Origin of the sequence: Pseudomonas sp. 34 E 7 (assembly GCF_900005715.1) — a bacterium.
Lineage (GTDB): Bacteria > Pseudomonadota > Gammaproteobacteria > Pseudomonadales > Pseudomonadaceae > Aquipseudomonas > Aquipseudomonas orientalis_A.
In genome coordinates this window covers 1-57,671 of record NZ_CVTX01000168.1, presented here as the reverse complement: position 1 = coordinate 57,671, position 57,671 = coordinate 1, and the positions used below count along the sequence as shown (strand labels likewise).

Genomic DNA, 57,671 nt, shown 5'->3' with positions numbered 1-57,671 from the left:
CCGACATCCGGGTGCGAGTGGTAGATCACCACCACCGGGTTGTCGCTGCGAAAGGCCTTGTTCAGCAGCAGCGTGTCGGCGACCGAAAAGGTGTAGCCGTTGGCCGCGCTGCGCGGGTACATCTGCGGGTTCCTGCGGTGTAACTCGTTCTGGATATTGCTGCCCAGGTACACACTGCCGTCGGCGAAGATGAAACCGCAGCACTCCTCGGGGTAGCTGCGGCTTGCGTGGGCGTAGATCTGTTCCAGGGCGTGGGGGCGGAGGACTTCCATGTTTCTCTCGCTTGGGGTGAGGGTCAATTTTTCTTCGCCAGCAGTTTTTCGATGGGCAGCTTGGTGATCGCAAAGCCGGCCAGCAGGATCGCCGAATACAGCATCAGGTCACGGGAAATCTCCACGCCTTCATACCAGGCGCCGATGATCACCGCGAACACGGGGAAGATGATGAACACGAAGGACAGGATGATCGGGCTCAGGCGCTTGAGCAGCATGAAATACACAATGAAACCACCCACCGAAGCGACCAGCCCAAGGTAGAACAGCGCGCTCCAGGAGCGCAGGGTGATGGCGTCGAAGGTCGGGTTTTCAAACCACAGGCCGGCCACGAACAGCATCAGCCCGGCAATGCCGATAGGCAGGGTGTTGTAGGTGATGACACTGATGGCGCTGCCTTTTTGCTTGGTAATCACGTAGCACAACGCGTGCATGATCGCGGCGGCCAGAATCGCCAGTACGCCGAAGAATTCGGCATGGTCCAGGTGCAGGCCCTGGCTCTTGATAATCATGTAGAGGCTGCCGAAACCGATGCCGATGCCGACCACCTGGGAGAGGTAGATGCGCTCGCGCAGGAACAGCGCGGAGAAGATCAGGATGAACACCGGCATGCAGCTGAACAGCAGGGCAGTCAGGCCGGACGAGACGTGCATCTCGCCGTAATTGAGCAGGTAATAGGGAATGCTGAAGTAGGACAGGGTCACGAACACGAAGAACCAGCGGCTTTCCCGTGGGAACAGAATCGGCTCACGGCGCACCATGGCGAAACACAGGAACAACGGGAAGGCGATCAGGAAGCGCAGGCCTGCTGACGTCAGCGGTGGCACGCTTTCCACCGCAATCTTGATGCCCAGCCAGGTGGTGCCCCAGCTCAGGCACACGATCAGGAACATCACGCTGGTGATCAACCCGGCCAGCCACTGTTTGCGGGTTTTGGTTTTTGCGGTGTTTTCAAGAATGGCGGACATTGGCATCGTTTATTGCTTCCCTGAGCCGGAATTGAACTCTATATTGAACTTGTTATAAGTGATTCAATCCGGTGATTGAACCCGCAAAAGCACACTATTAGGGCGAATGATGACTGTCAAAACAAATATTGACATGGTGTCAATTATGCGTGAGGGGTTGTCCAATGGTCAGGGCGTGAAGTACAAGCGCCTGTCCGATGTCATGGAAAGGGGCATCCTTGAAGGCACGATTGAGCCGGGAAGAAAACTGCCGCCCCATCGGGTCCTTTCCGACAATCTGGGCGTCACTATCGGCACCATCAGCCGGGCCTACGGTGAGCTGGAGCGCTTGGGGTTGGTAGTCGCGCGCGTGGGTGACGGCACATTCGTGCGCAAGCGTGGGATGGAGCGCCAGCGTGATGAAGGCTTTCGCAACGTCAGCGAGGAGCCGCGCCAGTACTTCGACATGAGCCGCAACATGCATATTCCGGGTCAGGAGACGGTGTTCCTTGCCCAGAGCTTCCAAACCCTGTCGACCAACGGCAAATTTCTCCAGGACATCAGCGCCTATACGCCGGATGCGGGCCTGCCGCGCTACCGCGAGGCCGGTGCGCAATGGCTGGTGCAGCGCGACTTCAATCCGATTCCCGAGCAGGTCATCTGTGTTAATGGCGGCCAGCACGGCCTGCTCTGCGCAATGATGGCGTTGCTGCGTGCCGGCGACACGGTGGTCACCGAGCAATTGACTTACCCAGGGCTTATCACCGCCGCGCGTATGCTGGGTGTGCGCTTGATCGGGCTGGAGATGGATGACGAAGGCGTGCTGCCGGGCGCGCTGGATGAAGTCTGTCGAAATCACCGGGTTTCGGCATTGTATTGCACGCCAACGATCCAGAATCCTACAACCGCCGTGCTGTCAGTCCCGCGCCGTGAAGCGTTGGCCAAGGTCTGTCGTGAACATAATCTGCTGATTCTTGAGGATGAGGCCCACGGGGTGCTGGTAGAGGATCGTCCTGCGCCCCTCAGTTATTTCGCCCCTGAGCGTACGATCCTGATCAGCAGCTTGAGCAAGGCGGTATCGGCCGGGCTGCGCGTGGGCTATGTGCATGCGCCGCCGGCGTTGGTCAGCCGTATTTCAGCGGCGTTGCGTTCGACCTGCTGGATGGCCACCCCGGTGACCCTGGAATTGGCGACCCAATGGATCGAAAACGGCACGGCGCAATACCTGCTGCGCCAGCAGATCAACGAGATAACCCGGCGCAAGGCATTGGTGGAGGGCTTATTGAGCGGCCTGCAGTACCGCACTCACCTCAACAGCCCGCACTTCTGGATCGAAGTACCGGAACCCTGGCGCGCGTCGGAAATCGAGGCGGAACTCAAGCAGAACAACTACCTGATCGCGACCGCCGAAGCCTTTGCAGTGGGGCAGACGGCGGTGCCGCAGTTTATCCGGGCGAGTATTTGCAATACCTCGGGGGATGATCAGTTGCTGCGGGCGGGGTTCGATGCGCTGGCGACGGCGCTGGGGCAGGGAGGGGGAAGGTTTCACCTGTAGCCAGACTGACACAATTGGGTCGTGTGGGAGGGGGGTTGCCCTAATGCCAGTCAGTTAAGCGAACGAAATGCTCAGAGCAGCGAAGATCAAATGTGGGAGGGGGCTTGCCCCCGATAGCTGAGTGTCAGTCAGTGCATCAGGTGACTGATCCACCGCCATCGGGGGCAAGCCCCCTCCCACAGGTTCAGCGGCGTAGCAGAAGTTTGGTTCATACCGATAGCGTCAGCTCAGGCAATACAGGTCACTTGAACCTGCGCTCCACACCCTTCTCCACCAGAATCTTCGCCGATATCTCTTCCACTGAAAAATGCGTGGAATTGATGTGCGCAATATTCTCGCGACGGAACAGATTTTCCACTTCGCGCACTTCGAACTCACACTGGGCGTAACTTGAATAACGGCTGTTGGGCTTGCGTTCATTGCGGATCGCGGTGAGGCGGTCCGGGTCGATGGTCAGGCCGAACAGCTTGTGCGAATGCGCGCGCAGGGCGGCGGGCAGCGTCAGGTGTTCCATGTCGTCTTCGGTCAGCGGGTAGTTGGCTGCGCGAATACCGAATTGCATGGCCATGTACAGGCAGGTCGGGGTCTTGCCGCAGCGCGACACGCCTACCAGGATCAGGTCGGCCTTGTCGTAATAGTGCGTGCGGGCGCCGTCGTCGTTGTCGAGGGCGAAGTTCACCGCTTCGATACGCTCCATATAATTGGAATTATGACCAATGGAATGGGACTTTCCGACGGAGTAAGAGGAATGTTCGCTCAGCTCCTGTTCCAATGGCGCCAGGAATGTGGAGAAGATGTCGATCATGAAACCATTCGAGGTCGCCAGAATCTCACGAATGTCTTGATTGACGATGGTGTCGAAAATGATCGGGCGACAACCGTCTTTTTCAGCCGCCAGATTGATTTGTTGTACCATGGCCCGCGCTTTGTCCACGCTGTCTATATAAGGCCGCGTGAATTTGGCGAAGGTAATGTTTTCGAACTGCGCGAGCAGGCTCTGGCCCAGTGTTTCGGCCGTGATGCCGGTGCCATCGGAAATAAAGAAAGCAGATCGTTTCATTTGAGCCCTGGGCCTTAAGCTGATGGCGAATCTTGGATATGATAGGCGCGATTTTGCCGTCCCGCAGTGGGCCGCATTCTCACTTATTTTCCAGGTCCAGGCCACAAGCGCTGGCGTTCGCTCCTACTGAGCAAGCCGCGTCCTGAGCTTTTCCAACACAGAAAGTGGAGAGATCACCTTGGTAGAGTACGTAGTTTCCCTCGATAAGCTCGGCGTCCATGATGTAGAGCACGTGGGGGGCAAGAACGCATCCCTCGGCGAGATGATCAGTAATCTTGCAGGCGCTGGCGTGTCGGTGCCGGGTGGTTTTGCCACCACGGCCCAGGCTTACCGTGACTTCCTTGAGCTGAGCGGTCTCAACGACCAGATCCACGCTGCCCTGGACGCCCTGGATGTCGATGACGTCAACGCCCTGGCCAGGACCGGCGCCCAGATCCGCCAATGGATCATGGAAGCGGAGTTCCCCGAGAAGCTCAACGAAGAGATCCGCACCGCCTTCGCCACCCTGTCGGCCGGTAACCCGGACATGGCGGTCGCTGTGCGTTCCTCGGCCACCGCCGAAGACCTGCCCGACGCCTCCTTCGCCGGTCAGCAGGAAACGTTCCTGAACATCCGCGGCGTGGAAAACGTGATCCGCGCGGCCAAGGAAGTGTTTGCCTCGCTGTTCAACGACCGCGCCATTTCCTACCGCGTGCACCAGGGTTTCGACCACAAGCTGGTGGCTTTGTCTGCCGGCGTGCAGCGCATGGTGCGCTCGGAAACCGGCACCGCCGGCGTGATGTTCACCCTGGACACCGAATCGGGCTTTCGTGACGTGGTGTTTATCACCGGCGCCTACGGCCTGGGTGAAACCGTCGTACAAGGCGCGGTCAACCCGGACGAATTCTACGTGCACAAGCACACCCTTGAGGCCGGTCGCCCGGCCATCCTGCGCCGTAACCTGGGCAGCAAGGCGATCAAGATGATCTACGGCGACGAGGCCAAGGCCGGTCGTTCGGTCAAGACCGTCGACGTCGACAAGGCCGAGCGTGCGCGTTTCTGCCTGAGCGACGCTGAAGTCAGCGAGCTGGCCAAGCAAGCGATGATCATCGAAAAGCACTACAAGTGCCCGATGGACATCGAGTGGGCCAAGGACGGTGACGACGGCAAGCTGTACATCGTGCAGGCCCGTCCCGAGACCGTTAAGAGCCGTACGTCGGCCAACGTCATGGAACGCTACCTGCTCAAGGAAACCGGCACCGTGCTGGTGGAAGGCCGCGCCATCGGCCAGCGCATCGGCGCCGGCAAGGTACGCATCATCAAGGACGTGTCCGAGATGGACAAAGTCCAGCCGGGTGACGTGCTGGTCTCCGACATGACCGATCCGGACTGGGAGCCGGTGATGAAGCGTGCCAGCGCCATCGTGACCAACCGTGGCGGACGCACGTGCCACGCGGCGATCATCGCCCGTGAGCTGGGAATTCCTGCGGTGGTCGGTTGCGGCAACGCCACCCAGCTGTTGAAAGATGGCCAGGGTGTGACGGTGTCCTGCGCCGAAGGCGATACCGGCTTCATCTTCGAAGGCGAACTGGGCTTCGACATCAAGCAGAACTCCATCGACGCCATGCCGGACCTGCCGTTCAAGATCATGATGAACGTCGGCAACCCGGACCGCGCCTTCGACTTCGCGCAGTTGCCGAACGCCGGTGTGGGCCTGGCCCGCCTGGAATTCATCATCAACCGCATGATCGGCGTGCACCCCAAGGCCCTGTTGAACTACGACGGCCTGCCGCTGGACATCAAGGAAAGCGTCGACAAGCGCATCGCCGGTTACAACGACCCGGTGGGCTTCTACGTCGAGAAGCTGGTGGAAGGTATCAGCACCCTGGCAGCGGCGTTCTACCCGAAAAAGGTCATCGTGCGACTGTCGGACTTCAAGTCCAACGAATACGCCAACCTGATCGGCGGCAAGCTTTACGAGCCGGAAGAAGAAAACCCCATGCTGGGTTTCCGTGGCGCCTCGCGTTACATCAGCGAAGCCTTCCGTGACTGTTTCGAACTCGAATGCCGCGCCCTCAAGCGTGTGCGCAACGAGATGGGGCTGACCAACGTCGAGATCATGGTGCCGTTCGTGCGCACCCTGGGCGAAGCGAGCCAAGTCGTGGACCTGCTGGCTGAAAACGGCCTGTCCCGTGGCGAAAACGGCTTGCGCGTCATCATGATGTGCGAACTGCCGTCCAACGCGATCCTGGCCGAAGAGTTCCTGGAGTTCTTCGACGGTTTCTCCATCGGCTCCAACGACCTGACCCAGCTGACCCTGGGCCTGGACCGTGACTCCGGGATCATCGCTCACCTGTTCGACGAGCGAAATCCTGCGGTCAAGAAGCTGCTGTCCAACGCCATCCAGGCCTGTAACAAGGCCGGCAAGTACATCGGTATCTGTGGCCAGGGCCCTTCCGATCACCCTGACCTGGCCAGATGGCTGATGGAACAGGGTATCGAAAGTGTCTCGCTGAACCCCGATTCCGTGCTTGAAACCTGGTTCTTCCTCGCCGAAGGCCAAGCGTCCGCTTAAAGCCGCTACGTCAAAAGTGCCGGTCACCTGTCGAGGGTGACCGGCATTCTTATCTGTACAGGGCGGAATTCCTGCCGGACGCCGCCCTTTTTTGTGCAAGAACATTATGCAAAGCAGCAGCAACCTGTTTCCTGTCGCCCTGATCAGCGCTGAACGTCGTGGCGACCTGAGTGAAGATGTGTACCGCCTCAAGCCCGGCAACAGCCCCGACGCGACCGTCGAGTTGGCGGTTACCCGGTTGGGTCTGGCCGATGTCCCGGAAAACCGGGGCACGCCGGTTATTTTCCTGCACGGCAGTTTTTCCAATCGGCGCTTCTGGTATTCGCCCAAGGGCATCGGCCTGGGCGCTCACCTGGCGCGCCGGGGTTTTGATGTGTGGATCCCGGAAATGCGCGGCCATGGCCTGTCCCGGCGCAACCGCGACTACGTGCGCAACCGCGTTGCCGACTACGCACGTTACGATTTGCCGGCCATTGGCGCCTTTGTGCACGAGCAAAGCGGGCAGGTGCCGCATTGGATCGGGCATTCCCTCGGCGCCACGACCTTGGCTGCGGCGCTGGGTGGTCAAACCTTGAACGCGCAGTCAGTGGCCTCGGTGGCGTTATTTGGCTGCCAGGTCAGCCGCACGCATTGGCCGTTGAAAATTCCACCGGTGGAGTGGGGCGCTCGATTGATCCTGAAGCGTCTGGCCCAGGTGTCCGGCCCGCGATTCAAGCGCGGGCCGGAGGACGAACCGGCCGGCGTGATGATCGAAGCGCTGCGCTGGAGCGGCCTGTTCGGCCGCTTTGGCGACGCCGAGCGCGATTGGTGGAAAGGCCTGGCAGCGGTCGACGTGCCGTTGTTGGCGGTCAGCGCGGCGGGCGATCGGCAGGACCCGGACTGGGCCTGTCGCAAGCTGTTCGAGCAAGTCGGCAGCGAGCATCGCCAGTACCTGTGCCTGGGGCGTCGGCAGGGTTTTACCGAAGATTTCGGGCATGTACAAATGCTGGTCAGCAAAGCCGCGCAGGCCCAAGTGTGGCCCTTGGTGGAGCGCTGGTTGAAAGACCCGCTGACACCTGTGCTCGGCACCCGTCCCGAGGTGGCTGTGGCGGTGTGACGAAGCGCGCTATCGAGGCCGTTTGACTCTTGAGTGGTTGCGGCTAAGATATGACGCCTCAGGCGCTTCTGGTCATATTCAGTCGCGTAACGGCTGTTGCGTTGCGTTGATTGCGGTTTGATCATGACCGGCGCCGGTGGCCGGGCAGTTAAAGAATGCCTGCTGCAGCACGTTTTCCTGATGTATGCCGTGAGCTGTTCGACCCCTTCTTTGATGACAGGAGTTTCGCGATGGACCATTACGTGACCCCCGACCTGTGCGACGCCTACCCGGAGCTGGTGCAGGTGCTTGAGCCGATGTTCAGCAATTTCGGTGGCCGAGACTCCTTCGGCGGCGAGATTGTCACCCTCAAATGCTTCGAGGATAACTCCCTGGTCAAGGCTCAGGCCGAGCAGCCGGGCGCCGGCAAGGTGTTGGTGGTCGATGGCGGTGGTTCGCTCAGGCGTGCGTTGCTCGGTGACCTGATCGCCGAAAAGGCCGCGAAAAACGGCTGGGAAGGCATGGTGATCTACGGTTGCATCCGCGATGTCGATGTCCTTGCCCAGACTGACCTGGGCGTGCAGGCCCTGGCCGCCCATCCGATGAAAACCGACAAGCGCGGCCTGGGTGACCTGAACGTGGTGGTGAACTTTGCAGGCGTGACGTTCCGCCCGGGTGAATACGTGTACGCCGACAACAACGGGGTGATCGTCTCGCCCACCCCACTGAAAATGCCGGAATAAACCGCAGTAGCCGAAAGGGATGAGGATGTTCGAGGAAGACAACGCGCAGTGGGGGCTGGTGCATGCCCTGGTGCTGGACGGTAAAGGCGGTGCGCGTTCGATTGCCCGGACCGAGCTTGACGAGTTGCAACTGCAGCCCCAGGAAAGCCTGTGGCTGCATTGGGACCGCAGCCATCCGCAAACCCAGACCTGGCTGCGCCAATCCAGCGGTCTGAGTGAATTTGCCTGTGACCTGCTGCTGGAAGAAAACACCCGTCCGCGGCTGCTGCCGTTGCCGGATGCCGAACTGCTGCTCTTTCTGCGCGGAATCAATCTCAACCCCGGCGCGGAACCGGAGGACATGGTTTCGGTACGTATATTCGCAGCGGCCAATCGTGTGATTTCCCTGCGGCTGCGCCCGTTACGCGCCACCGATGAGCTGCTGGTGCAGTTGGCCGAGGGCAAGGGGCCCAGGACCGCGTCGGAACTGATCCTTTATATGGCGCAATACCTGACCAATAAAGTGCAGGATCTGGTCACTGGACTGTCCGAAATTGTCGATGCCGAGGAAGAAAAACTCGATGCCGACGAACGGTACACCCCCGAGCACGGCAGCGTCCTGCAGATCCGTCGGCGAGCGGCCGGGCTCAAGCGTTTCCTCGCGCCGCAACGGGATATTTTTGCGCAGCTGACGCGAATCAAACTGGCGTGGTTCTGTGATGACGACGCTGACTATTGGAACGAGTTACACAACAGCCTGACCCGCTACCTGGAAGAACTCGAATTGGCCCGAGAGCGCGTGGGGCTTGTGCTTGAGGCCGAAGACCGACGTTTGAGCCTGCGCATGAACCGCACCATGTACCGCTTCGGCATCATCACCGGCATCTTCTTGCCGATGAGTTTCCTGACCGGCTTGCTGGGCATCAATGTGGGGGGCATCCCGTTTTCCGGCAGCCCCTACGGATTCATGATTGCGTGCCTGTTGATGGTCTCGGTGGCGCTGGGTCAATGGTGGCTTTTTCGACGGTTACGCTGGGTTTGAGCTGAATATGAGCTGAACGTAGGAAAGGGTCGATGTGACCCGATGAATTTTACCCTCGTCTTTTAAATCACTTGCGAGAGGTCTCTATGCACGATCCGTTCGAACAGTCTTTGCGTGACATGCTCAATGCTTCGCCATCCAACCGGGATGACGATGCCTGCTTGGGCCGCGTACTGAAAACCGCCAACCGTCAGGTTGGGGCGGGGTCCCTGTTCGGTCTGCTCGGGCGTTGGGTGCCGGCGTTGATGATGGCCCTGAACAATGGTTCGGCCCATGTATCGCCTGTTTCCCGACATAAACCTCTTGCTCGCACTGCTGATAAGGCTGATTGAATATGGAACTTGATCTCTGGACCCAGAGCCTGGTCACCGCAATGACCGCATTGTGGACCAAGGTGGCGAATTTCATTCCCAACCTCTTTGGTGCCCTGGTCCTGGTGCTGCTGGGCTTTGTCGTGGCCAAGCTGCTTGACACCCTGTTGTCCAAATTGCTCGCCAAGCTCGGGCTGGACCGCCTGATGGCCGGCACCGGGCTGACCAAGCTGCTGGGCCGTGCCGGGTTGCAGGTTCCGATTTCGACGCTGATCGGCAAGATCGTTTATTGGTTCGTTCTACTTATTTTCCTGGTTTCTGCGGCTCAGTCCCTTGGACTTGAGCGAGTTTCAGCTACGCTCGACATGCTGGCATTGTATTTGCCGAAAGTTTTCGGCGGCGCGCTGGTGCTGCTGGTAGGCGTTTTACTCGCGCAACTGGCCAATGGCCTGGTACGCGGAGCCGCCGAAGGGGTCGGCCTGGACTATGCGGCGGGCCTTGGGCGAATCGCCCAGGGGCTGGTGATCATCATCAGTATTTCGGTTGCGATCAGCCAGTTGGAGGTCAAGACCGACCTGCTGAACCACGTTATTGTGATTGTTTTGATTACCGTTGGTCTGGCCGTTGCACTGGCCATGGGCTTGGGAAGCCGGGAAATTGCCGGTCAGATTCTTGCGGGAATCTATGTGCGTGAGCTGTATCAGGTGGGGCAACAGGTGCGTGTGGGCGAGGTCGAAGGGCAGATCGAGGAGATCGGTACAGTCAAGACGACCGTGCTGACCGACGACGGAGAACTGGTGTCGCTGTCCAACCGGATTCTCCTGGAGCAGCAGGTCAGTAGCCGCTAAACCGGCAAACCCTGCTAATGTACGCCGCCGCGAACCCGGCTGACCGGGTTGCAGCGGACATTGACCTGACTGCCGGCACGACTTGTTTTGAATAAAGCCCAAACGCTGTCCACGCGCTATGACCCCCGTGAGCTCTCTGATGAGGAGTTGGTCGCGCGTTCGCACACGGAGCTGTTTCACGTAACACGCGCGTACGAAGAATTGATGCGCAGGTATCAACGCACTCTGTTCAACGTTTGTTCAAGGTATTTAGGGAACGATAGAGATGCGGACGATGTCTGTCAGGAAGTGATGCTCAAGGTGCTGTACGGCCTGAAGAACTTCGAGGGCAAATCGAAGTTCAAGACCTGGCTCTACAGCATCACGTACAACGAGTGCATCACGCAGTATCGTAAGGAACGGCGAAAGCGTCGCTTGATGGACGCGTTGAGTCTGGACCCCCTTGAGGAAGCGTCTGAAGAAAAGGCGCCGACACCCGAGGAAAAGGGCGGACTCGATCGCTGGTTGGTGCATGTGAATCCGATCGATCGTGAAATTCTGGTGCTACGTTTCGTCGCAGAATTGGAATTTCAAGAAATCGCTGACATCATGCACATGGGTTTGAGTGCTACAAAGATGCGTTACAAACGTGCTCTTGATAAATTACGTGAGAAATTTGCGGGCGAGACTGAAACTTAGTGCGTAGCAAATATCTCTTACGTGTAGGCAAGTTCTGTTAGACTTGTCGCCGAGTTGTCCCCCGGTTTGTGGGACTGCTTTACAATCACCAGATGGGGATTTAACGGATGAAACTGAAAAACACCTTGGGCTTGGCCATTGGTTCTCTTATTGCCGCTACTTCTTTCGGCGTTCTGGCACAAGGCCAAGGCGCAGTTGAAGGCGAGCTGTTCTACAAGAAGCAGTACAACGATAGCGTCAAGCACATCGAAGACGGCTTCAATCCTGGCGCTCGCATCGGTTACTTCTTGACCGACGACCTGTCCTTGAACCTGTCCTACGACAAGACTAACCACACCCGTTCGAACGACGGTACTGGTAGCCAGAAGATCAAAGGTGATACCGGCAGCCTGGTTGCCCAATACCACTTCGGTCAAGCTGGCGTTGACAGCCTGCGTCCATACGTTGAAGGCGGTTTCGGCCACCAGAGCCGTACCAACGTTCAGGCTGACGGCCACAGCGGTCGCGACCAGACCACTTTCGCTACCATCGGTACCGGCGTGAAGTACTACTTCACCAACAACCTGTACGCTCGTGCTGGTGTTGAAGCTGACTACGGTCTGGACAACGGCAAGTGGGACTACTCCGCACTGGTTGGCCTGGGTGTGAACTTCGGCGGTAACGCTGGCGCAGCTGCTCCAGCTCCTACCCCAGCACCAGCTCCAGAGCCAGTTCCAGAGCCAGAAGCTCCGGTTGCTCAGGTTGTTCGTGTTGAGCTGGACGTTAAGTTCGACTTCGACAAGTCGGTTGTTAAGCCTAACAGCTACGGCGACGTCAAAAACCTGGCCGACTTCATGGCTCAGTACCCAGACACCAACGTAGAAGTTGCTGGTCACACTGACTCCGTAGGTCCAGACGCTTACAACCAGAAGCTGTCCCAGCGTCGTGCTGACGCTGTTAAGCAAGTCCTGGTTAAAGATGGCGTAGCTCCTAGCCGCATCACCTCCGTAGGTTACGGCGAATCCCGCCCAGTTGCTGACAACGCAACTGAAGCTGGTCGCGCTGTTAACCGTCGCGTAGAAGCAGCGGTTGAAGCTCAAGCTAAGTAATTAGCCGAGTTTCACAAAAAGCCCGGCTTAGGCCGGGCTTTTTTTCGCCTGCGATTTACCTCAAGCGCTGGCCGCTGCCGCATCGCACGCCATCTGTGCTGCGCCGGCAACACGGCCAATCACCAGGATTGCCGGGCTTTTCAGCGCAAAAGCCTGCGCGTCTTCATGCATGGCAACGAGGTGGCTACGGCATTCGCGCTGTTCGGGCAACGATGCATTTTCGATCATCGCCACCGGCATATCCGCAGCCATGCCGCCTTCCAGCAACTGTTGCCGGATTTCCTCGAGCTTGGCCACGCCCATGTACACCACCAGCGTCGTTCCGCCTTCGGCCAGTGCGCGCCAGTTCACGCTGCTGTCATCCTGGGTATGCGCAGTGACCAGGGTCACGCCACGGCTCACGCCGCGCAGGGTCAACGGGATATCGCAATTCGTCGCTCCAGCCAGCCCCGAGGTGATGCCGTTGACCAGCTCCACCTCGATCCCACGCTCGCGCAGCCACGTCGCCTCTTCGCCACCGCGACCGAAAATGCATGGATCGCCGCCTTTAAGCCGCACCACGCACTTGCCCTGGCGCGCATAGCGCAGCATCAGGCGGTGAATAAACGCCTGCGGCGTGGAGCGACAGCCGCCGCGCTTGCCGACGGTTATCACGCGCGCGTCGGTGCAGTGCTGCAGGACGGCCGGATTGACCAGATCGTCGATCAACACCACGTTTGCTTCATGCAGGGCCCTTACCGCCTTGAGGGTGAGCAATTCCGGATCACCGGGCCCAGCGCCTACGAGCCACACTTTTGCGCTCATGTTGTTCCCCTCACACACTGATTGCGATTGGCTGCGGGCCGACGGCCAGCAGACGTTTGATTTCCGGCACGCAGGAGCCGCATTGCGTGCCGCATCCCAGTTGCTGTTTGAGCCCGGCCAGGTCAAGGCCACGGGCAATCCCGGCGCACACCGCGTTTTCGCTTACATTCTTGCAATTGCACAGGACCTTGCTGCCGGCCGCCGCTCCCCCCGGTGGGGCGCTCAGTGGCGCCAACAGCCAGCGACGCAGTTGATCGTCGGTGCGGCCCTCCAGCCACAGGCTTTGCAGCCAATGCCGGGCCAGGGTTTCACCGGCCAGGCGAACCGCCGTAATGCGGCCCTGTTCGATTTTCACGCGCTTGCCGATAGAGCGGCGCGGGTCGTCGTAGGCCATCACCGGACCGTCATGCAGGCCCAGCAACTGGTCGATGCGGGTCAGTATCTGCAGGTCGGGCGCCTCGGTATGGGCTGCACGCACCAGTAGCGCAGGCCGTTCGCGTCCTGTCAGGCTCAAACTGACGTAGGCAAATGCTTCGCACAGCGGGCGCAGGGCGGCGAAGTGTCGTTGCACGTCTCCTTCGATCAGCGCAAACAGCTGCCACGGCAGTTGCACCGCTTCCAGGCGCACACCGCTGTGTTTGAGTTCCGGCTGTTTCGACAACGGATCGAACGCCGGTTGGGTGAGCACATTCACGCCACCTTTGAGAAAACGGTCGCCCCAATGCATCGGCAGGAACGCTTGACCGGGGCGCACGCTGTCATCGCCGGTGACCGCGACCACCAGATTGCCTCGACGGCTTTTCAGGTTGACCAGGTCGCCTTCCTTGAAGCGGTGACGGCGCAACTCGTCCGGGTGCAGGCTCAGCAGCGCTTCGCTGACATGCCCGAACAACTGCGCCGCCGTGCCGGTGCGACTCATGCCGTGCCACTGGTCGCGCAGACGACCGGTAATCAGGGTCAGGGGAAAGCGTGCGTCACGCTGCTCCCTGGCGGCGCGATAGGGATCGGCAACAAACTGCGCGCGGCCATTATCGGTGGGGAAAATCCCGTCGACGTAGAGGCGTGGCGTCCCGGCCTGTGCGCCCATGGGAAACGGCCACTGTTGCGGGCCGAGCCGGTCAAGCAGGGCGTGGCTGAGGCCTGAAAAATCCAGGTCGCGCGCTTGAGTCAATAGCTTGAACTCGTCAAAGATCTGCGCCGGTTGCTCAAAGGCAAACAGGCTGTCCAGCCCCGGCCGCAGACGGCGCTCCAGGCGCTGCGCGAAATCCACGGTAATCGCCCAGTCCGGTCGCGCTTCGCCCGGTGGGGGGATGGCGCGACGCACGTGGGAGATACGCCGTTCGGAGTTGGTCACCGTGCCTTCTTTTTCACCCCAACTGGCGGCGGGCAGCAGCAGGTCGGCGTAGGCGGCGGTTTCGGTGGTTCGAAAGGCCTCCTGCAACACCACGAACGGACACGCCGCCAGGGCTGCACGCACTGCATTCTGGTCCGGCAATGATTGGGCGGGGTTGGTGCAGGCGATCCACAGCGCCTTGATCTTGCCCGCCTGCACCTGTTCAAACAATTCGATCGCCGTGAGGCCGGTGGTTGCCGGCAGTTGATCGACACCCCAGTACGCGGCTACTGCTGCGCGGTGTTCGGGGTTGGCGGCGTCGCGGTGCCCAGGCAGCAGGTTCGACAGGCTGCCGGTCTCGCGCCCGCCCATGGCATTGGGTTGACCGGTCAGGGAAAACGGCCCGCAGCCTGGGCGGCCAATCGTACCGGTGGCCAGGTGCAGGTTGATCAGCGCGCTGTTTTTCGCACTGCCTGCGGTGGATTGGTTAAGGCCCATGCACCACAGCGACAAGAAGCTGCTGGAGGTGCCCACCCACTGTGCGCACAGGCGCAACTGCTCGACGCTGATGCCGCACAGTTGCGTGACCATTTGCGGCGTGTAGTCATGCACCAGGCGTTTGAGCGCTGCCAGGCCGTCGGTATGGGCGTGAATGAACTCGCGGTCGATCCAGTCTTCCCACAACAACAGATGCAAAATTCCATGGAACAGCGCGACATCCGTGCCCGGCAGGATCGCCAGGTGCAGGTCGGCCAGGTCGCAGGTGTCGGTACGCCGTGGGTCGATCACCACCACTTTCATCTGCGGCCGTCGCGCCTTGGCCTCTTCCAGGCGTCGGAACAGTACCGGGTGCGCGTAGGCCATGTTGCTGCCGACGATCATCACACAGTCGCTGGTTTCCAGGTCTTCATAGCTGCACGGTGGCGCATCGGCGCCAAGGCTACGTTTGTAGCCCACGACTGCCGAGGACATGCACAGCCGTGAGTTGCTATCGATATTGTTGGTGCCGACCAGCGCCCGCGCCAGTTTGTTGAAACTGTAGTAGTCCTCGGTCAGCAGTTGCCCGGAGATGTAGAACGCCACGCTGTCGGGGCCGTGTTCGGCAATGGTGCGGGCGAATACGTTGGCCGCATGTTCCAGGGCGGTGTCCCAGTCGGTGCGGGCGCGGGCCAGGTCTTTGCCTAGACGCAACTCGGGGTACAAGGCACGGGCGTCGAGGTCTCCGGTCAGGTGCAGGCTGGCGCCCTTGCTGCACAGTTTGCCGAAGTTGGCCGGGTGGTGCGGGTCGCCTTGCACGCCGAGGATGCGGGTGCCGTCATGCTCGATCAGCACGCCGCAGCCCACCCCGCAATAACAGCAGGTGGACGCCGTGACCTCGCGGTTCATCACCCTGCATCCCGCAGGGCCAGCATCACTCGGCCGTTTTCCACGCGGGCGAGGTGATGATGGGCGCAACCGATATCCGGCGCCTGGGCTTCGCCGGACGCCAGGTCGATCTGCCAGTTGTGCAGCGGGCAGGCCACGCGTTTGCCATAGATCAAGCCCTGGGACAGCGGCCCGCCTTTGTGCGGGCAACGGTCATCGAGTGCGAACACTTCATCGTCGCTGGTGCGAAAAATCGCAATGTCGCCCTTGGGCCCGTTGATGATGCGCGAGCCCAGGGTGTTGATTTCTTCCAGGGCGCAGATATCCAGCCAGTTCATGCCGGCACCTCCAATTGCTTGACCGGGATCACATCGAATTCTTTTTTCAGCAGCGGCTGTTCCAGACGTTCTTTCCAGGGGTCCTGCTCGAACGACAGGGAAAACTGCAGGCGCTCGTTGAGGGCCTGGCGCCGGGCCGGATCTTCCAGCACGGCTTTCTTGATATGGTCCATGCCGACCCGCTGCAGGTAGTGCACGGTGCGCTCCAGGTAGAAGGCTTCTTCGCGGTACAGTTGCAGGAATGCGCCGTTGTATTCGCGCACCTCTTCGGCGGTCTTGAGCTTGACGAAGAACTCCGCGACTTCGGTCTTGATCCCGCCGTTGCCGCCGATATACATCTCCCAGCCTGAGTCCACACCAATAATTCCGACGTCCTTGATGCCTGCTTCCGAGCAGTTGCGTGGGCAGCCGGACACCGCCAGCTTGACCTTGTGCGGTGACCACATGTTGAACAGGTCATGCTCCAGCTCAATGCCCAATTGTGTGGAGTTTTGTGTACCGAAGCGGCAGAACTCGCTGCCCACGCAGGTCTTCACGGTCCGGATGGATTTGCCGTAGGCGTGCCCGGACGGCATGTCGAGGTCCTTCCACACGCCGGGCAGGTCCTGCTTCTTGATGCCGAGCAAGTCGATGCGCTGGCCGCCGGTCACCTTGACCATCGGCACGTTGTACTTGTCGGCCACGTCGGCGATGCGGCGCAGTTCCGACGGATTGGTCACGCCGCCCCACATGCGCGGGACCACCGAATAGGTGCCGTCTTTCTGAATGTTGGCGTGGGCGCGCTCGTTGATCAGGCGCGATTGCGGGTCGTCCCTGGCCTCGCCCGGCCAGGTCGAGATCAGGTAATAGTTCAGCGCCGGACGGCAGGTGGCGCAACCGTTGGGCGTGCGCCAGTTCAGGTAGCTCATGGTGCCGGCGATGGTCAGCAGGTGCTGCTCGCGGATGGCCTGGCGGATCTGCCCGTGGTTGAGGTCGCTGCAACCGCAGATGGCTTTTTCGCTCTTGGGCTTGACGTCGGCGGCCCCGCCCACGGTGTTGATCAGAATCTGTTCCACCAGCCCCACGCAGGACCCACAAGAGCTGGCCGCCTTGGTGTGCTTCTTCACGTCATCGACGCTGAACAGCCCCTGTTCCTGGATCGCTTTTACGATAGTGCCCTTGCACACGCCGTTGCAGCCGCAGACTTCGGCGCTGTCGGCCATGCTCATGGCCTTGTCCTGCCCTTGGTGGCCGACGTCGCCCAGCGCATTTTCGCCAAACATCAAGTGATCGCGAATCTCGCCAATCGCGTGGTTCTCACGGATCTGGCGGAAATACCAACCGCCGTCTGCGGTATCGCCGTACAGGCAGGCGCCGACCAGGATGTCATCCTTGATCACCAGTTTCTTGTACACCCCGCCGATGGGGTCGGAGAGGGTGATGGTCTCAGTGCCTTCGCCGCCCATGAAGTCGCCTGCGGAGAACAGGTCAATGCCGGTGACTTTGAGCTTGGTGGAGGTGACAGAACCTTTATAGGTGGCGAAGCCCAACTGGGCGAGGTGGTTGGCGCACACCTTGGCTTGTTCGAACAGCGGCGCGACCAGGCCGTAGGCGATCCCACGGTGGCTGGCGCATTCACCGATGGCATAGATGCGCGGGTCGTAGGTTTGCATCGTGTCGTTGACCAGAATCCCTCGGTTGCAGGGGATGCCGGACTTTTCCGCCAGTTCGGTGTTGGGGCGGATACCGGCGGCCATGACCACCAGGTCGGCAGGGATGATGTCACCGTTCTTGAACTGCACCGAACCGACGCGGCCGTTGCCGGCGTCGTGCAGGGCCTGGGTCTGTTCGCACAGGCGAAACACCAGGCCGCGGCTTTCCAGCTCGGTTTGCAGCAGCTGGCCACTGGTCTTGTCCAGTTGCCGTTCCAGCAGCCATTCACCGATGTGCACCACGGTCACGCGCATGCCGCGCAGCATCAGGCCGTTGGCCGCTTCCAGGCCGAGCAGCCCGCCGCCGATGACCACCGCGTGTTTATGGGTTTTGGCGGTGTCGATCATGGCCTGGGTGTCGGCGATATCGCGGTAGCCGATCACGCCCTGCAAGGTGTTGCCAGGGATCGGCAGGATAAACGGCGTGGAGCCGGTGGCGATCAGCAGGCGATCGTATTCGGCTGCGGTGCCGTCTTCGGCGATGACGCGGCGCTTGACCCGATCGATCTGCACCACTTTGCGGTTGAGCAGCAGCTTGACGTGGTTGTCGAGGTACCAGTCCAGGTCGTTGAGCACGATCTCTTCGAAGGTCTGCTCGCCGGCCAGCACCGGTGAAAGCAGGATGCGGTTGTAGTTGGTGTGGGGCTCGGCGCCGAACACCGTGATGTCATACAGGTCGCTGCTGAGCTTGAGCAATTCTTCCAGGGTACGAACCCCGGCCATGCCGTTGCCGATCATCACCAGTTTGAGTTTTTTCATGTCGCTCTCCGACCAATCACGCGCAAACAAAAAAAGGCGTCCCCGCTAGTTACCTAGCGAGGACGCCTTTGTCCTGGTCCCGTTCTCTCGGGAAGCTCGATCCTTCGACGTTGAAGGCGCGGCTATATGTGGGTTGTTGGGCAAGCTGATGCAGCCGCTGTGCCAAGTGTCGATATCCCCGGTTTTATTGAGTTTTAAACCCATAGGGCCGCAGGATCTGCCCGTTAGTGGTGCAATAGGCAGAACAGCAGCACCAGATTGATCAGCAGCGAAGTGGTCGCCAGCGCTTGCCAGACCTTGAGCGGTTCACGCTCCAGCAAAGGGCGCGGGCGCACGCTCAACTCGCACCGGTCGGCCTGTTCCAGCACCAGCAGCCATTCTTCGGCGGTCTCATAGCGCTGCTGCGGTTGTGCGGCCACGGCGCGTTCCAGGCTTGCGGGCAGCCAGTCCGGCACATCGGGACGGTAGCGGCTGGCGCTGACCGCTTGGGTGAAGCGCGGGCGTTGGAAGGCTTCGATCTCGCCGTAGGGATAGTGGCCGGTCAGCAGGTAATAGAGGGTGACGCCGACGCTGTACAAATCCTGCTGTGGGGTAGGACGTTCACCGTTGAACGACTCCGGGGCGATAAAACTCGGGGTGCCGGGCAGTGCGCCGGCAGGGTCTTGCGACAGCCCCGGGCAGTAGGCCAGGCCGAAATCCAGCACGCGCAGTTCGCCGTCGTCCCCCAGCAACAGGTTTTCCGGCTTGATATCGCGGTGCAGGATCTGCCGCCGGTGCAGCAGGCCGACCGCGCGCAGCAAGCGCTCGGCGATGGACTGCCATTGCGCCAGGGGCAACGGGCCCTGGCGCTTGAACAGTTCGGCGAGGGTTTGCCCCGGGTATTCGCGCATCACGTAGTACAAATGCTGGCGCTCACCGGCGGCATGCACTTCAGGGAACGCGCGGCCGGCGACCCGGCGCAGAAACCATTCTTCCGAGAGCAGGGCCTGGGCGGCGTCAGTGTCGTTGTCGCGGCTTGATGCCAGGGTTTTCAGCAGCCAGGGTCGCTGCTGATCATCCCGTACCCGATACAGCAACGACTGTCGGCTCTGCGCCAGCAGGCTGTGCACCTGCCAACCCTCAAAATGTTGCCCGGCCTTGAGCGGTGGCGGCAGCGGCCACTGCTGCAACTGCACCAGCGCGTCGCCCAGTGTGGCGGCGCCGAGGGCATCGATGCGCACCAGCAAGGCGCTGGCATTGTCCTGGCTTCCGGCCAAATGCGCGGCATTGACCAGGGTGTTGACCGCCAGGTCCAGGTCGGTCTGCTCGCGCAGAATCGCGCGGATGCTGTGGTCGCCCAACGTCGCCCAGACCCCGTCGCTGAGCAGCAGGAAGCATTCGCCTGCGCGCAGTTCGCCATCGAGAAAGTCCAGTACCAGGTGCTGGTCCAGGCCAAGGGCGCGCTTGAGCACATGCTGCATGCCCGGTTGGTCCCACACATGGTCTTCGCTGATGCGCTGCAGCTCGCCGTCCAGCCAGCGATAGGCGCGGCAATCGCCGACGTGGGCGAGGGTGAAACGCCGACCGCGAAAGACCAGGGCGCTGAGGGTGGTCAGCAGCGGCTGACCGCCGCCATTGGCTTGCAGCCAGCGGTTCTGCGCGACCAGTAAGCGTTCCAGCGCCTGGGCCACGCCCCAGGTCTGCGGCGTGGCGTAGTAGTCCAGGGCCAGCGCCTGCAAGGTCGAGCGCGCGGCCAGGCCACCATCGGCGCATTGGCTGACGCCGTCGGCCAATGCGCACAGGTAGCCTTTGCTCGCAGCCAGCTCCGCCCTGGGCGTGACCACCCGCAACGCGTCCTGGTTTTCTGCCCTGGGGCCAATCGCACTGGCCTGGGCGATGCTCAGTTGCAGGCTCATCAGACGCGGGCGGCGGTCACGGCGGCCGAACCCCAGGTGGTTCTCCAGCGGCGTTTGACGCCGTGCAGGCCAAACCAGGCCAGTACGCCGAGGCTGGCGAACAACCACAGGGCCAGCTGGTAACTACCGGTACTCTGTTTGATCGCGCCCATGCCGGCGGCCAGCGCAAAACCGCCGATGCCGCCGGCCATGCCGATCAAGCCGGTCATCACGCCGATCTCACTGCGAAAACGCTGGGGCACCAGCTGGAATACCGCGCCATTGCCGGCGCCGAGGCCGAGCATGGTGCAGACGAAAAGCGCCAGCGCGGCGTAAGAACTGGGCAGGTTGAAACCCACCGCCGCAATGCAGATCACGGCCACGCTGTACATGCCGAGCAGGGTCTTGATCCCGCCGAAACGGTCCGCCAGGGCGCCGCCCAGCGGGCGCATCAGGCTGCCGCCGAAGACACAGGCCGCGGTGTAGTAGCCGGCGGTCACCGGGCTCAGGCCGTACTGGTCGTTGAAGTAGCCGGGCAGGGCGCTGGCCAGGCCGATAAAGCCGCCAAAGGTCACGCTGTAGAAGAACATGAACCACCAACTGTCGCGATCACCCAGGGCCTTGAAATAGTCGGCCATCGCCTTGGCTTTCGGGCGTTGCGGGGCATTGCGCGCGAGCCAGGCGAACACGATCAGGGTGAGAATCAGCGGAATCAAGGCGAAGCCGAATACATTGCTCCAGCCAAAGGCCGCCGCCAGTACCGGTGCCAGCAAGGCGGCAAATACGGTGCCGGAATTGCCGGCGCCGGCGATGCCCATGGCTTTGCCCTGGTGCTCGGCCGGATACCATTGCGAGGCCAGCGGCAGGGCGACGGCAAAAGAGGCACCGGCCATGCCCAGGAACATGCCCAGCAACAGGGCTTGCTCGTAGCTGTGAATGCCCAGTTTCCAGGCGCAGAACAACGCCACGATGACTATCACCTGGCCAATCAGCCCGGCGGTCTTGGGCGACAGCTTGTCGGCCAGCATGCCCATGAGAAAGCGCAGCACCGCGCCCGCCAGGATCGGCGTGGCGACGACCAGCCCGCGCTGTTGAGTGCTCAGGTGCAAGTCGGCGGCAATCTGTACCGCCAGGGGGCCCAGCAGGTACCAGACCATGAAACTCAGGTCGAAATACAGGAACGCGGCAAACAGGGTCGGGGTGTGCCCGGATTTCCAGAAGCTTGATTTCATCACGCACCTCAACGGTTGGGGGGGCTTGTCGGAAGACCTGGTGGCTCCATGCGCTGGGGCCGAAACGAAAAAAAACGCCGCCACCGGGTTCGCGAGGGCAAACCGGGTGTGCGACGTCTTTGTCGTTGATGGGGCAACCGCCGTTGGCTACCTGTAACGGTTCTTTAGCAAGAGCCGCGCCAGATCAGCCGAGCAATTCGCTCATGGCAATAATCTGTTCGGCCACCTGAATCAGTTTCTGCTGTCGGCTCATGGCCTGACGGCGCATGAGGGTGTAGGCCTCTTCCTCATTGCAGTCCTTCATTTTCATCAGCAGACCCTTGGCCAGCTCGATGCGCTTGCGTTCCGCCAACTGTTGATCGCGGGCGTGCAGCTGGGCACGCAGGGCCTGGTCGCTTTCAAAGCGCGCCATGGCCACCTCGAGGATCGGTTGCAGGCGCTGGGCCTGGATGCCTTCGACAATATAGGCACTGACCCCGGACTTGATCGCCTGGCGCATGACAGTCGGGTCATGTTCATCGGTGAACATCACGATAGGGCGGGGCTGGTCCCGGCTGACCAGCACCACTTGTTCCATCACATCGCGGCCGGGTGACTCGGTATCGATCAGGATCACGTCGGGGCGCACTGTTTCGACGCGTGCGGGCAAGTCGATGGTCAGGCCGGATTCATCGATCACCTCAAAGCCGGCCTCGGTCAGCGCGGCCTTGAGCCGGCCGACTTTGCGCGGGGTGTCGTTGATCAACAGGATTCGCAGCATGCTCGTGCTCCTAGCGCAGCGCTTGGCGGCTGGTGTCATCCGCCATGGCGTGCAGGCGGAAGCTGCGGGCATAGCCGGCGGGGTCGGAGCCGTCCCAGATCCTGCCGTCGATCAACTGGCTGCTGCGCATGTCCTGGGCATGGGTCGGCACGCCCACGGCGCTGGCGGCCTGACGATACACATCCAATTGTTGCACCTGGCGGGCGACGGCCAGGTAATCGGGGTCTTCGCGCAGCAGGCCCCAACGGCGGAACTGGGTCATGAACCACATACCGTCGCACAGGTAAGGCAGGTTGACCGCGCCATCGGCGAAGAACCGCAGCGCATGCGGGTCCTGCCACTGGTTGCCCAGGCCATCTTCGTAGTGCCCCAGCAGTCGTGGCTCGATACAGTCCAGCGGTGCGTCGAGGTACTCGCGGGCGCTGAGCAGTTGGGCGGTGGAACGACGGTTTTGCGTGCTCGCTTCGATAAAGCGACTGGCCTCAAGAATCGCCATCACCAATACGCGCGCCGTATTGGGGTACTGGTCGACGAAGGCTTGGGTACAACCCAGGACTTTTTCCGGATGATTGGGCCAGATCGACTGGCTGGTCGCCAGGGTGAAGCCCTGGTTCTGCTTGACGGCGCTGGCGCACCAGGGTTCGCCGACACACAGGCCGTCGATGCGTCCCGCCTGCAGGTGCGCGACCATCTGCGGCGGGGGCACTACCACACTGTCCACGTCCCGCAGCGGGTGGATGCCCTGGCTCGCCAGCCAGTAATACAGCCACATGGCGTGGGTGCCTGTCGGAAAGGTCTGGGCGAAGGTGAGTTTTGTGCGGCTTTGGTGCACGTGGCGATCCAGCGCCTCAGGAGTGACCACGCCCTGCTGTTGCAGCCCACGGGACAGGTTGATGCTCTGTCCGTTTTGATTGAGCCCCATCAGCACCGCCATCGGGCTCGGCGCAACGCCGCCGATGCCCAGGTGCACGGCATAGATCAGGCCGTAGAGGCTATGGACGGCGTCCAGCTCACCGCTGACCAGTTTGTCGCGCAAGTTGGCCCAGGACGATTGGCGCTTGAGGTTCAGTGTGAGGCCGTAGGGTTGCGCAAACCCCTGGGTGGCGGCGACCACCAGCGAGGCGCAATCAGTCAGGGCCATGAACCCCAGGTCCAGGCTGCTCTTTTCCGGGGCGTCACTGCCGTTTACCCAGGCGAGCGCTGGGTTCACCGGGCTGCCGTCGACCGAATCGTTCATCAACACCTACCTTTTCTCGCAAAAAAAAGCGTCGCGCCCTCGGATGGCGATACCGGCCATTACAGGGAAACGACGCCTTTGTCCGTAGGCCCGCACCGTCGCTGGCGCGCGCCCTGATAGAGAGTGCATAGCAAGGCACATGCCACGGGGCAGCCATCAGCTTTCCATCATGATTGAACCTCGCCCGCCTTTCAGTATGGCCGCTCTTTTGCGTCCTCCTCCCCAGGAAAAACCCACGGTGCATGCTGATTCCGCCATTACGACCCGCCACCGCCTCGGCAGCATGCTGCTGTGGGGCGCGCTGTTGCTGGTCAGCCATGTGGCCCGGGGCGATCCGTATCAGGCCAGGGATGAGCGCCTGGACAGTTTTTTCACGGCGCTGTCGGTGCCGTTGGGGATGCCTGTGGTGGTCAGTCGGGAAGCGGCGCCCAAGCGTGTCAGCGGGACATTCGATTTTGACGCGCCGCAACAGGTCCTCGAAACGCTGGCCGGGCAGGAAGGCCTGATCTGGCACAGCGACGGGCAGGCCGTGTACCTCTACAACGCGAGCGAAGCCAGGACCTCTGCGGTGGCGCTGCGGTACATTTCGGTCAACCGGCTGCGCGGCATCATGCGCCGAACAGGCATGGATGAATCGCGCTATCCCTTGCGCGACAGCGGGGTGCGTACGTTCTACGTGTCCGGGCCGCCGAGCTACGTCAGCCAGGTGCTGCGGCTGGCGCAATTGACCGACCGGCAACGCAGTGAACTGCGTGTGGGGGCGCACGCCTTCGGTGTGGTGCAGGTGTTCAATACCCACGTCGAGGATCGGCAGCATGGGACCGGCGCAAACAAGGTCACGGTGCCGGGCATGGCCTCCGTCATCCAAGGCCTGCTGGCCAGTGAGCAGAAGGGCCTGCTGGCGGACAAGAACCTGACGCTGATCGCTTATCCGGACACCAACAGCCTCCTGATCAAGGGCAAGCCAGCTCAGGTCAGCCTGATCGAAAAACTGGTGGATGAATTGGATGTGCCCAAGCAAGTCAATGAAATCTCGTCATGGCGTGTGGAAGCGGGTCGTGACGAATCGAAGCCCCCGGCCGGGCCGCCGCCGTTGACGGCCGCGCAATATGAACGTGTGCAACGTGCGTTTGTCAGGTCGGGCGGCGAGCGTTCTCCCTGAATAAAGGCGTTAGTCCATGTACCTGGAAATACTGCTGCAGGAGCAACTGATCAGCCGCAAGCGACTGGCTGCGTTTGCGCCGGGCAAAGTCTTGCCTTTGGCACCCGAAGTCATCCATTGCGTGGAGGTTCGGGTCAATGGGCAACTGATGGCGGTGGGTGAGTTGGTGCAGTTGGAGGATCGATTAGGGGTGGAGCTGCATGAGGTGTATCAGGAGTGGCTGCCGTATTCCGGTTGAGGCGAATTGTCTTACAGCAAACCGCTGAAAGACGCTGATTGAATCGGGCTTTTCCTAACGTGATACGCGAGGGAGGTTTTTATAGTCATGGCATCGGGCAAGTGGGCCGTCACAGGAAGAATGGATTGAATGTCAGCAGTCGAACGTGCAGGTGCCTTATGGCGGTGGTGATTGAAGAATCGACAAAGTCCCTTGTTTTCGCTGATTGGACCTTGCATGACGATGGTCGGCTGACAGGCCGGGAAACCGACATTCAACTGCCGCCCAAAGAGGGCAGCGTGCTTCGATTGTTGCTGGCCTCCGGCGGTACGTTGATGACCAAGGACCGCCTGTTGGCGCTCGCCTGGCCCAGGGGCGAGGTGGCCGATGAGTCATTGACCCGTTGCATTTATGCCTTGCGCAAACACTTGAGCGCCGACAAGGGGTTTATCAAGACCGTGTATGGCAAGGGGTATCGTTTTACCTGCCCCGTGCAGGTAAAAGACGCTGAGCCGATGCGGGTGGTGCACACGTGCGCGGCATGCGGACAGATCAGCCATGTCTAAGCGGTGGGGCAGGGGCCTGATCCTCGGCCTGCTGCTGGGCAGCAACCAGGCCCTGGCCTACTGCTGGGATGAGGTGGCGCGTCGCTACGACTTCGAGCCGGAGTTGCTGCAGGCGATCGCGGCGGTGGAGTCGGGGTACCGGGCGCAGGCGATCAACGCGGTCAACGCCAATGGCACCCACGATATCGGCTTGATGCAAATCAACAGCAGTCACTTGCCTCGCTTGCTCGAGCTGGGCATCACCGAGGAACGGTTGCTGAACGAGCCATGTCTGTCGGTGGAGGTTGGCGCCTCGATTCTTGCCGGGTTCGTCCAGCGTTTCGGCTACAACTGGACGGCGGTGGGTTCCTACAATGTGGGGCCGGGCGCCGGAGCGCAGCGTGACGCGTTGCGCCTGCGATACGCCGAAAAAGTCTGGGCGCGTTATGAGGCCTTGATGGCCCACCGTAATTGACGAGTCGGCGGCACGCCTCGCATGCTGCCCGTCTCCCCGGCTATAATCGCGCCACCTTTCGCCGCCATCCGAGTCTAGCCCGCCCATGTATACCCTGGCCCGCCAGCTGTTGTTCAAACTCTCCCCGGAAACCTCCCACGATCTGTCCCTGGACCTGATCGGCGCCGGTGGCCGCCTGGGGCTCAATGGCCTGGTATGCAAGGCTGCGGCGAAAGTACCGGTGTCGGTGATGGGACTCGACTTTCCCAATCCGGTCGGGCTGGCTGCCGGTCTGGACAAGAACGGTGCGGCCATCGACGGGTTTGCGCAGTTGGGTTTCGGTTTTGTCGAGATCGGCACCGTGACGCCTCGTGCGCAACCGGGCAACCCCAAGCCGCGGATCTTCCGCCTGCCGGACGCCGAGGCGATCATCAACCGCATGGGTTTCAACAATCTGGGCGTGGACCATTTGTTGTCGCGGGTTCAGGCGGCGAAGTACAAGGGCATCCTTGGCATCAACATCGGCAAGAATGTCGATACGCCGGTGGAGCGCGCGGTGGACGATTACCTGATCTGCCTGGACAAAGTCTACGCCCACGCCAGCTACGTCACCGTCAACGTCAGTTCGCCCAATACCCCGGGTTTGCGCAGCCTGCAGTTCGGCGACTCGCTCAAGCAACTGCTCGAAGCGTTGCGCCAGCGCCAGGAAGACCTGGCGGTGCGTCACGGCAAGCGTGTGCCGTTGGCGATCAAGATCGCGCCCGATATGAGCGATGAAGAGACCGTGCTGGTGGCCCAGGCCCTGGTGGACGCGGGCATGGATGCGGTGATCGCGACCAACACCACCCTCAGTCGTGCGGGCGTCGAAGGCCTGGCCCACGGTGACGAGGCGGGCGGTTTGTCCGGCGCGCCGGTGCGGGACAAAAGCACCCATATCGTCAAGGTGCTGGCCGCCGAACTGGCGGGGCGCTTGCCGATCATTGCGGTGGGCGGAATCACCGAAGGCAGGCACGCGGCTGAAAAAATCGCGGCGGGCGCAAGCCTGGTGCAACTGTACTCGGGCTTTATCTACAAGGGCCCCGCGCTGATTCGCGAATCGGTGGACGCGATCGCCGCGTTGCGCTGAGCAATCGTCAGGCAATAAAAAGGGCTCCCTGAAGGAGCCCCTGGGCCGAAGCCCGCCGCCCGGATAGGACGTGCGTGGTTAAGTCGTTATCTATTCAAGTTGATGTGTCGGATTATAAATGCCCTGATTAGCCGACGGCGTGAAGTTCGTTGAGTCTGTGGATGCCCGCAGTGCCAGTCATACCGTCCCAGTTGTCGCCACGTCCTTCTCGCCAGCCATTGATCCAGGCTTGGCGTACCGACGGTAGAGTAAATGGGCAAAGCTCACGGGATTTTCCATGAACGCCATATTGATATCCGCGTAAAAATGCTCTTTCCAACGGATCACGCTTAAGTCTTCTCATAGGGTGTTTCCCTCACTTGTTGACTGTCTAGATATCCTTCGGCCTCGTCTGAGGCCGGGCAGAGTTTTTCTGCCGTTGGTGGGCTCGCTGCCGGCGTGGCGAGCCGATGTGTCGGCGTCGTTACGGCGCCAACCTGTGTTGAGTTCTAACCAATAGGTCACATGGATTCAATGATCGTTTTGTCATAAGCACGTAACGATAACGATGCTATAGCCATAAGCTGGGATGGCTTTTCGCCCCTTTTTTCAAGCAAAGCCAGCTATGATGTGCCCTGCGAAGGAAATGTGATTAATCCTTTGGTGAGAATGACCCCCTGTTGCAGTCGGTTATTATTCGACGAAGGGTCGGAATATTTCTTTTTGTTGCTTCAAATTCTTTTTCTGACCGTCGATAAAGGCCCGAGGGCCCGGCAGACGGGGTGGAACGGCACATTCGTGCCACGCGAGCGCTCTTCAAGAAAAGTGCTTGATTGAAAACCGAGCCGGCGATGCGTCGCCCGTTCATTTATTGCTGAAAAGCCTGGAATGCCCCATGTCGGACCGTTTTGAACTCTTCCTCACCTGCCCCAAGGGCCTCGAAGGCCTGCTGATCGAGGAAGCCGTCGGGCTTGGCCTTGAGGAGGCCCGCGAGCACACCTCGGCCGTGCGCGGCATGGCCGACATGGAAACCGCCTACCGCCTGTGCCTCTGGTCGCGCCTGGCCAACCGGGTGCTGCTGGTCCTCAAGCGCTTCCCGATGAAGGACGCCGAGGACCTCTACCACGGCGTGCTGGATATCGAGTGGGCCGACCACATGGTCAGCGACGGCAGCCTGGCGGTGGAGTTCAGCGGTCACGGCTCGGGCATCGACAACACCCACTTCGGCGCGCTCAAGGTCAAGGATGCGATTGTCGACAAGCTGCGCACCCCGACCGGCGAACGTCCGTCCATCGACAAGATCAACCCGGACCTGCGCATCCACCTGCGCCTGGACCGTAGTGAAGCCATCCTGTCCCTCGACCTGTCCGGCCACAGCCTGCACCAGCGCGGCTACCGCTTGCAGCAGGGCGCCGCGCCGCTGAAGGAAAACCTCGCGGCGGCGATCCTGATTCGCGCCGGCTGGCCGCGCATTGCTGCCGAGGGCGGCGCATTGACCGACCCGATGTGCGGCGTCGGCACCTTCCTGGTTGAAGGCGCCATGATCGCCGCCGACATGGCCCCCAACCTCAATCGCGAACTGTGGGGCTTCACCACCTGGCTCGGGCACGTCCCGGCGCTGTGGAAGAAACTGCACGCCGAGGCCACTGAACGTGCCGCTGTCGGCATGAACAAAACCCCGCTGTGGGTGCGTGGCTACGAAGCCGATCCGCGCCTGATCCAGCCGGCCCGCAACAACATCGAGCGCGCAGGCCTGAGCCACTGGATCAAGGTGTACCAGGGCGAAGTCGGCACGTTCGAGCCGCGCCCGGACCAGAACCAGAAAGGCCTGGTGATCTGCAATCCGCCGTACGGCGAGCGTTTGGGTGATGAGGCCAGCCTGTTGTATCTCTACCAGAACCTCGGCGAGCGTCTGCGCCAGGCCTGCATGGGTTGGGAGGCGGCCGTGTTCACCGGCGCGCCGGACCTGGGCAAGCGCATGGGCATTCGCAGCCACAAACAGTATTCGTTCTGGAACGGCGCCTTGCCGTGCAAATTGTTGCTGATCAAGGTCAACCCCGATCAGTTCGTCACCGGCGAGCGTCGCACCCCGGAGCAGCGCCAGGCCGAGCGTGAGCAAGCGGCCTACGACCAGGCTCCGACCGAACCGGCAGAGCGTCAGTATAACAAGAACGGTAACCCGATCAAGCCGGCCCCGGTGGTCGAACAGGCGCGCCTGAGCGAAGGCGGGCAGATGTTCGCCAACCGCCTGCAGAAAAACCTCAAGCAGTTGGGCAAGTGGGCCAAGCGTGAGGGTGTGGATTGCTACCGTGTGTACGACGCCGACATGCCGGAATATTCCATGGCCATCGACCTGTATCACGATTGGGTGCATGTGCAGGAATATGCCGCGCCCAAGTCCATCGACCCGGAGAAGGCCTCGGCGCGCATGTTTGACGCGCTCGCGGCGATTCCCCAGGCGCTCAACGTCGACAAGAGCCGCGTGGTGGTCAAGCGTCGCGAGCGCCAGAGCGGCACCAAGCAATACGAGCGCCAAAGCGCCCAGGGCAAGTTCACCGAGGTCAGCGAAGGTGGCGTGAAGCTGTTGGTCAACCTCACCGATTACCTGGACACCGGCCTGTTCCTTGATCACCGGCCGATGCGCATGCGCATTCAGAAGGAAGCGGCGGGCAAGCGTTTCCTCAACCTGTATTGCTACACCGCTACCGCCAGTGTGCACGCAGCCAAGGGCGGCGCGCGCAGCACCACCAGTGTCGATTTGTCCAAGACCTACCTGGACTGGGCGCGGCGCAATTTTTCCCTCAACGGGTTTTCCGACAAGAACCGCCTGGAACAGGGTGACGTGATGGCGTGGCTGGAAGCCAGTCGTGACGAGTTCGATATGATTTTCATCGACCCGCCAACCTTTTCCAACTCCAAGCGCATGGAAGGCATCTTCGACGTCCAGCGTGACCACGTGCAGTTGCTCGACCTGGCCATGGCGCGCCTGGCGCCGGGGGGCGTGTTGTACTTCTCGAACAATTTCCGCAAGTTCCAGCTGGAAGACAACCTCAGCGAACGCTATGCGGTCGAGGAAATCAGCGACAAGACCATCGACCCGGATTTCGCGCGTAACGCGAAGATCCATCGGGCGTGGAAAATCAGCGCACGCTGAGTCGCCAATGTGGGGGGGCAAGCCCTAATGCCAGTCAGGTAGGAGCGAGCTTGCTCGCGAAAAACGTCAACGATAAAGCGTGCTTCCTGAATGAACGCGGTGCCTGTGAGTTTTTCGCGAGCAAGCTCGCTCCTACAGACGGTATTAGGGCAAACCCCTCCCACATTAAGCGTGCGCATTTTTTACACTGGTCAAACCCCCGACGGATGGCTATAACTTAACGTCCCGCCAAAGTGACACCCCGCACGCTGGCGCTGTGAGTGTTGCCTATGCCGATGCAAGCCGTACGCCCGAAAATCCTTGGTTTTATCAGTGAACAGGCATCGGCTTGGCTGGTGGCATTGGTGGTAATGGCAACGGGTGGCGCGCTGACCCTGGTCATCGCGTGGGCCGCTGCCGACCTGTATCAGCAACAGGTGCGCCAGCGCTTCCAGTTGCTGGTCAGCGAGCGCTACAGCCGGATTCAGGAACGCTTCGAAGACCAGGAGCTGCGCCTGGATAGCCTGCGGCGTTTTTTCGTCAATTCCGACGAGGTGTCCCGCGCCGAATTTGACGGTTTCGCCCAGTCCCTGTTGTTGCACGCGCGTGCCTATGCCTGGGCGCCGCGAGTGTCCGGGGATCAGCGCAGCCAGTTCGAGCAGACCATCTCACGCCAGCGTGGCGCACCTTTCACCATCCGCGAATTGAATTCGGCAGGCGAGCTGGCGCCGGCGTCCGATCGCGATGAATACGTGCCGGTTTTATATAGCCAGACCCAGAGTCTGTTGGGCTCGCCAATGGGTTTTGACCTGCTTGCCCAACCCCTGCGGCGCGCGGTTGTCGAGCGCGCGCAAGCCAGCGGCCAGGCGGCGGTGTCCCAGCCCATGCAACTGGTGGGCCTGGAGCCGGCGTATGCCGCCGGGGTGCTGCTGGTAGCGCCGGTGCGCAAAACGGTCGATCCCCAGCCGTACGGCTATGTAATGGCGGTGATCAGCATGCGCCAGCTGGTGGCCGAGGGTTTGCCCAAGTCCAGCCGGGATAACCTGGTGATGCAGATCGTCGATACCTCCGACACTGAGCAGCGGGTGCTGTATGCGTCGAGCAATGTGCCGGGCGACAGCGATCTTGTCGCTGCCCGACGACTTACCCTCGGTGACCACGTCTACGCGCTGAGCCTGCGCGCCAGCGAGGTATTCGACAAGGCCAACCATTCTTCGACCCACACCATATTGGTCATGGGCGTGCTGCTGAGTGCGCTGCTCGCGGCTCTGCTCTATGTGCTGGTCAGCCAACGCCAGCGGGCGCTGGCACTGGTGGAGCAGCGTACCGCGCAGTTGCGCCTGCGTGAACAGGAACTGCGCGGCGCGCACGGCCAATTGCGCAGTGTGCTGGACGCGGCAACGCACGTCGCAATCATTGCCACTGACTTGCGCGGAGTCATCAACATGTTCAATGCCGGCGCCGAACGGATGCTGGGATTCAAGAGCGAACACGTGGTGGGCCACCTGACGCTGGAAAGCCTGCATCTGGCCTCGGAGCTTGAGGCCCGCGCCACGCGTTTGAGCGCGGCGCTGGGCAAGCGTATTACGCCGAGCCAGGCGATGCTGGTGGAAAGCCCGGACAGGCAGCACGACGCCCGCGAGTGGACGCTGGTGCGTGAGGACGGCAGCCCTTTGACCGTGAATATGCTGGCCACAGTGTTGCTGGATGACCATGGCCTGTGGGTCGGGCACCTGGCCATTTACCTGGATGTCACTGAGCAGAAGCGCGCCTACGAGGCCTTGGCGGCGCGGGATCGCTTGCTGAAAAAACTCAGTGTCCATGTACCTGGCGGTATCTTCCAGTTCACGCTGGAGCCCCACGATCGCTGGCGCTTCATTTACACCAGCGAAGGCATGCGCGATATCTATGAAATCGAGCTTGGCGTGTTGCAGCAGGATGCGGGCAAAATCCTGGAGCGCATTCACCCCCAGGACCTCGAGCGGGTACGCGCGTCAATACGCTTGTCGGCGCTGCAATTGAGCCATTGGCGCGAAGAATATCGCGTGCAGTTGCCCCAGCGGGGCCTGCGCTGGATTCGTGGCGAAGCGACCCCGGAAGAATTACCCGGCGGCGGTACGTTGTGGCATGGCTATGTGTCGGATATTTCCGATCTAAAGCGCGTGGAAGACGAATTGCGCACGCTGTCCATCACCGACTCCCTGACCGGCATCCACAATCGTCGCTATTTCCAGGACCGCATGAAAGTCGAACTGCTGCGCCTGAACCGCACATCGGGAGCGCTGTCGGTGATCATGCTGGATATCGACCACTTCAAGCGGATCAACGACCAGCACGGGCATGGTATCGGCGACGACGTATTGCGCGAGCTGTGCAAGCGAATCAGCCAGCGCCTGCGCCGCACCGACGTGTTCTGCCGGCTGGGCGGGGAAGAGTTCGTGGTGCTCTGCCCGCATACCGATAGCGCCCAGGCCTATTGCCTGGCGATGGAGTTGTGGCAGTCGTTGCGCAGTGTGCCGATGGCACCGGTGGGCGTCGTCACCGCCAGCTTTGGGGTCGCCAGCTGGCGGATCGATGAAGGTATCGATGGGTTGCTGCTGCGCGCGGATTCGGCTGTCTATGTCGCCAAACAGGCGGGCAGGGACCGGGTGGAACCCGCTCCCACAGACTGAACCGGTGCTCTAGAGCACCGGCGCGGCTGCCACTGCTTTCGGCTGGCGATACAGGTCAAGCAGCACCTGGTCCAGCACCGACGACGCCCCCCACGGCTTGGAATCGTTGAGAATCGCCACCACCGCCCAGGTGTTGCCATTGTTGTCGCGGCTGAACCCGGCGATGGCGCGCACGGTGTTCAAGGTGCCGGTCTTCACATGGGCTTCACCGCGCATGGCGGTGGTCTTCAGGCGTTTACGCATGGTGCCGTCGGTGCCGGCGATCGGCAGCGAGCTGATGTATTCGGCGGCGTAGGGGCTTTTCCAGGCCGCTTGCAGCATGGCCGCCATCTCACGGGCGCTGACTCGTTCGGCGCGGGACAGGCCGGAACCATTCTCCATCACCAGGTGTGGCGCGGTAATGCCTTTCTTCGCCAGCCACTGACGCACCACGCGTTGCGCGGCCTTGGCATCGTCGCCATCGGCATCGTTGCGAAACTGCGCACCCAGGCTCAGGAACAGTTGCTGGGCCATGGTGTTGTTACTGTATTTATTGATGTCGCGGATGATTTCCGCCAGGTCCGGCGAGAACGCACGGGCCAACACTTTGGCATCCTTGGGCACCGGCGCCTGGATATCGCGGCCCTGGATGGTGCCGCCCAACTCCTTCCAGATCGCACGCACGGCGCCGGCGGTATAGGTGGCATGGTCGAGCAGCGACAGGTAGGTCTGCGAACTGCAACCGTCCGCCAACTGGCCACTGACGGTCACGGTCACACTGCCATCGGCGGCGGTCACCGGGCTGTAGCGTACGTCGCCGGTGCACTGTTTGGCGTTGGAGACTTTCACCTGGTTGTCGATGCGAATGCTCGCAATCGGCGGCTCGACCGACACGATCACCCGCCCGGCATCATTGCGCGTCACGAAGCGCAGGGCCTTGAGGTTCACCAGCAGGGCATCGGGCTTGACCAGGAACGGCTTGTTCTCGTCGTTGCCGTCGTCATTGAACTCCGGCAATTGGGGCTGCTGGAAGAAGTTGCGATCCAGGACCAGGTCGCCGGTGACCTGTTGTACGCCGTTGGCGCGCAGGTCGCGCATCAACAGCCAGAGTTTCTCCATGTTCAGCTTGGGATCGCCGCCGCCCTTGAGATACAGGTTGCCGCGCAACACGCCGCCACTGAGTACGCCGTCGGTGTAGAACTCGGTTTTCCACTGATGGTTGGGGCCGAGCATTTCCAGGGCCGCGTAGGTCGTCACCAGTTTCATGGTGGAGGCCGGGTTCACCGAAACGTCGGCATTGAACACGGTCGGCGTACCGGGGCCGTTCAAGGGCAACATCACCAGGGACAGGGCGGTATTTTGCAGTTTGGCCTTCTGAAGGGCCTGGGCAACACTGGGGGGCAGGGTGTTATTGACGGGGGCGGCGGTGGCATGCAGGGCCAATGGCAGAAGAACACCGGCGAGGAAAACAGAACGCAACGATTTGATCATAAAAAATAAGACCCTACTGCTGAGGAGGGTGAAAAAGGCGAGGGGTATACAAGAAAAATCCCTCATTGGTCATGAAAGTGTCGGCATTATGCCCCAAGCCGAGCTTACTTGTAGCTGAACGATAGCGGGTAATCCGGGTTTTTTTATCGGCCAAACGCCGCCCGTCCCAGAGAGTCGGGCAATTGCCGCCTTAAACTGCTAAAGTGCCGGCCGTTATTACTTAAGAGGATTGTTCCAATGGCGACTAACCGTTCCCAGCGTCTGCGCAAAAAACTGTGCGTTGATGAATTTCAAGAGCTGGGTTTCGAACTGAACCTGGACTTCAAAGAAGGCCTGAGTGAAGAAGCTATCGACGCTTTCCTCGAAGCATTCATCAAAGAAGCCATGGAAGCCAACGGTCTGGGTTATGTCGGCGGCGATGACTACGGTCTGGTTTGCCTGCAGAAGCGTGGCTCGGTCAACGAAGAGCAGCGTGCTGCCGTTGAAGCCTGGCTGAAAACCCGTTCCGAGCTGACCAAGGCTGAAGTCAGCCCGTTGCTGGACGTGTGGTATCCGGAAAAGCCGATCAACGCGGCCAAGTGATACTAAACAAAACGGCGACCTGAGGGTCGCCGTTTTTTTATGCCTTGCGCCCGTTCAGAATCAGCAGCGTCAACACTCCCGCCACAATCCCCCAGAACGCCGAACCAATGGAAAACAACGTCAGGCCTGACGCGGTGACCATGAAGGTGATCAACGCCGCTTCCCGCTCCCGGGGCTCACTCATGGCGATGCTCAGGCCATTGATGATCGAGCCGAACAACGCCAGTGCCGCAATCGACAGCACCAGTTCCTTGGGCAACGCGGCGAAGAGCGCCGCCAATGTGGCGCCGAACACCCCGGCAATCCCGTAGAACACCCCGCACCAGACGGCTGCGGTGTAGCGCTTGTTGCGGTCTTCGTGAGCGTGCGGCCCGGTGCAGATCGCCGCGCTGATGGCCGCCAGGTTGATGCCGTGGGAGCCAAAGGGCGCCAGCACCAGCGAGGCGAGGCCGGTGCTGGTGATCAATGGCGAGGCCGGCACGGTGTAGCCGTCGGCGCGCAGCACGGCGACCCCCGGCATGTTCTGCGAGGTCATCGCCACCACGAACAGCGGGATACCGATGCTGATGGTCGCCGCCAGCGAAAAGTGCGGTGTGGTCCATACCGGTGTTGCGACTTCCAGATGAAAACCGCTGAAATCCAGCAACCCCATCAAGCCCGACAGCAGGGTGCCGCTCACCAGTGCGGCCAGCACCGCATAACGCGGCGACAGGCGCTTGATGATCAGGTAAGTGAAAAACATCCCCAGCACCAGGCCGGTGCGATGCTGCGCGGCGACGAAGATTTCACTGCCGATCTTGAACAGGATCCCCGCCAGCAACGCCGCCGCCAGGGACGCGGGGATACGCTTGACGAGTTTTTCAAAACTGCCGGTCAGCCCGCAGAGGGTCACCAGCACTGCGCAGGTGATGTAGGCACCGATGGCCTCGCCGTAACTGACGCCGCCCAGGCTCGTGATCAACAGCGCCGCGCCGGGTGTCGACCAGGCGATGGTGATCGGCGTGCGATAGCGCAGGGACAGGCCGATGCTGCATACCGCCATGCCGATGGAAATCGCCCAGATCCACGAGGAAATCTGCGCCGTGGTCAAACCGGCGGCCTGTCCGGCCTGGAACATCAGCACCAGCGAGCTGGTGTAGCCGGTCATCATCGCGATGAAACCGGCGACGATGGCCGAAGGTGAAGTGTCGGCCAGCGGGCGCAGCGGCGCTTGGGTGGCGTCGGTCATGAAAGGGTGTTCCTTTTACCTGACTCCGCACGCGGTAGGAGCGAGCTTGCTCGCGAAAATCGCCAACGATAACGCGGGCAATCAGATTAAACGCGGCGCCCTTGGGTTCTTCGCGAGCAAGCTCGCTCCTACAGTGGGATGTCGTTCATGGGAAATCGTGGAATCAAGCCTAAACTCAAACGTAACGACCCATTGCAATACAGCCGGCGCCGCAAACAGCCGTACAGTGTGTTGGCGCATTGGGTTGTGTACAATGTGCCGTGTTTTCAGGCGATACTTGCCAGCGACTCCCTGTTGCCGTATTACCTTAAAGTTGTCGTATTACCGTTAATTCGCCGCCGTTCTCCCTACCCGAGTGCCCATGAACGAACAGTTGCAACCTCTCAAGAAACAACCGCGCGCCGGCAAGACCGGTCGCAGCGGAACCCAGGACGATATCGTCTACGCGCATATCTTCGAGGCGATCCTCGAACAACGCCTGGCACCTGGCACCAAATTGAGTGAAGAGGCACTGGGCGAAATCTTCGGCGTGAGCCGTACCATCATTCGCCGCGCGTTGTCGCGCCTGGCCCATGAGGGTGTGGTGTTGCTGCGGCCCAATCGTGGCGCGGTCGTCGCCAGCCCGAGCGTCGATGAAGCCCGCCAGGTGTTCATGGCGCGGCGTCTGGTGGAGCGGGCAATCACCGAGTTGGCAGTGCAGCACGCTACCGCCGAGCAACTGGCCGAGTTGCGCCAGATGGTCAACGACGAACGCGACAGTTTCTCCCGTGGTGACCGTGGCGCCGGTATTCGCCTCTCCGGCGAATTTCACCTGAAGCTGGCCGAAGCGGCGAAGAATGCGCCGCTGATCAGCTTCCAGCGCAGCCTGGTGTCCCAGACCTCATTGATCATCGCCCAGTACGAAAGCGGCAACCGCTCGCACTGTTCCTACGATGAGCACACCCAGTTGATCGACGCGATCGAAGCCCGGGATGCGGTACTGGCGGTGGATTTGATGATGCATCACATGGATCACATCGACAGCAAGCTCAACCTCGATGAGGAAAGTGCATCGGATGATTTGCATGCGGTGTTCTCGCATCTGTTGCAGACCAAGAAGGCGGGGCGCTCTTCGGTAAAACTGTAATTTCCCTGATTCACCGGGGATAAAAATGTGGGAGGGGGCTTGCCCCCGATAGCAGTGTGTCAGTCAATGCATAGGTTGGCTGATCCACCGCAATCGGGGGCAAGCCCCCTCCCACATTGGTTTTTTGGTGCCTCTGAAATTAGCGTTGGTGCACCAGATTGCCGGCCGCGTAGGTCTGCAATACCGCCCGATCATCCCCCAGTGTCATCAGCACAAACAACGTCTCGGCAATGTTATTGGCCTGCTTCAAGCGGTAGCTGAGCAGCGGCGTGGCGTTGTAGTCCAGCACCAGGAAGTCCGCGTCCGTGCCCGGCTGCAAAGTGCCGATCCGGTCTTCCAGGCGCAACGCCCGCGCGCCGCCCAGGGTGGCCAGGTACAGCGACTTGAACGGGCTCAACCGCGCGCCCTGCAATTGCATGACCTTGTAGGCTTCATTCAGCGTTTGCAGCAGCGAGAAGCTGGTGCCGCCGCCCACGTCGGTGCCCAGGCCGACATTCAGTGTGTGCTTCTCGGCCATCGGCAGGTTGAACAGGCCACTGCCGAGGAACAGGTTCGACGTCGGGCAGAACGCCACGGCCGAGCCGGTCTGCGCCAGCCGGGCACACTCGTCGTCACACAGATGCACGCCGTGGGCAAACACCGAGCGTTCGCCCAGCAATTTGTAGTGGTCGTACACATCCAGATAGCCTTTGCGCTCCGGGAACAACTCCTTCACCCATTCGACTTCCTGCTTGTTCTCACTGATGTGGGTCTGCATGTACAGGTCCGGGTACTCGCCCAGCAGTTGCCCGGCCAGCGCCAGTTGCTCCGGCGTGCTGGTCGGCGCAAAGCGCGGCGTGACGGCATAGTGCAGGCGGCCCTTGCCGTGCCAGCGCTCGATCAGCGCCTTGCTTTCCTGGTAGCCGGATTGCGGCGTATCGGTCAGGTAGTCCGGCGCGTTGCGATCCATCATCACCTTGCCGGCGATCATGCGCAGGTCGAGTTTTTCGGCCGCTTCAAAGAACGCGTTTACTGACTGCGGATGCACACTGCCGAACACCAGCGCGGTGGTGGTGCCGTTGCGCAGCAGTTCCTTGATGAAAATGTCCGCGACTTCCTCGGCGTGGGCCTTGTCGGCGAACTGGCTTTCACAGGGGAAGGTGTAGGTGTTGAGCCAGTCCAGCAACTGCTCGCCATAGGCGCCGACCATGCCGGTCTGCGGCAGGTGGATGTGGGTGTCGATCAGGCCGGGGGTGATCAATGCATCCTGGTAGTGAGTGATATCGATGTCAGCGGGCAACGTCGGCAGCAAGTCGCTGGCGTGGCCGAGCGCACTGATCTGGCCGTTATCGATCACCAGCAGGCCGTCTTCGAAATATTCGTAGGACGCTTCAATGCCCACGATGGCAGGGTCGTCGATGCTGTGCAGGATGGCGGCGCGGTAGGCTTTGCGGGTCAAAGGCATGGTGATCTCAATTGATAGCTTGGCTGCGGCGTGACACCGGCAGCAATTTGGCAATGGGTTCGGCGCTGGCGGTGTGCTGGCCGAAATTGGCGTTATAGGTGGCGATGATTTCGCCGGCGATGGAGATGGCAATCTCCACCGGCAATTTGCCCTTCACCTCGGTCAGGCCCATGGGGCAGCGCATGCGTTGCAGTTGCGCGGCATCGAAGCCGCGATCGCGCAGGCGGTGTTCGAACTTGACGCGTTTGGTCCGGGAGCCGATCAGGCCGAAGTAGGCAAAATCATTGCGCTTGAGCAGGGCGGCGGTGAGTTCCAGGTCCAGCGCGTGATTGTGGGTCATGACGATGCAGTAACTGCCCGCCGGCAAGTCGGCGATTTCGTCGACCGGCTCTTCGCTGACGATTTTACGCACGCCTTGCGGGATGTTCTCCGGGAATTCCTGCTCACGGGCATCGATCCAGCGCACCCGGCACGGCAGGCTCGCCAGCAACGGCACCAGCGCACGCCCCACGTGGCCGGCACCGAATACCGCGATGTGCGCCTGCACCTGGCCCATCGGTTCGAACAGCAGCACGGTGACGCCACCACAGCACTGGCCCAGGCTCGCGCCGAGGCTGAAGCGCTCCAGGTGGGTGTTCTGCTGGCCACGGGCGAGCATCTCGCGGGCGATCTGCATCGCCTTGTATTCCAGGTGCCCGCCGCCGATGGTGTCGAAAGTCTGCGCGGCACTGATTACCATCTTCGAACCGGCGTTGCGCGGCGTGGAGCCGAGCTCTTCGATGATGGTCACCAGTACGCAGGGCTCGCCCTGGTTCTGCAGGTCGGCGAGGGCGCTGATCCAGTTGTTCATAGTCACCTCTTGTGGTGTCTGTCAGGCCGTCATCGGGGGCAAGCCCCCCTCCCACACTTGAAGGTATTCACAGTTCAAAATGTGGGAGGGGGCTTGCCCCCGATGGCAGCGCCTCGGTCTAGAGCGAAGCCAACTCGGTTTCGGTATCCACCGCCACAGCGGCGCTCAACTTGCGCATCTGCTCACACCCCCACAACACCCGCTCGGGCGTGGCCGGCGCGTCGATCTTCGGCTGCTGGCGATAGTTACCCAGGCTCGCCACCGCATCCTTGATCGCGCACCACGAAGCAATCCCGAGCATGAACGGCGGCTCGCCCACGGCCTTGGAATGGAACACCGTGTCTTCCGGGTTCTTGCGGTTTTCCACCAGCTTCACCCGCAGGTCCAGCGGCATGTCGGCCACCGCCGGGATCTTGTAGCTGGCCGGGCCATTGGTCATCAGCTTGCCCTTGTTGTTCCACACCAGCTCTTCCATGGTCAGCCAGCCCATGCCCTGGATGAACCCGCCTTCCACCTGGCCGATGTCGATGGCCGGGTTCAACGAGGCGCCCACGTCGTGGAGGATGTCGGTGCGCAGCATCTTGTATTCGCCGGTCAGGGTGTCGACGATCACCTCGCAGCAGGCCGCGCCGAAGGCGAAGTAATAGAAAGGCCGTCCGCGCGACTGGCTGCGGTCATAGAAAATCTTCGGGGTCTTGTAGAAGCCGGTGCTCGACAGCGAGACCTGGGCGAAATACGCCTGCTGGATCAGCGCCTCGAAGCTCAGGATCTGCTCACGCACGCGCACATGGCCGTTGCGAAATTCCACATCCGCTTCGCTGACGTCGTACTTGCGTGCGGCAAATTCCACCAGGCGCTGCTTGATGGTTTCGGCGGCGTTCTGGGCGGCCTTGCCGTTCAGGTCGGCACCGCTGGACGCCGCGGTTGGCGAGGTGTTCGGCACTTTGTCGGTGTTGGTCGCGGTGATCTGCACGCGGTCGATGTCGACCTGGAACACTTCGGCCACCACCTGGGCGACCTTGGTGTTCAGGCCCTGGCCCATTTCGGTTCCGCCATGGTTCAGGTGAATGCTGCCGTCGGTGTAGATATGAATGAGCGCGCCGGCCTGGTTGAGAAAGCTCGCGGTAAACGAGATGCCGAATTTGACCGGGGTCAGCGCCAGGCCCTTTTTCAGGATCGGGCTGTGGGCGTTGTACAGGCGAATCGCTTCGCGGCGCTCGGCGTATTGGCTGCTCGCCTCCAGCTCGGCGGTCATTTCTTCGAGCATGTTGTGCTCGACGGTCTGGTAGTAGTGGGTGACGTTGCGCTCGGTCTTGCCGTAGTAGTTGGCCTTGCGCACGGCCAGTGGGTCCAGCGCCAGATGGCGGGCGATGGCGTCCATCACTTCCTCGATGGCGACCATGCCCTGGGGGCCGCCGAAGCCACGATAAGCCGTGTTCGAAGCCGTATTGGTCTTGCAGCGATGGCCGTTGACTGTGGCATCGCCCAGGTAATACGCGTTATCGGCGTGGAACATCGCGCGGTCGACAATCGAGTTGGACAGGTCCGGCGAACAGCCGCAATTGCCGGCCAGCTCCAGGTTGATGCCGTTCAAACGGCCGTTGTCGTCAAAGCCCACGTCATATTCGATGTAGAAAGGGTGGCGCTTGCCGGTCATCAGCATGTCTTCGACCCGCGGCAGGCGCATCTTGGTCGGTTGCCCGGTGAGGCGTGCCACCACCGCGCACAGGCAGGCGGGGCTGGCGGCCTGGGTTTCCTTGCCGCCGAACCCGCCGCCCATGCGGCGCATGTCGACGACGATCTTGTTCATCGACACATCCAGCACTTCGGCCACCAGTTTCTGCACTTCGGTGGGGTTTTGCGTGGAGCAGTAGACGATCATGCCGCCGTCTTCGGTGGGCATCACCGAAGAAATCTGCGTCTCCAGGTAGAAATGCTCCTGGCCGCCGATATGCAGCGTGCCCTGGATACGGTGTTTCGCGCTCGCCAGCGCGCCGGCCGCATCACCGCGTTGATGGGTATGGCTGTCGAGCACGAAGTGTTTGTTGCGAAACGCCTCGACCACATCCAGCACCGGCTCCAGGTCTTCGTATTCGATCACCGCCGCCATCGCGGCTTTACGCGCGGTCTCAAGATCGCGGGCGGCCACGGCCAGCACCACCTGGCCGACGAACTGCACGGTGTCGATGGCCAGCAACGGATCGCCGGGCATCAGCGGGCCGATGTCCTTGAGGCCCGGTACGTCTTCGTGGGTAATCACGATGCGCACGCCGTCGAAGGCATAGCAGGGCGCGGTGTCGATGCTGAGGATTTTCGCGTGGGCGCGGTCGGACATGCGCGCATACAGGTGCAACTGGTTGGGAAATTCGAGGCGGTCGTCGATGTACTGCGCCTCGCCGCTGACATGCTTGGCGGCGCTGTCATGCTTGACGCTGCGGCCGACGCCGGAGGTCAGGTCCTGGGCGAACAGCTCGGCCAGTTCGGCCTGGGTTTTTACCACGGCGTGATGGTTAGACATAAGCGGTCACCCGAGTCTCGATGTGCGGCGTTTGCAGTTCGATGAAGTATTTGCGCAGCAGGTTCTGCGCGCTGAGCAGGCGGTATTCCTTGCTGGCGCGGAAGTCCGACAGCGGGGTGAAGTCCTCGGCCAGGGCGGCGCAGGCTTTTTCCACGGTAGCGGCGTTCCAGGTGGCGCCGACCAGTACCGTTTCGCAGTGCCTGGCGCGCTTGGGGGTAGCGGCCATGCCGCCGAAGGCGACGCGGGCCTCGCTGATCACACCGTTGTCGAGCTTCAGGTTGAAGGCGGCGCAGACGGCGGAAATATCGTCGTCCAGGCGCTTGGACACCTTGTACGCGCGAAACAGTGAATGGCCCTTGGGCACGATGATCTTCTCGATGAATTCGCTGTCCTGCCGGGCAGTGACGCGGTAGTCGGTAAAGTAGTCTTCCAGCGCCAGGGTGCGGCGTGTCTGGCCCTTGCACAGCACAATCTGCGCACCGAGGGCGATCAGCAGCGGCGGCGAATCGCCGATGGGCGAGGCGTTGCCGATATTGCCGCCCAGGGTGCCCTGGTTGCGGATCTGCAGGGAGGCGAAGCGGTGCAGCAAGTCGCCAAAATCGGGGTATTCGTGGTGCAGTGCGGTGTAGCAGTCGGAGAGGGCGGTGGCGGCGCCGATTTCCAGGCGGTCGTCGAAGGATTCGATGCGCTTCATTTCTTCGATATTGCCCACGTAAATCATCACCGGCAGGGTGCGATGGAACTGCGTGACTTCCAGCGCCAGGTCGGTGCCGCCGGCCAGCAGGCGGGCTTGCGGGTAGGCGTCGTAGAGATCGGCCAGGTCGGCGACCGTCAACGGCACCAGGCAGCGTTTGTCGCCGCTGTTGAGTTCGCCGGTTTGCGTCGGCGCAATCGCCTTGAGCTGCGCGATGGTCTGGGCTTCACGGCTGTCGAACTGGTCCTGGGGCTTGTTGCAACAGGCCTGTTCGGCCGCCGCCAGAATCGGGCGGTAACCGGTGCAGCGGCACAGGTTGCCGGCCAGGGCTTCGTGGGCTTTCTGGCTGTCGGGCGCGTCGCTGTTCTTTTGCAGGGCAAACAACGACATCACGAAGCCCGGGGTGCAAAAGCCGCACTGCGAGCCGTGGCACTCGACCATCGCCTGCTGCACGCTGTGCAGTTGGCCCTGGTGCTTGAGGTCTTCGACACTGATCAGTTGCTTGCCGTGCAACGACGAGACAAAGGTCAGGCACGAATTGAGGCTGCGATAACGGATCTGCTCAACGCCTTGATCGTTGCGGTGCAACTCGCCGACCACCACGGTGCACGCACCGCAGTCGCCGCTGGCGCAGCCTTCCTTGGTTCCGGATTTGCCCACATGCTCACGCAAATAGTTGAGCACGGTCAGGTTGGGGTCCAGGGCGTGCTCGCTACGGAGTTCCTGGTTAAGTAAAAACTGGATCACGGAAGGCCTCGCAGACTCATTATTGTTGTTAACCGCTTTGCGCCGAATCTAGTCATGTCTGACTTTTCGGTCAATGGTTTTCTGACCTAAGGGTCAAGAAAATCCGGTCACAACACATTCAATTATGGTCCAGTCTTCTGGAACCGTTGTTTTCAGGGGCTTATGGCGGTTCAGGCTTGCGTGTTTCATGCCAAATTCGCCACCGTGGGCGTAGCGCCATCAGCGGGCCAATGCGCTACACTGCCGCGCTTGTACCGATAGAAGATTTTGAAGGGAAAACATGACGTTCAAGGCGCCGGACAGTCTCGCCGAGCAAATCGCTCACCACCTCGCCGAACGTATCATTCGCGGCGATCTCAAGCCTGGGGAGCGGATCCAGGAACAGAAGGTCACGCTGGCGCTGAATGTCAGCCGTGGTTCCGTGCGCGAAGCCTTGCTGATCCTCGAACGCCGGCACCTGATCGCGATCCTGCCGCGCCGTGGCGCTCACGTCACCGAACTCACCGCACACAAGGTGCAGAGCCTGTGCACGTTGATGGGCGAGATGTACATCCTGCTTGGCAATGCAGTGGCCGAAGGCTGGCAGACCCAGGCCGACATGGCGCCATTCCTGCAAATCCAGCAGCGCCTGATGGCCAGCTACGAGCGCCAGGACATCCGTGCCTTTGTCGAAGAAAGCTTCAATGTGATGCGCGCCGCGTACCCCTTCGCCAACAATCCGTACCTGCAGGAGACCGTCGAGAACCTGCAGCCGGCGATGAACCGCGCCTATTACCTGGCCCTTGACCAGCGCAAGGCGGAAATGAGCGAGTACCTCGCGCTGTTCGAACAACTGCTCGCTGCCGTGCTGGCCCGCGACCTGACGCAGATCCGCCTGGTGCTGTCGGCTTACTGCCAGCGCAGCAGCTCGCTGGTCATCGCAGCGTTGGCGGACGCCTAAACGTGCGGCTCAAGTGCATCAAACTGGCGGGGTTCAAATCCTTCGTCGACCCGACCACGGTGAACTTCCCCAGTAACATGGCGGCGGTGGTCGGGCCCAATGGCTGCGGCAAGTCGAATATCATCGACGCCGTGCGCTGGGTGATGGGCGAGAGTTCGGCGAAAAACCTGCGCGGCGAGTCGATGACCGACGTCATCTTCAACGGCTCCACCAGCCGCAAACCGGTGAGCCAGGCCAGCATCGAGCTGGTGTTCGACAACTCCGACGGCACCCTGGTCGGCGAGTACGCGGCCTACGCGGAAATCTCCATTCGCCGTAAAGTCACGCGCGACAGCCAGAACAGTTATTTCCTCAACGGCACCAAATGCCGTCGACGCGACATCACCGATATCTTCCTCGGCACAGGCCTGGGCCCGCGCAGCTATTCGATCATCGAGCAGGGCATGATCTCCAAGCTGATCGAAGCCAAGCCCGAAGACCTGCGCAACTTTATCGAGGAAGCAGCCGGCATCTCCAAATACAAGGAGCGCCGCCGCGAGACCGAAAACCGCATCCGCCGCACCCATGAAAACCTCGCCCGCCTGACCGACCTGCGCGAAGAGCTGGAGCGCCAGTTGGAGCGCCTGCACCGCCAGGCCCAGGCGGCCGAGAAGTATCAGGAGTACAAGGCCGAAGAGCGCCAGCTCAAGGCACAACTGTCGGCCCTGCGCTGGCAGGCGCTGAACGACCAGGTCGGCCAGCGTGAAGCGATCATCGGCACCCAGGAAGTCAGCTTTGAAGCGCTGGTGGCCGAGCAGCGCAACGCCGACGCCAGCATCGAACGCCTGCGGGACGGGCACCATGAACTGTCCGAACGCTTCAATCTGGTGCAGGGCCGCTTCTATTCGGTGGGCGGTGATATCGCCCGGGTCGAACAGAGCATCCAGCACGGCCAGCAACGCCTGCGCCAGTTGCAGGACGATCTGAAGGAAGCCGAACGCGCACGCCTGGAGACCGAATCGCACCTGGGCCACGACCGCACCTTGCTGCTGACCCTGGGCGAAGAGCTGGACATGCTCACCCCCGAGCAGGAAATCACCAGCGCCGCCGCCGAAGAAGCCGCCGCCGCCCTGGAAGAAGCCGAAACCGGCATGCACGGCTGGCAGGAGCAGTGGGATACGTTCAACCTCAAATCCGCCGAACCGCGCCGCCAGGCCGAGGTGCAGCAGTCGCGTATCCAGCAACTGGAAACCAGCATGGAGCGCCTGGCTGAACGCCAGCGCCGCCTGCAGGAAGAGCGCGTGTTGCTCGCCGCCGACCCGGAAGACGCGGCGATCATGCAGTTGAGCGAGCAACTGGCCGAAAGCGAAATGACCCTCGAAGAGCTCGAGGCCAGCGAAGCGCAGCAAGTGGAGCGCCTCGAGCAATTGCGCCAGCAATTGCACACCGCGACCCAGGCGCAGCAACAGGCCCAGGGCGACCTGCAGCGCCTCAACGGGCGGCTGGCCTCATTGGAAGCCTTGCAGCAAGCCGCGCTGGACCCCGGCACCGGCACCGCCGAATGGCTGCGCGACCAGCACCTGGCCGAGCGCCCGCGCCTGGCCGAAGGCTTGAAGGTTGAGGCCGGTTGGGAGCTGGCGGTGGAAACCGTGCTGGGCGCTGATCTGCAAGCGGTGCTGGTGGATGATTTTGGCGGCTTCGACCTGGCCGGTTTCACCCAGGGCGACCTGCGCCTGCTCAGTCCCGCAGCCGATGGCACGCGGGTGCCGGGCAGCCTGCTGGACAAGGTCGAGGCGGCGATTGACCTGTCGCCGTGGTTGGGCCAGGTCAAACCGGTCGAATCACTGGAGCAGGCCCTGGCCCAACGCGGCCAGTTAGCGGCCGGCGAAAGCCTGATCAGTCGCGACGGCTATTGGGTCGGCCGCCATTTCCTGCGCGTGCGCCGTGCCAGTGAGGCCGAAAGCGGCGTATTGGCCCGTGGCCAGGAAATCGTCAACCTGAGCGCCGAGCGTGAAGAGCGCGAGGCCACCCTCGAAAGCCTGGAAACCGAACTGCAAACCCTGCGCGCCACCCAGCGCCAGCAAGAGACCGGCCGCGAACATCTGCGCCGTCTGTTACAGGACGAAGCGCGCCAGCAAGGCGAATTGAAAGCGCAACTGTCGGCGAGCAAAGCCAAGGTCGAGCAACTGACCCTGCGCCGCACCCGCCTTGACGAAGAAGTCGCCGAAATGGGCGAGCAGCGTGTCCTGGAGCACGAACAGATCGGCGAAGCGCGCCTGCTGTTGCAGGAAGCCCTCGACAGCATGGCCCTGGACACCGAGCAGCGCGAACTGTTGCTGGCCCAGCGCGACAGCCTGCGCGAACGCCTCGACCGCGTGCGCCAGGAAGCCCGCCAGCACAAGGACCACGCGCACCAACTGGCGGTGCGCCTCGGCTCGCTGCGCGCCCAGCACACGTCCACGGCCCAGGCCCTTGAGCGCCTGGAGATGCAATCGGAACGCCTCACCGAAAAGCGCGAGCAACTGAGCCTCAACCTGGAGGAGGGCGAGGCGCCGCTGGAAGAGCTGCGCCTCAAGCTTGAAGAGTTGCTCGACAAGCGCATGAGCGTCGACGAAGAACTCAAGACCGCGCAGATCGCCTTGGAGGACGCCGACCGCGAACTGCGCGAGGCTGAAAAGCGCCGGACCACGGCCGAACAGCAATCCCAGCTGATTCGCGGTCAGCTCGAACAACAGCGCATGGAGTGGCAAGCCCTGACCGTGCGCCGTAAGACCCTGCAGGACCAGTTGCTCGAAGATGGCTACGACCTGCACGGCGTATTCAACACGCTGACCGCCCAGGCCAACGAAAAAGACGCCGAAGAAGAACTTGAGCGCATTGCCGCGCGTATCCAGCGACTGGGCGCGATCAACCTCGCGGCCATCGATGAGTACCAGCAGCAGTCCGAGCGCAAACGTTATCTGGATGCCCAGAACGCCGACCTGGTCGAAGCGCTGGACACCCTGGAAAACGTGATCCGCAAGATCGACAAGGAAACCCGCAACCGCTTCAAGGATACCTTTGATCAGATTAATGGCGGTTTACAGGCGTTATTCCCAAAAGTTTTCGGTGGTGGCAGTGCCTACTTGGAACTGACGGGCGAAGATCTACTCGATACAGGGGTAACGATCATGGCGCGGCCACCGGGCAAGAAGAACAGCACCATCCATTTGTTGTCTGGCGGCGAAAAGGCCCTGACGGCCCTGGCCCTGGTATTTGCCATCTTCAAGCTGAACCCGGCGCCGTTCTGCATGCTCGACGAAGTCGATGCACCGCTGGATGACGCTAACGTTGGACGCTACGCTCGGCTGGTCAAGGAGATGTCCCAGACGGTGCAGTTCATCTATATCACCCACAACAAGATCGCCATGGAAATGGCCGATCAGTTGATGGGCGTGACGATGCATGAGCCGGGCTGTTCGCGTTTGGTCGCCGTCGATGTGGAAGAAGCGATGGCGATGGTGGAATCCTGAGGTCTGTCAGGAAGGAATTTTACAGCACGCTGTAGGATGGTTTACCGGTCTGGGAAAAGTGGCAAATGGACATATTTGCTCAAGGCATTTTGACAGACGGTGTAAAGTTATCTTTGGTCGTGCTAGTTTAATGTCAATTTTTCGTATGCGTGGGCAAAACGTCAGTCAGAACATAGAGTTGGCGCCACGTTTTAAAGCGGTTTGCACGGTGCTAAACCCCTTATTTTTCAGCATTTTTTATTAGAGGCACGGGATTACATGGAAATCGGTCTGCGCGAGTGGCTGATCGTCATCGGCATCATTGTCATTGCCGGTATTCTTTTTGATGGCTGGCGCCGCATGCGCGGTGGCAAGGGCAAGCTTAAATTTCGCCTGGACCGAAACCTGTCCAACTTACCTGACGACGACGGCAGCGCCGAGCTGCTGGGGCCGCCCCGTGTGCTGGATACCCACAAGGAACCGCAGCTGGACGAGCACGACTTGCCGTCGATGAGCGCGCCGGTGCGTGAAGCCCGGGAGCCGTCGTCCAAGCGTGGCAAGCGCGGCAGTGCCGGCGTGGCCGAGCCGCATCAGGGCGACCTGAACCTGGACGTCGACGAAGGCCCGAGCTTCAGCAGCCGCGACGATGATTTCCCGGATGAAAACGGCGGCAAGGCCCCATCGCGCCAATCGGTCAACGATCAGCCGGCCGCTGAAGAAGTGCTGGTAATCAGTGTGATCTGCCGTGATGCCGGTGGCTTCAAAGGCCCGGCCCTGTTGCAGAACATCCTTGAGAGCGGCCTGCGCTTTGGCGAGATGGATATTTTCCATCGTCACGAAAGCATGGCCGGCAACGGCGAAGTGCTGTTTTCCATGGCCAACGCGGTCAAGCCCGGCACCTTCGATCTGGACGACATCGACCTGTTCAGCACCCCGGCGGTCAGTTTCTTCCTCGGCCTGCCAGGCCCGCGTCACCCCAAGCAAGCGTTCGACGTGATGGTGGCTGCGGCCCGCAAGCTGTCCCAGGAACTCAACGGCGAGCTCAAGGACGACCAACGCAGCGTCCTCACCGCCCAGACCATCGAGCATTACCGTCAGCGCATCGTCGAGTTCGAGCGTCGCGCCCTGACACAAAAACGCTGAGGATTACGCCTCGGCGTTGTCGGATAGAATAAGCGCACTACCATTTGAGCAGCTTCGGCTGCTCTTTTGCTTTTTGAGAGAACACCATGACCGCCGCCCATACCCGCATCCTCGAACTGCGCGCTGAACTGGATCAGCACAATTACCGTTACCACGTCCTTGATGAGCCGAGCATTCCGGACGTTGAGTACGACCGCCTGTTCCATGAGCTCAAAGCCCTGGAAGCCGAACATCCGGAACTGGTGACGCGTGATTCGCCGACACAGCGGGTCGGCAGCGCGGCGTTGTCGGCGTTTACTCAAGTCAGGCATGAAATCCCGATGCTCAGCCTCGGTAACGCCTTCGATGAAGCGACCATGCTGGAATTCGATCGCCGGGTGACCGAGGGCCTGGATCTGCCGGCCGGGGACTTGTTCGCCAGTGTCGAATACAGTTGCGAGCCGAAGCTGGATGGCCTGGCGGTCAGCCTGTTGTATCAGGATGGCGAACTGGTGCGCGGCGCCACTCGTGGCGACGGGACCACCGGCGAAGACATCAGCGTCAATGTGCGCACCGTGCGCAACATCCCGTTGAAGCTGCACGGCAGCGGCTGGCCGGCCACCCTGGAAGTGCGCGGTGAAGTGTTCATGTCCAAGGCCGGTTTCGAGCGCCTGAACGCCTCGCAACTGGAAGTCGGCGGCAAGACCTTCGCCAACCCGCGCAATGCGGCGGCCGGCAGCCTGCGCCAGCTGGATTCGAAGATCACCGCCAGCCGCCCGCTGGAATTCTGCTGCTATGGCATCGGCCAGGTGACGGCGGACATCAGTGACACCCATATCGGCAACCTCAAGCAGTTGCAAAAGTGGGGCATGCCGATCAGTCATGAACTGAAACTGGCCAAGGGCATTCAGGAATGCCTGGACTACTACCGCGACATCGGCGAGCGGCGCAACAGCCTGTCGTACGAGATCGACGGGGTGGTGTTCAAGGTCAACAGTATTGCCGCCCAGCGGGAACTGGGCTTCCGCGCCCGTGAGCCGCGCTGGGCCATTGCGCATAAATTCCCGGCCATGGAAGAACTGACCGAGTTGCTCGACGTGGAATTCCAGGTCGGTCGTACCGGCGCCGTCACGCCCGTGGCGCGGTTGAAACCGGTCAAGGTCGCCGGGGTGACCGTGTCCAACGCCACCCTGCACAACATGGACGAAGTGGCGCGCCTGGGCCTGATGATCGGCGACACGGTGATCATCCGCCGCGCCGGGGATGTGATCCCGCAGGTGGTCTCGGTGGTTACCGAGCGTCGTCCTGAACATGCCCGTGCGGTGCAGATCCCCGAAAGTTGCCCGGTGTGCGGCTCCCACGTGGAACGCACGCAACTGGTCAAGCGCAGCAAGGGCAAGGAAACCGTCAGCGAGGGCGCGGTATACCGCTGCGTCGGGCGGCTGGCCTGTGGCGCGCAGCTCAAGCAGGCGATCATTCATTTCGTCTCGCGCCGCGCCATGGACATTGACGGCCTGGGCGACAAGACCATCGAACAACTGGTGGATGAAAAACTCATCGGCTCGCCGGCCGACCTCTACAAACTCAAGTACGAGCAGATCATCGACCTGGAAGGCTTTGCCGATATTTCCAGCAAAAAGCTGATCGCCGCCATCGAAAACAGCAAGACGCCGACCCTGGCGCGGTTTATCTACGCCCTGGGCATTCCCGATGTGGGCGAGGAGACCGCCAAGGTGCTGGCGCGCTCCCTGGCGTCCCTGGAGCGGGTGCAGAAGGCCTTGCCGGAAGTGCTGACGTACTTGCCGGACGTGGGCCTGGAAGTGGCGCACGAAATCCACAGCTTCTTTGAAGACAGCCATAACCAGGAGGTGATTGGCGCGCTGCTGTCGCCCGATGAATGCGCCCTGCAATTGCAGGAGCAGGGCGACCTGAGCGCCGAGTTCGCCGCCAGCACCACCCTGGGCGGCCTGCTCGACAAGCTGCACGTGCCCTCCGTTGGGCCGGGTGCGGCGCAGAAACTGGCGGACAAGTTCGGCAGCCTCGAAGGCGTGATCAAGGCCGACTGGCTGGACATGCGCCAGGCCCTGCCCGAGAAGCAGGCCAAGGCCGTGCGCGACTTTTTTGATAGCGAAGACAACGCCAACCGCGCCCTGGCCATCGAGCAGCAGCTCAAGGACTTCGGCATGCACTGGCAGAGCGAGAAAAAGGTCGTCGAAGGCCTGCCGGAAGCCGGACACACCTGGGTGCTCACCGGCTCCCTGGAGTTGATGAGCCGCGACGTGGCCAAGGACAAACTCGAAAGCCTGGGCGCGAAGGTGGCCGGTTCCGTTTCGGCCAAGACCCACTGCGTGGTGGCCGGGCCGGGCGCCGGTTCCAAATTGGCCAAGGCCAGCGAACTGGGGCTCAAAGTGCTCGACGAAGAGGCGTTCGTCGCTTTCCTCGCCAAGCACAACATCTCCGTCTGACGATCGTTCCCACGCGTGGGAACGATCCTGCGAGGGAAATGATCTAGTCTCAGTCACCCCTGGGAGAGATCGCCATGTTTCGCTACTTCGAGCAACTCAGCACGCGCATCGCCGCACCGTTCATGGCCGGATCCTCGCGTAACAGCAAGGTATGGCAATGCCGCTGCGGCCAGTCCTTGTTCTTTCGCAACAGCCAGTGCCTGGCCTGCTCGGCGCTGCTGGGCTACCACCCACAGCAAAGCCGCTTGTCTTCACTGCAACCAGGTCCGGTGGCTGACACCTGGCTGCTGGACGCCGACCTCGACGCAGGCGCCTTTCGCCGCTGCGCCAACCTCCAGACCCCGGCGGCCTGTAACTGGCTGATTCCGGCGCACAGCACCTCGGCCCTGTGCGTAGCGTGCAGCCTGAACCGCACCATTCCGGATTTGTCCATCGCGGAAAATCCCGAGCGCTGGCGCAAGGTGGAAACCGCCAAGCGCCGACTGGTGGCCCAACTGATCAGCCTGGGCCTGCAGGTGGTGCCCAAAAGCGTCAACGAAGACACCGGCCTGGCGTTCGACTTCGTCGGCATCGACCTGCAAGGCAATGCGCCCACGACCGGTCACGCCAACGGCCTGATCACCCTCGACATCAAGGAAGCCGACGACGCCCATCGTGAAAAGGTTCGCGTACAGATGCACGAGCCCTATCGCACCTTGCTCGGTCACTTCCGCCATGAGGTCGGCCACTATTACTGGGACCGCCTGATCGCCAACAGCCACTGGCTCGAGCCGTTTCGCAACCTGTTCGGCGACGAACGCGCCAGTTACGCCGACGCGCTCGATCAGCACTACCAGAACGGCCCACGCCCGGACTGGCAGCAAACCTGCGTCAGCGCCTACGCCACCATGCACCCCTGGGAAGATTGGGCCGAGACCTGGGCGCACTACCTGCACATGATGGACGCGGTCGACACCGCCCTGGGGTTTGGCATGAGCGCTCGGGAGATGGACCTCGATTACCAGCCGTTTCCCCTGACCACCCTGTACGACCCCGAACACCCTGGTGGAGCGGCATTCCTCTCCTTCGTCAACGCCTGGATCGAACTGGCCGGCATGCTCAACGAACTGTCCCGCGCCATGGGCCAGCCGGATTTCTACCCCTTCGTGCTGCCGCCAGCGGTGATTGCCAAGCTGCACTTTATCCACTTGGTCATCCAGGAGGAGGGCGGCAGGGCCGATGAGGTCCTGCAGGCACAATGATGAAAAAAATGTGGGAGGGGGCAAGCCCCAATGCCAGTCTGTAGGAGCGAGCAAGCTCGCGAAAAACTCACAGGCACCGCGTTAATTCAGAAAGCACGCGTTATCGTTGACGTTTTTCGCGAGCAAGCTCGCTCCTACAGAGTGGCTGGGAGAGCGTCATCATTGAAGGCTATGGCAAGTACTTGAAGCTTCTCATTTTTTACGGTTGTAACTTCCGATCAGATCGGTACAATGGCCCCGCTTGCCGAGAGGCCAGCGTCGTTATGGTGACCCCATCGGTCCCCCCGCAACGATTACCCGTGAACCTGGTCAGAGCCGGAAGGCAGCAGCCACAGCGGGAACATTGTGTGCCGGGGTGTGGCTGGTGGGGTTGCCTCCATAACGCTCCCTCCTGTAATACCCTCCCAGAAAAATCTCAGTTATTCAGCCAGTCATCTGTGACGCTTATTGCGCAGTGCATGACGACCCTTCCACGACTGGTGGCATACTCCCAAGCGTCTCTCTCCTGGCCATGAGGCTGTATGCACTCGGAACATTTTGATTTATCCAGCCCCGTGTTCTTGCCGATCACCGATGAAACCTGTGCGGGTTTGTTGGGTTCTGACGGTGCGGGTGCGCTGCTGGCCCTGAGTGAGCCGGAGTTGGCCGCTGTGTTGGTTATCCAGAATCTGGCGCAAATGCCGGAACACGAGTTGAGTGCAGTGGGCGCTGAAAGGGTGCTGGCCAAACTGATTGGCTGGGCGGCGCAGGGCAGGCATTCGGCCGCTGTGAGCTTGCTGTCGGAGGCACAACGGTTGTTTGACCCGCGCAAGCTGTACTTCGGCCTCAATGTGGTCAAGAGCCTGAAGTTGCGTTTTCTGTTAGCGGATGAAGTCCAGGCGCGAGAGTATTTATTGCCCGACGGCCAATGGGACGTCGAGTACAAAGTCCGTCACCTCAAGACCAACAATCCCTTCCGCCAGCAGATGGTCACGCCCAGGCACCGCGAGCGCTGGTTGAGCGCCGAGCAGGACAAACTGGTCCGCACCTTTCGCGCCAACCTGAACGAAGACCTGCACGTGCAAGGGTACGCCGGCATTGGCAAGAGTCATCTGCTGGTGGCGCTGATGGAGCATCTGCGCCCCGAAAAGACCTTGTTGCTGGCACGTACACCGGCAAAGCTGGAAACCCTGCGCGCGCGCATGGTGGGCGTGCGGGAGAGAAAGGCCGGGCAAACCTTCCACGGGTTTGCCCACGTCTTGTTACATGGCCCAAGGTCACAGCCGTTGGCTACCCAAGGACGTGTCCCGAGCAAGCAGGCACTGGCGCAGGAATTGAACATCTTCGGTTTTCGTCATCTGGAAGGGCAGGCGCTGCTGGATGTCTGCCTCAAGGTGCTTGAAAACTACTGCGGCTCACGGGACTACAGCCTGTCGGCCAAACATCTGCCGCACTTCAAGCAAGCGCTGTCCAGCGTTGATGCCAAGGTACTGGTCGAATACTCCAGCCGGTTATGGCGCTACCTTGAGGCGAATCCGGCCTGGAACGCTCACACCGGGTTTGAAGCGTTATTGATGATCAAGCGCGCCAGCCTCGCCGGCAGTGTGGTGCCTGAGCGCTATACCCATGTGTTGATTGATGAGAGCCAGGACATTCCAGCGCCCTTGCTGCAAATCATCGAGCGCGGGCGCCAGGTGCTGATCACCCTGGGCGACGAGTATCAGCAGGCCAGTGGGGTGCTGGTCAAGCGCGCCCGCGAGGTTCGCCATACGGATGTGAGCTATAGCGTACGCTCCGGGCGCAATGTCGAGCGCCTGGTCAATCCGTTGATCAGCCAGCACTCGCAGAAAAGCAAGGTGCTCTTCGAGGGCGCACGGGATGCGGATGTCGGTATCGAGCTGTATCCCCAGGGGTTTGTGCCGCCGCCAGGGTGCGTGGTGCTGACCGCGTCCTGCTGGGACACCATGAAGTGGCTCATTCAACTGAGCGAAGAGCGTTGTGCCTGTGCGTTTGCCAGCAGCGAGGCGCAGCAGGATCTCAACTATTTCATGGAAACCGTCATCGCGTTGTTCAAGCCGCAATTCTATGGCAGCGATTACGGCGATCGTGGTCCCCATCCGTTTTTCAGCGATATGGCCGACTGGCAGCAGGTGCGCGACGTGTGCCGGTTCGATGAGGCGTTCCTGTGGGTCGAGGAACAGCTGGAAAAAGGCTTCAACGTGGCCGACGTGACACGCTTGAGCAGGCTCAGCGGCCACCCCGGCGAGCGCTGTTTATTGATGTTGGCGCAAGACGCCGGCGGCATGGAGTTCGAACGGGTCCTGCTCACGCCCGAGTTGCTCACCAATGTGAAGTTCCAGGACGCGTATGCGTTCGATCAGCGCTTGTGCGCGGTGTACATCGCCATTTCCCGCGCCACCGTGCAGCTTTATCTGCCCTATGACGTGGTCGAGTGGATCGACTACCACCAGTATCAGAAGACCCGCGATGTGCATGGCTACTGAGTGATTTATTCTGGCTGATTCACAACTTTCGAAAGCCTCTCTGGACAACCCCCAGGCACCTTGTTAGCTTGCGCCGGTCACTTGTTTCAGAGTACGACAAGGGCGTGGACTTGATATCGAAGCGCAATCGCTTCTTTAACGCACAAGGATGTCCGTCATGAAAAGCCTGCAAGGGTTGCCTCGTCTTATCAGTGCCTCGGTCGGTACGCCCGGTAAAGCCCGCAACTTGCCTGCCGATGTTCAGTGCATCCAGTATCTATTCAACCTGATCATTCCCAAGCTGGGTTTCGCCCTGCCCGAAAACGGCAAATGCGATGGCCAACTGGTGCAGTGCATCAGCCAATACCAGTTCCGTCATCTCAAGTACGCCCACCCCGATGGCGTGATCGACCCTACCGGTCGTACCTTCAACAGCCTGATCGAAGAGGCGTTGAAGGTGCCGGTGACGGCCTTCCCGACGATGCGCATTCCGAGTTTTCTCAACGCCTTTGGCAATAACAATGCCGATGCGGTGCAGGCCACCGTCAATGTCTACCTGAACCAGGTGCGTGCGGTGATCGAGGCCGAACGGCGTAACCGGCAGTTGATGATGCAGTCCACCTGCGATGGCGGCATGACGCTCAGCGACACGGACTTCCAGAACGCCGCCAAGCAATTGGGTAACGGGATCTCGGTGAATGTCATCAAGGCGTTCGCCACGATCGAGTCGGGCGGGAAGGTGGGCTTCGGGCCGGCAAAGTTGCCGATCATCGCCTTCGAGGGCCATCACTTTCGCAAGTACACCAAGCACATTTACGACCAGTCGCACCCGCTGCTGTCGTACGTCTACAAGAAAAAAGCCGGCCCGCAGTGGCAGGCCAACAACAAGGACCAGGTCAAGGCCTGGGAAACCATGGCCACGGCGTTTGCCCTGGACCAGGAAGCGGCGTTGCTGTCGGCCTCGTGGGGCATGTTCCAGATCATGGGGTTCAATTTCGCGTCTTGCGGATTCAAGACCGTGTTCGAGTTCGTGGCGGCCTTGAAGATCAATGCTGGCAATCAGCTCAAGGCCTATCTGAGCCTGTGCGGCAAAAATACCGCGTTGATGACGGCCATGAAAAACAAGGACTTTACCGCCATGGCGCGCAACTATAACGGTGAGGACTACGGCAACTACGACGTGCTGATGAAGCAGGCCTACGACGTACTGGAAGGGAAAAAATAAGATGATGCGTTTACTGGCGATGGGTGTGTTGTCGTTATGCGTCGTGGTGCCCGTGTTTGCAGGGTCTGCCGCGTTGCAGTCGGGCAAGTACGAAGGGCTGATGCTGGCGGTGACGCCGCAGCAGCAGGTGGAGGGGTTCTACTCGGAAGCGATGGGCGAGGGCGTGACGCGGGGGTGCAGCTTCTTTCTGCAAGGTAAGCCCGAAGCGCTGACCACCTGGCGCGAGGCGGCTTATCCCGGCAGCGTAGCGGCAGCGGCCGACGGCGTGACCCTGACCGTGGAGCAAGGTCGCCAGCATCCAGGTTGCATCAACGTGTTGATGCCGGACATCGCGACGGGCCTGGCGTTGAGCCAGACCGCGCGGAAAAAATGGATAGGCCTGGTGACGGTATCGGCGGAGAAGGCTTACCTGTTGAAAACGCCGGGCGCCAAAGCGACAAAGCGGCCCTACATCGTCAAACATGATGTGGTGGGTGTACTGGCGTTCAAGGACGGCTGGGCGCAGGTGGAATTTATCAATGCTGGCGAGCGTTCGTTCACCGGTTGGATCAGTCGGGACCAGTACGCACGGTTGACTGCACCGAAGATCTAAAAAAAGTGGGAGGGGGCTTGCCCCAATGCCAGTCAGTCAAGGCTTTTGTAGGAGCGAGCTTGCTCGCGAAAAACTCACAGGCACCGCGTTCATTCAGGAAGCACACGTTATCGTTGACGTTTTTCGCGAGCAAGCTCGCTCCTACAGAGGGCGGTGTACGCCTAACTGACTGCAAGCCCACTCCCACATTTGGACTTGTCAGCCGAAGGTTTCGCGCAGCAGTCCGGCGAACGCGTCCCGTGCCAGGTGCCGCTGGGTGTCGGTGTGCCAGAACAGCAGGTTGTCCACGGGCGCCAGCGCTTCGAAGCGATAGGACGCCAACGGGTTGGCCTGCTCATAGCGCGCCAGAATGCCCTCGGGCGCCAACGCCACGCCAATCCCCGCGCTGACGCAACCGATGATCGTGCCCCAACTGGCATAGCTGGCAATCGCCGGCTTGAAGTCCTGAGGCTTGAGCCAGTTTTCCAGGGCGGCGCGGTAGGGGCAGCCGGGCGGCCACACCAATAATGTGCGGCCGGCCAGGTCTGCAGCGCCAGTGATGGGCGCGCTCGACGCGCTGGCGATCAATACCAGGCGTTCGCTGTAAACCACGCTGTGTTCCAGCTTCGGGTGTTTGCCACTGGCGGCTACCAGCGCCACATCGAGGCGATGGTGCTGCAGGT

Annotated in this window: 44 protein-coding genes, 1 other RNA gene and 1 pseudogene (1 of these 46 running past the window's edge); 27 read left to right on the top strand and 19 right to left on the bottom strand. The window is 61.2% G+C overall.

Features of this window, described 5'->3' with window-relative positions; translation table 11 throughout:
• Positions 1-272 carry the beginning of a molybdopterin-synthase adenylyltransferase MoeB gene (gene moeB, locus BFP96_RS22185; protein WP_065937020.1) on the bottom strand. 1,591 nt of this gene lie to the left of the window's left edge, so the window shows 272 of its 1,863 coding nt (coding positions 1-272); its start codon is at positions 270-272; its stop codon lies off the left edge, out of view.
• A gap of 23 nt (positions 273-295) precedes the next feature.
• Positions 296-1,189 (bottom strand): DMT family transporter, encoded by an 894-nt coding sequence (locus BFP96_RS22180; protein WP_163001595.1) that lies wholly within the window; start codon positions 1,187-1,189, stop codon positions 296-298.
• A gap of 160 nt (positions 1,190-1,349) precedes the next feature.
• On the opposite strand from BFP96_RS22180, the gene BFP96_RS22175 reads away from it, so the two are divergent.
• Positions 1,350-2,774, top strand: coding sequence for an aminotransferase-like domain-containing protein (locus tag BFP96_RS22175; RefSeq protein ID WP_065937046.1), 1,425 nt, complete (start codon positions 1,350-1,352; stop codon positions 2,772-2,774).
• Positions 2,775-3,015: 241 nt separating this feature from the next.
• On the opposite strand, the gene BFP96_RS22170 is transcribed toward BFP96_RS22175, so the two are convergent.
• Positions 3,016-3,834: a posphoenolpyruvate synthetase regulatory kinase/phosphorylase PpsR gene (locus BFP96_RS22170; RefSeq protein WP_003230310.1), complete on the bottom strand. Its 819-nt coding sequence runs from the start codon at positions 3,832-3,834 to the stop codon at positions 3,016-3,018.
• A gap of 178 nt (positions 3,835-4,012) precedes the next feature.
• Here BFP96_RS22170 and ppsA point away from each other — a divergent pair, with 178 nt between their 5' ends.
• The 8 genes from ppsA to BFP96_RS22130 all read left to right on the top strand — a co-directional run bounded on the left by ppsA (position 4,013) and on the right by BFP96_RS22130 (position 12,152).
• On the top strand, positions 4,013-6,388 hold the full coding sequence (gene ppsA, locus BFP96_RS22165; protein WP_065887843.1) for a phosphoenolpyruvate synthase: 2,376 nt from the start codon (positions 4,013-4,015) through the stop codon (positions 6,386-6,388).
• 106 nt (positions 6,389-6,494) lie between these two features.
• Positions 6,495-7,484, top strand: coding sequence for an alpha/beta fold hydrolase (locus tag BFP96_RS22160; RefSeq protein WP_065937019.1), 990 nt, complete (start codon positions 6,495-6,497; stop codon positions 7,482-7,484).
• A 230-nt stretch (positions 7,485-7,714) separates the two neighbouring features.
• Positions 7,715-8,206: a ribonuclease E activity regulator RraA gene (gene rraA, locus BFP96_RS22155; protein ID WP_065887845.1), complete on the top strand. Its 492-nt coding sequence runs from the start codon at positions 7,715-7,717 to the stop codon at positions 8,204-8,206.
• 25 nt (positions 8,207-8,231) lie between these two features.
• On the top strand, positions 8,232-9,227 hold the full coding sequence (locus BFP96_RS22150) for a zinc transporter ZntB (RefSeq protein ID WP_065892339.1): 996 nt from the start codon (positions 8,232-8,234) through the stop codon (positions 9,225-9,227).
• An 86-nt stretch (positions 9,228-9,313) separates the two neighbouring features.
• Positions 9,314-9,559 (top strand): CrfX protein, encoded by a 246-nt coding sequence (locus BFP96_RS22145; RefSeq protein WP_065887847.1) that lies wholly within the window; start codon positions 9,314-9,316, stop codon positions 9,557-9,559.
• Positions 9,560-9,561: 2 nt separating this feature from the next.
• The gene (locus BFP96_RS22140) at positions 9,562-10,386 is read left to right on the top strand and encodes a mechanosensitive ion channel family protein (protein ID WP_003193288.1); all 825 of its coding nucleotides are present in this window, start codon (positions 9,562-9,564) and stop codon (positions 10,384-10,386) included.
• Positions 10,387-10,473: 87 nt separating this feature from the next.
• A complete protein-coding gene (gene sigX / locus BFP96_RS22135) occupies positions 10,474-11,064 on the top strand; it encodes an RNA polymerase sigma factor SigX (RefSeq protein WP_057721193.1) in 591 nt (196 codons plus the stop codon).
• A 107-nt stretch (positions 11,065-11,171) separates the two neighbouring features.
• A complete protein-coding gene (locus tag BFP96_RS22130; RefSeq protein WP_065892340.1) occupies positions 11,172-12,152 on the top strand; it encodes an OmpA family protein in 981 nt (326 codons plus the stop codon).
• A 60-nt stretch (positions 12,153-12,212) separates the two neighbouring features.
• Here the strand turns inward: BFP96_RS22130 and cobA are convergent, their stop codons facing one another.
• The 8 genes from cobA to BFP96_RS22090 form a co-directional block, all read right to left on the bottom strand.
• A complete protein-coding gene (gene cobA, locus BFP96_RS22125; protein ID WP_065937018.1) occupies positions 12,213-12,956 on the bottom strand; it encodes a uroporphyrinogen-III C-methyltransferase in 744 nt (247 codons plus the stop codon).
• Between the two features lie 10 nt (positions 12,957-12,966).
• Complete coding sequence (locus BFP96_RS22120; protein ID WP_065937017.1) at positions 12,967-15,675, bottom strand: nitrate reductase; 2,709 nt, start codon at positions 15,673-15,675, stop codon at positions 12,967-12,969.
• Complete coding sequence (nirD, locus tag BFP96_RS22115) at positions 15,675-15,992, bottom strand: nitrite reductase small subunit NirD (protein ID WP_065887851.1); 318 nt, start codon at positions 15,990-15,992, stop codon at positions 15,675-15,677. Before nirD ends, BFP96_RS22120 begins: the two co-directional genes overlap by 1 nt.
• On the bottom strand, positions 15,989-18,442 hold the full coding sequence (gene nirB / locus BFP96_RS22110; protein WP_065937016.1) for a nitrite reductase large subunit NirB: 2,454 nt from the start codon (positions 18,440-18,442) through the stop codon (positions 15,989-15,991). The genes nirD and nirB overlap by 4 nt, the downstream gene beginning before the upstream one ends.
• Positions 18,443-18,666: 224 nt before the next feature.
• A complete protein-coding gene (locus BFP96_RS22105) occupies positions 18,667-20,337 on the bottom strand; it encodes a bifunctional protein-serine/threonine kinase/phosphatase (protein WP_065937015.1) in 1,671 nt (556 codons plus the stop codon).
• Complete coding sequence (locus BFP96_RS22100) at positions 20,337-21,548, bottom strand: nitrate/nitrite transporter (protein ID WP_065887854.1); 1,212 nt, start codon at positions 21,546-21,548, stop codon at positions 20,337-20,339. Before BFP96_RS22100 ends, BFP96_RS22105 begins: the two co-directional genes overlap by 1 nt.
• A 184-nt stretch (positions 21,549-21,732) precedes the next feature.
• On the bottom strand, positions 21,733-22,308 hold the full coding sequence (locus BFP96_RS22095) for an ANTAR domain-containing response regulator (protein ID WP_065887855.1): 576 nt from the start codon (positions 22,306-22,308) through the stop codon (positions 21,733-21,735).
• A gap of 10 nt (positions 22,309-22,318) precedes the next feature.
• On the bottom strand, positions 22,319-23,545 hold the full coding sequence (locus BFP96_RS22090; protein ID WP_065937014.1) for a CmpA/NrtA family ABC transporter substrate-binding protein: 1,227 nt from the start codon (positions 23,543-23,545) through the stop codon (positions 22,319-22,321).
• A 283-nt stretch (positions 23,546-23,828) separates the two neighbouring features.
• Between BFP96_RS22090 and BFP96_RS22085 the strand changes: the two are divergent.
• From BFP96_RS22085 to BFP96_RS22065, 5 genes and pseudogenes are all read left to right on the top strand, one after another.
• Positions 23,829-24,617 (top strand): annotated as a pseudogene (locus BFP96_RS22085) (secretin N-terminal domain-containing protein); the annotation flags it as partial.
• Positions 24,618-24,723: 106 nt separating this feature from the next.
• Positions 24,724-24,945 carry a FliM/FliN family flagellar motor switch protein gene (locus tag BFP96_RS22080; protein ID WP_065887857.1) on the top strand — a complete coding sequence of 74 codons (222 nt, stop codon included), beginning with the start codon at positions 24,724-24,726 and terminating at the stop codon, positions 24,943-24,945.
• Positions 24,946-25,103: 158 nt separating this feature from the next.
• Positions 25,104-25,490 carry a winged helix-turn-helix domain-containing protein gene (locus BFP96_RS22075; RefSeq protein ID WP_065937013.1) on the top strand — a complete coding sequence of 129 codons (387 nt, stop codon included), beginning with the start codon at positions 25,104-25,106 and terminating at the stop codon, positions 25,488-25,490.
• Positions 25,483-25,944, top strand: a complete 462-nt coding sequence (locus BFP96_RS22070) for a transglycosylase SLT domain-containing protein (protein ID WP_065937012.1) — start codon at positions 25,483-25,485, stop codon at positions 25,942-25,944. Before BFP96_RS22075 ends, BFP96_RS22070 begins: the two co-directional genes overlap by 8 nt.
• A gap of 85 nt (positions 25,945-26,029) precedes the next feature.
• Positions 26,030-27,049 (top strand): quinone-dependent dihydroorotate dehydrogenase, encoded by a 1,020-nt coding sequence (locus tag BFP96_RS22065; RefSeq protein WP_065898153.1) that lies wholly within the window; start codon positions 26,030-26,032, stop codon positions 27,047-27,049.
• 127 nt (positions 27,050-27,176) lie between these two features.
• On the opposite strand, the gene rmf is transcribed toward BFP96_RS22065, so the two are convergent.
• Positions 27,177-27,392: a ribosome modulation factor gene (gene rmf, locus BFP96_RS29515; protein ID WP_002553055.1), complete on the bottom strand. Its 216-nt coding sequence runs from the start codon at positions 27,390-27,392 to the stop codon at positions 27,177-27,179.
• A gap of 531 nt (positions 27,393-27,923) precedes the next feature.
• Between rmf and rlmKL the strand changes: the two genes are divergently transcribed.
• Entirely contained in the window at positions 27,924-30,182 is a 2,259-nt protein-coding gene (gene rlmKL / locus BFP96_RS22060; protein WP_065937011.1) for a bifunctional 23S rRNA (guanine(2069)-N(7))-methyltransferase RlmK/23S rRNA (guanine(2445)-N(2))-methyltransferase RlmL, read from the top strand.
• A 269-nt stretch (positions 30,183-30,451) separates the two neighbouring features.
• Complete coding sequence (locus BFP96_RS22055; RefSeq protein ID WP_065892351.1) at positions 30,452-32,833, top strand: sensor domain-containing diguanylate cyclase; 2,382 nt, start codon at positions 30,452-30,454, stop codon at positions 32,831-32,833.
• A gap of 9 nt (positions 32,834-32,842) precedes the next feature.
• Here BFP96_RS22055 and dacB read toward each other — a convergent pair whose 3' ends face one another.
• The gene (gene dacB / locus BFP96_RS22050; RefSeq protein WP_065887863.1) at positions 32,843-34,303 is read right to left on the bottom strand and encodes a D-alanyl-D-alanine carboxypeptidase/D-alanyl-D-alanine endopeptidase; all 1,461 of its coding nucleotides are present in this window, start codon (positions 34,301-34,303) and stop codon (positions 32,843-32,845) included.
• Between the two features lie 237 nt (positions 34,304-34,540).
• On the opposite strand from dacB, the gene BFP96_RS22045 reads away from it, so the two are divergent.
• On the top strand, positions 34,541-34,885 hold the full coding sequence (locus BFP96_RS22045) for a YggL family protein (protein ID WP_057721210.1): 345 nt from the start codon (positions 34,541-34,543) through the stop codon (positions 34,883-34,885).
• A gap of 37 nt (positions 34,886-34,922) precedes the next feature.
• On the opposite strand, the gene BFP96_RS22040 is transcribed toward BFP96_RS22045, so the two are convergent.
• On the bottom strand, positions 34,923-36,113 hold the full coding sequence (locus BFP96_RS22040; protein ID WP_065892352.1) for a benzoate/H(+) symporter BenE family transporter: 1,191 nt from the start codon (positions 36,111-36,113) through the stop codon (positions 34,923-34,925).
• Between the two features lie 361 nt (positions 36,114-36,474).
• Between BFP96_RS22040 and BFP96_RS22035 the strand changes: the two genes are divergently transcribed.
• Complete coding sequence (locus BFP96_RS22035) at positions 36,475-37,239, top strand: GntR family transcriptional regulator (RefSeq protein WP_065887865.1); 765 nt, start codon at positions 36,475-36,477, stop codon at positions 37,237-37,239.
• A gap of 139 nt (positions 37,240-37,378) precedes the next feature.
• Here the strand turns inward: BFP96_RS22035 and guaD are convergent, their stop codons facing one another.
• The 4 genes from guaD to xdhA form a co-directional block, all read right to left on the bottom strand.
• Complete coding sequence (gene guaD / locus BFP96_RS22030; RefSeq protein ID WP_065887866.1) at positions 37,379-38,683, bottom strand: guanine deaminase; 1,305 nt, start codon at positions 38,681-38,683, stop codon at positions 37,379-37,381.
• 7 nt (positions 38,684-38,690) lie between these two features.
• Positions 38,691-39,533 (bottom strand): xanthine dehydrogenase accessory protein XdhC, encoded by an 843-nt coding sequence (gene xdhC / locus BFP96_RS22025; protein WP_065937010.1) that lies wholly within the window; start codon positions 39,531-39,533, stop codon positions 38,691-38,693.
• A gap of 118 nt (positions 39,534-39,651) precedes the next feature.
• Positions 39,652-42,051, bottom strand: coding sequence for a xanthine dehydrogenase molybdopterin binding subunit (gene xdhB / locus BFP96_RS22020; protein ID WP_065937009.1), 2,400 nt, complete (start codon positions 42,049-42,051; stop codon positions 39,652-39,654).
• Positions 42,044-43,492: a xanthine dehydrogenase small subunit gene (gene xdhA, locus BFP96_RS22015; RefSeq protein WP_065937008.1), complete on the bottom strand. Its 1,449-nt coding sequence runs from the start codon at positions 43,490-43,492 to the stop codon at positions 42,044-42,046. The genes xdhB and xdhA overlap by 8 nt, the downstream gene beginning before the upstream one ends.
• A 280-nt stretch (positions 43,493-43,772) precedes the next feature.
• Here xdhA and BFP96_RS22010 point away from each other — a divergent pair, with 280 nt between their 5' ends.
• The 9 genes from BFP96_RS22010 to BFP96_RS21970 all read left to right on the top strand — a co-directional run bounded on the left by BFP96_RS22010 (position 43,773) and on the right by BFP96_RS21970 (position 57,009).
• The gene (locus BFP96_RS22010; protein WP_065937007.1) at positions 43,773-44,432 is read left to right on the top strand and encodes a GntR family transcriptional regulator; all 660 of its coding nucleotides are present in this window, start codon (positions 43,773-43,775) and stop codon (positions 44,430-44,432) included.
• Between the two features lie 2 nt (positions 44,433-44,434).
• On the top strand, positions 44,435-47,923 hold the full coding sequence (smc, locus tag BFP96_RS22005; RefSeq protein ID WP_065937006.1) for a chromosome segregation protein SMC: 3,489 nt from the start codon (positions 44,435-44,437) through the stop codon (positions 47,921-47,923).
• Positions 47,924-48,181: 258 nt separating this feature from the next.
• Positions 48,182-49,045, top strand: a complete 864-nt coding sequence (gene zipA / locus BFP96_RS22000) for a cell division protein ZipA (protein ID WP_065892358.1) — start codon at positions 48,182-48,184, stop codon at positions 49,043-49,045.
• Positions 49,046-49,131: 86 nt separating this feature from the next.
• Positions 49,132-51,489, top strand: a complete 2,358-nt coding sequence (ligA, locus tag BFP96_RS21995) for an NAD-dependent DNA ligase LigA (protein ID WP_065937005.1) — start codon at positions 49,132-49,134, stop codon at positions 51,487-51,489.
• A 74-nt stretch (positions 51,490-51,563) separates the two neighbouring features.
• Positions 51,564-52,730, top strand: coding sequence for a zinc-binding metallopeptidase family protein (locus BFP96_RS21990; RefSeq protein WP_065937004.1), 1,167 nt, complete (start codon positions 51,564-51,566; stop codon positions 52,728-52,730).
• 273 nt (positions 52,731-53,003) lie between these two features.
• Positions 53,004-53,100: signal recognition particle sRNA small type (gene ffs / locus BFP96_RS21985), an RNA gene on the top strand.
• A gap of 151 nt (positions 53,101-53,251) precedes the next feature.
• Positions 53,252-55,213: an AAA family ATPase gene (locus tag BFP96_RS21980; protein ID WP_065892361.1), complete on the top strand. Its 1,962-nt coding sequence runs from the start codon at positions 53,252-53,254 to the stop codon at positions 55,211-55,213.
• Positions 55,214-55,370: 157 nt separating this feature from the next.
• The gene (locus BFP96_RS21975; RefSeq protein WP_065887876.1) at positions 55,371-56,417 is read left to right on the top strand and encodes an N-acetylmuramidase family protein; all 1,047 of its coding nucleotides are present in this window, start codon (positions 55,371-55,373) and stop codon (positions 56,415-56,417) included.
• Between the two features lies 1 nt (position 56,418).
• The gene (locus BFP96_RS21970) at positions 56,419-57,009 is read left to right on the top strand and encodes a hypothetical protein (protein WP_065937003.1); all 591 of its coding nucleotides are present in this window, start codon (positions 56,419-56,421) and stop codon (positions 57,007-57,009) included.
• Between the two features lie 198 nt (positions 57,010-57,207).
• On the opposite strand, the gene BFP96_RS21965 is transcribed toward BFP96_RS21970, so the two are convergent.
• The coding region (locus tag BFP96_RS21965) for a LysR substrate-binding domain-containing protein (RefSeq protein WP_256549183.1) at positions 57,208-57,671 on the bottom strand (464 nt) is incomplete at its 5' end.

What these genes read in the sequence shown, in the direction of transcription:
- BFP96_RS22080 (WP_065887857.1), top strand. Translation starts at nt 24,724, where the DNA reads ATGTACCTGGAAATACTGCTGCAGGAGCAACTGATCAGCCGCAAGCGA.
- BFP96_RS22105 (WP_065937015.1), bottom strand. Translation starts at nt 20,337, where the DNA reads ATGAGCCTGCAACTGAGCATCGCCCAGGCCAGTGCGATTGGCCCCAGG.
- BFP96_RS22075 (WP_065937013.1), top strand. Translation starts at nt 25,104, where the DNA reads ATGGCGGTGGTGATTGAAGAATCGACAAAGTCCCTTGTTTTCGCTGAT.
- BFP96_RS21980 (WP_065892361.1), top strand. Translation starts at nt 53,252, where the DNA reads ATGCACTCGGAACATTTTGATTTATCCAGCCCCGTGTTCTTGCCGATC.
- BFP96_RS22045 (WP_057721210.1), top strand. Translation starts at nt 34,541, where the DNA reads ATGGCGACTAACCGTTCCCAGCGTCTGCGCAAAAAACTGTGCGTTGAT.
- BFP96_RS21970 (WP_065937003.1), top strand. Translation starts at nt 56,419, where the DNA reads ATGATGCGTTTACTGGCGATGGGTGTGTTGTCGTTATGCGTCGTGGTG.
- BFP96_RS22175 (WP_065937046.1), top strand. Translation starts at nt 1,350, where the DNA reads ATGACTGTCAAAACAAATATTGACATGGTGTCAATTATGCGTGAGGGG.
- rmf (WP_002553055.1), bottom strand. Translation starts at nt 27,392, where the DNA reads ATGAGAAGACTTAAGCGTGATCCGTTGGAAAGAGCATTTTTACGCGGA.
- BFP96_RS22035 (WP_065887865.1), top strand. Translation starts at nt 36,475, where the DNA reads ATGAACGAACAGTTGCAACCTCTCAAGAAACAACCGCGCGCCGGCAAG.
- BFP96_RS22070 (WP_065937012.1), top strand. Translation starts at nt 25,483, where the DNA reads ATGTCTAAGCGGTGGGGCAGGGGCCTGATCCTCGGCCTGCTGCTGGGC.
- BFP96_RS22055 (WP_065892351.1), top strand. Translation starts at nt 30,452, where the DNA reads ATGCCGATGCAAGCCGTACGCCCGAAAATCCTTGGTTTTATCAGTGAA.
- BFP96_RS22095 (WP_065887855.1), bottom strand. Translation starts at nt 22,308, where the DNA reads ATGCTGCGAATCCTGTTGATCAACGACACCCCGCGCAAAGTCGGCCGG.
- rlmKL (WP_065937011.1), top strand. Translation starts at nt 27,924, where the DNA reads ATGTCGGACCGTTTTGAACTCTTCCTCACCTGCCCCAAGGGCCTCGAA.
- dacB (WP_065887863.1), bottom strand. Translation starts at nt 34,303, where the DNA reads ATGATCAAATCGTTGCGTTCTGTTTTCCTCGCCGGTGTTCTTCTGCCA.
- ligA (WP_065937005.1), top strand. Translation starts at nt 49,132, where the DNA reads ATGACCGCCGCCCATACCCGCATCCTCGAACTGCGCGCTGAACTGGAT.
- BFP96_RS22120 (WP_065937017.1), bottom strand. Translation starts at nt 15,675, where the DNA reads ATGAACCGCGAGGTCACGGCGTCCACCTGCTGTTATTGCGGGGTGGGC.
- BFP96_RS22150 (WP_065892339.1), top strand. Translation starts at nt 8,232, where the DNA reads ATGTTCGAGGAAGACAACGCGCAGTGGGGGCTGGTGCATGCCCTGGTG.
- BFP96_RS22090 (WP_065937014.1), bottom strand. Translation starts at nt 23,545, where the DNA reads ATGAACGATTCGGTCGACGGCAGCCCGGTGAACCCAGCGCTCGCCTGG.
- guaD (WP_065887866.1), bottom strand. Translation starts at nt 38,683, where the DNA reads ATGCCTTTGACCCGCAAAGCCTACCGCGCCGCCATCCTGCACAGCATC.
- BFP96_RS22065 (WP_065898153.1), top strand. Translation starts at nt 26,030, where the DNA reads ATGTATACCCTGGCCCGCCAGCTGTTGTTCAAACTCTCCCCGGAAACC.
- nirB (WP_065937016.1), bottom strand. Translation starts at nt 18,442, where the DNA reads ATGAAAAAACTCAAACTGGTGATGATCGGCAACGGCATGGCCGGGGTT.
- nirD (WP_065887851.1), bottom strand. Translation starts at nt 15,992, where the DNA reads ATGAACTGGCTGGATATCTGCGCCCTGGAAGAAATCAACACCCTGGGC.
- BFP96_RS22145 (WP_065887847.1), top strand. Translation starts at nt 9,314, where the DNA reads ATGCACGATCCGTTCGAACAGTCTTTGCGTGACATGCTCAATGCTTCG.
- rraA (WP_065887845.1), top strand. Translation starts at nt 7,715, where the DNA reads ATGGACCATTACGTGACCCCCGACCTGTGCGACGCCTACCCGGAGCTG.
- BFP96_RS22040 (WP_065892352.1), bottom strand. Translation starts at nt 36,113, where the DNA reads ATGACCGACGCCACCCAAGCGCCGCTGCGCCCGCTGGCCGACACTTCA.
- xdhB (WP_065937009.1), bottom strand. Translation starts at nt 42,051, where the DNA reads ATGTCTAACCATCACGCCGTGGTAAAAACCCAGGCCGAACTGGCCGAG.
- BFP96_RS22140 (WP_003193288.1), top strand. Translation starts at nt 9,562, where the DNA reads ATGGAACTTGATCTCTGGACCCAGAGCCTGGTCACCGCAATGACCGCA.
- BFP96_RS22170 (WP_003230310.1), bottom strand. Translation starts at nt 3,834, where the DNA reads ATGAAACGATCTGCTTTCTTTATTTCCGATGGCACCGGCATCACGGCC.
- BFP96_RS22130 (WP_065892340.1), top strand. Translation starts at nt 11,172, where the DNA reads ATGAAACTGAAAAACACCTTGGGCTTGGCCATTGGTTCTCTTATTGCC.
- xdhC (WP_065937010.1), bottom strand. Translation starts at nt 39,533, where the DNA reads ATGAACAACTGGATCAGCGCCCTCGCCGACCTGCAGAACCAGGGCGAG.
- BFP96_RS22160 (WP_065937019.1), top strand. Translation starts at nt 6,495, where the DNA reads ATGCAAAGCAGCAGCAACCTGTTTCCTGTCGCCCTGATCAGCGCTGAA.
- BFP96_RS21990 (WP_065937004.1), top strand. Translation starts at nt 51,564, where the DNA reads ATGTTTCGCTACTTCGAGCAACTCAGCACGCGCATCGCCGCACCGTTC.
- BFP96_RS22100 (WP_065887854.1), bottom strand. Translation starts at nt 21,548, where the DNA reads ATGAAATCAAGCTTCTGGAAATCCGGGCACACCCCGACCCTGTTTGCC.
- BFP96_RS21975 (WP_065887876.1), top strand. Translation starts at nt 55,371, where the DNA reads ATGAAAAGCCTGCAAGGGTTGCCTCGTCTTATCAGTGCCTCGGTCGGT.
- BFP96_RS22010 (WP_065937007.1), top strand. Translation starts at nt 43,773, where the DNA reads ATGACGTTCAAGGCGCCGGACAGTCTCGCCGAGCAAATCGCTCACCAC.
- zipA (WP_065892358.1), top strand. Translation starts at nt 48,182, where the DNA reads ATGGAAATCGGTCTGCGCGAGTGGCTGATCGTCATCGGCATCATTGTC.
- cobA (WP_065937018.1), bottom strand. Translation starts at nt 12,956, where the DNA reads ATGAGCGCAAAAGTGTGGCTCGTAGGCGCTGGGCCCGGTGATCCGGAA.